Below are 57,671 nucleotides of genomic sequence, written 5' to 3' on the forward strand. Positions count from 1 at the left end.
ATGAGGATGAGGATGAGGATGAGGATGAGGATGAGGATGAGGATGAGGATGAGGATGAGGATGAAAGCTCAACTAACGAAGATACAGATAAAAAAGACTAACATAACAGCCTGCGAAAGCAGGCTTTTTTTATGCGCTTCGCGCGATGTTAATGCTCGTTGATTGCCAAAATGTCTTGCTGTATGGAGGATAGATAGTTATTTCATGAAAAGCTGTTTTTTCGAAAAAAGTGACGTTTTTGGCTAGTTTTCGGCATTTTTGACGGGGAAGCCCAGTTCCCGTGTTGCTATCTCCTGGAAAGTCTCTACCCATTGCAACCATTCTTCTGCTGCCATATAGGCGCCTACCAGTAACCCCGATGGCTCTACGGAAGCGCTGATGTGTTTCTCATTTTCGTTGGTCCCAAACCAAAAAGGAATACCATTTGAAAAGCCGATCCACCCCGGTAGTTGTTCATATACAGCTATAACTTTTTCCCATGCCTTGTCGTTTACGCGTACCTGTAACCATGCTACGAGGCGTTTTTCACCAGGGATATGGGCTGTTTTGCTAAGGAGGAACCATTTGCTGTGATAGCGATGTCGGTGATTTTAGGTGCTTTGTGTGAGGCGTCCTCATTTTTTAATTGTCAAAATGTCTTGTTACGTGAGGTTGGCCATATGCGTTGAAGCCTCATATTTTTCGAAAAAGCACCTCTTTTTTACGTTTTTTGACATTTTTGCTCGTGTGGCGGTCTCATCATTAAACTATTGACTGTCATACGGACACCTTTCCATAACGCTAATGGCGTTGTGGAAGGTATCAGTTTCCTTTCCGGGAAATAAAATAAAACAGTGGTGGAAAGAAACGTTTGAACCATAACAATATCCTTTCTTCCCGGGCCACCAGTACCTGTTTTTTTCGTTTGCGCATGCCCGTAATAATGCGGCGGGCGCATTTTTCTACCGGGATACCATGTTCCTGGCCGGGGTCCATTTTACCGAAAGGGGTACCATCGGCCGTGATGGCAGCATAGGTGATCGGTGTCTGGATACGGCCGGGGCTAACGATGGTGGTGTGTAGCTGAGGAATGGGCTGTTCCGTCTGCAGGGTTTCAAAATAGCCCTGGAGCGCATGTTTGGCGGCATTGTAGCCGGAGCGCCATGGGTAACCCATCAGGCCGGCCATACTGCTGATGACCACAATTTGACCGTGTTGCTGCTGTTGAAAGTAGGGCAGCAGGGCTTTGGTGAGCATCACCGGACCGAAGAAATTGACCTCCATCAGTTGCCGGATGGCGGATACCTGCGTATCAATCAGTTTAGAGCGTTGGGTAACGCCTGCGTTGTTGATCAGCACATCTATCCGGCCGTATAGTTGCCAGGCTTTTTGGGCGCCGGCATCCACCTGTTCGGGCCTGGTAATGTCCATGGTCAGGATTTCGCAGAAAGGCGTGTATGACAGGCATTCCTGCCGTACTGCTTCCAGGGTGTCTGCATGTCTGGCAGCGAGGATCAGCCGCGCTTTTTCCTGCGCTAACAAAAGCGCCAGCTGCCGGCCTATACCGGAGCTGGCGCCTGTAATAAAGATCACCTGGTCTTGGTAGGACATAAGGTTATATTATCCCTTCAGGGGAACCAGTTTAATATTTTTCCATTTTACCTTGATACCGCCGCCGGAGTGGATTTGCAGGGCAATCTGACCGTCGATGGCGCCGATTTTTTCGTCTTTCAGGGTAATCATTTCGTGGCCATTGAGCCAGGTCGTTACCTGATCGCCGTCCACGCGGATTTTCATGGTGTTCCATTCACCCATTTTCAGGTATTTTTCTTTCTCTGCTTCCGGTTTGATGAGCCATCCGCGGCCATAAGATTCGTAGATACCGCCGGTATGCATGTTGGGGGGCGCTACTTCAGCCTGCCAACCGGCAATTTTAGTACCCTCGAGAGAAGAGTGGAAGAACACGCCGCTGTTACCATTGGCTTCCTGTTTGAACTGAACGGTCAGCTCAAAGTTTTGATATTTTTTGTCGGTAGCGAGATAACCGTATTCTTTATCCGGGCCGCTTTCGCAGATTAATTCGCCTTTCTCCACATACCATTTTTCAGTACCATGAATTTTCCAGCCATCCAGGTTTTTACCATTGAACAGGGACTGGGCTTTCTGTGCAAAAGCGCTGCTGGTGCCCAGTACAAGGGCGGCACCCAATACAAATTTTAAAAAAGACCGCTTCATATAGATTATTGGATTTTTGAGATGAGTTTAAACGTGGTTCCGTTGTTCACCGGATAAAAAAAGTCCCCCGGTGTTTGGCCGGAGGACTCCAATATAATATCAAAATTCCAGATATCTAAATCAGAATGATTAGCGGGCGATGTTTACTGCACGTTTTTCACGGATAACAGTCACCTTGATCTGACCCGGGTACTGCATTTCGGTCTGGATTTTATTAGCAATTTCGAAGGACAGACGGTCGGCGTCGTTGTCGGATACTTTATCACTTTCAACGATGATACGCAGTTCTCTGCCGGCCTGGATAGCGTAGGCTTTTTCCACCCCTTCATGAGCGAGGGCGAGGTTTTCCAGGTCTTTGATACGTTGCAGGTAGCTCTGCATAATTTCGCGGCGGGCGCCGGGACGGGCGCCACTGATGGCGTCGCAGGCCTGAACGATCGGGGAAATCACGTATTGCATTTCCATTTCATCGTGGTGAGCGCCGATAGCGTTTACCACAGCGGCGTGTTCGCCATATTTCTCCGCCAGCTTAGCACCGAGGAGGGCGTGGCTCAGTTCCGTTTCTTCGTCTGGCACTTTACCAATATCATGCAGCAGGCCGGCGCGTTTGGCGAGTTTGGGGTTGAGGCCCAGTTCCGCAGCCATCACCGCACACAGGTTCGCTGTTTCTTTAGAGTGCATCAGCAGGTTTTGACCGTAGGAAGAGCGGAAACGCATTTTACCTACCAGTCGTACCAGTTCTTTATGCAGGCCATGGATACCCAGTTCAATCACAGTTCTTTCACCGATGTCCATTACCTGTTCTTCCAGTTGTTTCTTGGTTTTCTCTACCACTTCCTCAATACGGGCAGGGTGGATACGGCCGTCCTGTACCAGGCGTTGCAGCGACAGGCGGGCGATTTCACGGCGCAGCGGATCGAAGGAGGACAGTACGATGGTCTCAGGGGTATCATCCACGATAAGGTCAACACCTGTAGCCGCTTCGATGGCGCGGATATTACGTCCTTCACGGCCGATGATCTGGCCTTTGATTTCATCGCTTTCCAGGGTGAACACGGTAATGGTGTTCTCGATGGTTTGCTCGGCAGCGGTACGCTGGATGGACTGTATAATGATTTTCTTAGCTTCTTTGTTAGCTTTCAGCTTAGCGTCTTCGATGATTTCCTGAATATGGGACAGCGCCTGGGAGCGGGCTTCCTCTTTCAGGCTTTCCACCAGCTGATGTTTGGCTTCTTCAGCCGTGAGTCCGGCTACTTTTTCAAGGCGGCGGATATGTTCTTCCTGATGTTTTTCGAGTTCGGTACGCTTAATGGTCACCAGTTCCATCTGGCGGTTCAGCGTTTCCTTGATCGCTTCGTTCTCGTTGATGTGTTTCTGGAGCTGTTCGTTTTTCTGATTGAGAGACTGCTCTTTCTGTTTGATGCGGTTTTCTGATTCCGCTATTTTCTGGTTGCGCTGCATGACCTCTTTCTCATGCTCACTTTTTAATTGCAGGAATTTCTCTTTTGCTTCGAGTAACCTGTCTTTTTTCAGATTTTCAGCGCTTACCTGTGCATCGGCGACGATTTTTTTAGCCTGTTGCTCAGCGTCATCAATTTTTTGCTGTGTGTTTTTGGCAAATATCACCTTACCTAGCACTATTCCTAAGATCAATGCCACTACTGCAGCTATTGTCGTATAAAGTGTAACATCCATATGAATTATTTATACTTGATTTATGTAGTATCCTCATACCCAAGTCACTGCTAAAACGCGACAGGGGCGAGAACTGACCCGCGAAAATACAAAAAAATAGCAGTAAAGCGTGTTTAATACGTGATAATTAGCGAATTAGCTAAGTCATTGTTTAGCAACGGGTAAGTGGTCTAACCCAGTGCCTGGTTGATGATTTCTTCCAGCTTTTCCAGTTTCTCCTGCAGAAAGGGAGCAGTAACGGCCTGTGCCTTGCCGCCGCTGGTGCCCGGATGGGTAGCGTACATAATGAGGGCCATAGCAATATAATCCTGCTGGTCTTTACCAGCGTAGGAAGTCTTAAAATCAACGATTTTCTCATTCACTTCTTTCATAATACGGCGTACCTCTTCCTCCTCTTCCGGCCGTATTTTGATCCGGTAAGAGCGGTCAGATACCACAATATTGATTGGAATGAGTTGTTCCATATGTTGAAATTATTTTAGGTCAGCCGTTCAATAAAGCGATACACCGGTCAATTTCTTTGATATACTCATTGATTTTGTTCCGGATCTCTTTTTTAAAGGCTGCGTCTTCTGTTGCTGTGGCGCCTCCCTGGGCGGTGGCTGCAATCTTCGACAGATGCAGTTTGTCTTCCATTGCCTGTATGGTCAGCTGTTGCTGTTGCAGTGCCTGCTGTTGTTGGTTGACTTCTTCTTTGAGCGATGCATTCTCCGACTGCACATGGTGAAGTCTCTTCACCAGCAGTTGTAGCTTTTCTTCTACCCGTTGAATGTATTGCTCTAAAACCATTTTAAACAATTAATCTATTTAGACATTTTGTTATTTGGCCATTTGAAAATTTACTGAAGGAATTTTATGCTAAACGGATCAGTAAATATCCAAATGGCCAATTACCCAAATATCAAAATTATCTCCGTATTTCTGCTTGTAACTGTGTTTCAAAAGTCTTTACCAGCTTGTCCATTACCCCGTCGATTTCTTTGTCGGTCAGGGTCTTTTGGGTGTCCAGGAAGGTAAAGCTCACAGCATACGATTTTTTATCGGCCCCCAGTTTCTCGCTTTCAAATACGTCGAAGAGGTTGATATCCTGCAGCAGGGGCGATTTCACCGCACGGGCAGCAGCTTCCACGGCCGCAAACCGTACCTGTTTACCGAGCACCAGCGCCAGATCTCTCCGCACAGCGGGGAAACGGGGTATTTCTCTGTAAAAGTTATCACTTTTTTGTAACAGTCCGATTATTTTATCCCAATTAAAAGTGGCAAACCATACCGGTTGTTTAATATCGAACTGCTTCAGTTTCTGTGTGGTAACGCCTCCGAGGGTTACTACCACCTGGTTTTTGACCTTTATTTCCCAGGCGGGCTGCAGACCGGCTTCGGTGCTTTCTACCCATTGGAACTGTTGATATCCCAGCTGTTTCAGGACATTTACCACAAATCCTTTCAGGTCGTAGAAGTCAACCGGAGAGGATTTATGCATCCAGGTTTCTGCGGTGCGTTTACCCGTCAGGTATAATACGAGGTGGTTGTTCTCGGCATATCCCTTTTCGAGTACTTTATAGGTTTTTCCGAATTCGAAGAAGAACAGGTCTTCGTTCTTACGGTTCAGGTTGTGCGAGATGCTTTCCAGGCCGGTTTCCAACATGGAAGGGCGCATGACGTCCAGTTCCACAGTGAGGCTGTTCATCATTTTCACGGTATGTTCCAGCACTTCCGGCGTATAGTATTTGCTGTTGGTGATGGAGTTGGTGAAAATTTCGTTGAAACCGTTGCCGGCCAGATAGTTAGCCACTTTCTCGCGGATACCTTCTTCATCAGGCTGGGAAGCCATGGAAGGGGCAATCGTGATGTGGGAAGGGATAACGATATTATCGAGTCCGTCTATCCGCATCACTTCTTCTACCAGGTCAGCCGGCAGGCTGATGTCGGGTTTGCTGAAAGGCACGGCTACCCGCAGTTTTTCCGGTGTTTGCGCCATGACGTCTATGGTTTCAGAGATGATCTCGAAGCCCAGACTGGTGAGGATATTCTTGATTTTTTCCGGTGTATATTGGCTGCCGCTGAGTTTGTGGATATAAGCATAGCTGGTTTCCACCTGTGTTTTTACTCTTGGCGACGGATAAACGTCGATAATTTCGGAGGCTGCCTTGCCGCCTGCCAGTTCACATATTAATGCTGCAGCGCGTTGCAGCACAAAAACGGCATTGGAGATATCCACCCCTTTCTCGAAGCGGGTGGCGGCGTCAGTACGGAGGCCATGCCGGAAGGAAGTGGTACGGATACCCCCGGGGGCAAAGATGGCGCTCTCCAGGAAGACGTTCTGTGTGGTGTTGCTCACGCCGGAGTGCAGTCCGCCGAAAACACCGGCAATACACATGCCTTCGCCGGCGCCGTTACAGATCATCAGATCGGTAGCGTCCAGTTTTCTTTCTTTTTCGTCGAGTGTAACGAAAACGGTGTCCTGTGGCAGGTTTTTCACTACCACGGCATTGCCTTTGATCGCTGCTGCGTCGAAAGCATGCAGCGGTTGGCCGGTCTCGTGCAGTACGAAGTTGGTGATGTCCACAATATTATTGATAGGACGTACACCGATGGCCTGCAGGTGATTTTTCAGCCATTCCGGAGAAGGTGCTACGGTAACACCGGTGATGCTGATACCGACATAGCGCGGGCATGCATCTGTATTTTCGATGGTCACGCTGATCGGAAGCGGTGCCGCTGCGGCAGGCAGGGCTTTTATTTCCGGTAGCTGTACCTGGTATTTGCTGGTATGTTCCAGGTTATTGAGGAAGGCGCACACGTCTTTCGCCACGCCGATATGGCTCATCGCGTCCATACGGTTGGGGGTGAGGCCTATTTCGTAGATCCAGTCCTGTGCCGGTTTGAATATGTCGGCGGCCGGTGTGCCGGGTTGCAGGGAGGCGTCGAGCACCATGATACCGGCGTGGCTGTTGCCCAGGCCGATTTCGTCTTCAGCACAGATCATGCCCTGGCTTTCTTCGCCACGGATTTTTGCCTTTTTCATGGTCAGGGGCTCGCCACCCAGCGGGTAGATGGTGGTGCCAATGGGGGCTACCACTACTTTCTGGCCCACGGCTACGTTGGGAGCACCGCAAACGATGTGCAGCGGCTCACCGTTGCCGGTGTTTACAGTCGTCAGTTTCAGTTTGTCAGCATTGGGGTGCTTCTCGGCTGTCAGCACTTCACCAATCACCAAGCCGGCCAGACTGCCCTTTACTGCCTCGAACTTTTCAAGGCTCTCAACTTCCAGGCCTATTCTTGTCAGGATGGTGGACAGTTCCTCCGGTGTAGGTTTGACCGGTAAATACTCACAAAGCCAGTTGTATGAAATCGTCATTGTCTGCTTGGTTTATAAAGAAGCGTAAAGTTAAAGAATTACAAATTACGAATTGCGAATTACCGGTTTAGCCGGAGATTGCCGGGGAAATTTATCGGGAAGGAGGATGGACAGCGGTTTCCCGGCAGCTGTTTTCCTCTGTTCCCCTGTCTGGTCAACATTCCGGCGACCTGGATGCGATATTTCCTGCCAATGTGAAAATCTTTTTTACACAATGTGTGTGAATAATCAGACCTTTGCATGTGGTTTTTCCGGTTTTTGGTGGATAACTGTTGTTGTCCGGTGGATAACCCCCTCGTTAGTGGTGGATAACCTGTGCGCGGGGTTTAATAAATTTAGTCGTCAAATAAAAAAGGTTAATTAAAAAAATGCCTTTACCTTAGTTTGTACGGCTCGAGAAAATTTACAATTTCTTAAAGCGGCAAATGTTGCCGGGATACAGGAATAATGCAAATAAATACCGGAAAGGCCCATTGACTGTAACCTTTTATTAACTTTTTTTAATACTCTGACCATAAATGGATCTCAATCTTAAGAAGGACCGCAATGTTCGCAGAAAACCGGCCATTGAGGTATCATCCTTGGTGTATGGCAAGATACCACCACAGGCTAAAGAATTGGAAGAAGCTGTTTTGGGAGCCATCATGCTGGAAAAGGGTGCTTTTGATATTGTGGTGGAAATATTGAAAGGCGAGTGTTTTTATGTGGAAGCACACCAGCTGATATTTTCCGCCATGACCCGTCTGGCGTCGAAATCAATGCCGGTAGACATTCTCACCGTGACAGAAGAGCTGAAATCTATGGGCTCACTGGAAGCGGTAGGCGGACCTTTTACCGTGATGAAACTCACCAATGCGGTAGTGTCTTCGGCCAACATCGAAGCACACGCCCGTATCATCCTGCAGAAATTTATTCAGCGGGAGCTGATCCGCATTTCCGGAGAGATCCTTACCGAGTCCTATGAAGACACGGCAGACGTGTTTGACCTGCTCGACAGCGCTGAATCCAAGCTCTTCGAGATCACCAATAACCACCTCCGTAAAAACTACGACTCCATCGACCGTGTACTGGTAAACACCATGAAACGTATCGAGGACCTGCGTAATAAAGGCGATGATATCACCGGCGTACCTTCCGGCTTCCCGTCACTCGACAAAGTGACCTATGGCTGGCAGTCTACCGACCTTATTATCATCGCAGCCCGTCCGTCCGTAGGTAAGACAGCATTTGCGCTGAACCTTGCCCGTAACGCGGCCCTTCACCCCCGCTTCCCCAAAGGAGCAGCGGTATTCTCCCTGGAGATGTCCTCCGGCCAGATCGTACAGCGTATTCTCTCGGCCGAGTCGGAAATCAAACTGGAGAAAATCTCCCGTGGTAAGCTGGAAGAATATGAGATGAAGAAGCTGATGACCCACGGTATCGAACGCCTGGCGAAAGCACCCATCTTTATTGATGATACCCCGGCACTGAACATCTTTGAGCTGAGAGCCAAGTGCCGACGATTGGTACACAACCACGGCGTAGGCGTGATCATCATCGACTACCTGCAGCTGATGAGCGGCAGTGGTGATGGCAGAGGCTCTAACCGAGAACAGGAGATCAGTAAAATCTCCCGTGACCTGAAAGGCCTGGCGAAAGAGTTAATGGTACCGGTAATCGCCCTCTCCCAGTTGAGCCGTGACGTGGAAAAACGTAAAGACGGTAATAAGATGCCACAGTTGAGCGACCTCCGTGAATCTGGTGCGATCGAACAGGATGCCGACATGGTAATGTTCCTGTACCGCCCCGAATACTACGAGATCAACGCCAACGAAATGGGCGAGTCCAATAAAGGGGAAACCCACGTCCGGATCGCGAAACACCGTAATGGTCAGCTGGATACCATCAAATTAAGGGCTGTATTGGAATTCCAGCGCTTTGAAGATGATGGCAGCCTGGAAAACCCTGGTGGCGGCGGAAGCCCCTTTGCAGGCATCTCCCGTCCACAAGGCGGCGGCAACGATGAGGCGAAGCTGTACATACAGAAGGGTTCCAAGATGAACGACATGAACTTTGACGAAGGTTTTGAAGATGCACCGTTTTAGCACCTATAACGATATTTGCTTAAAGGCCGGCATCATTACGATCGCCGGCCTTTTTGTTGGTACCGGATAAATTTATCACTATCGGAAAAATTTACCCTGCTATAAGTCTTACATTAATCAGAGGAATCAATGAAACAGCTTTATTTAAAATACAGGCATTATTACAAGGACAATTTCCATTTAGCCTATCCTGTTGTTATTTCCCAGTTGGGGCACACGCTGGTGGCCCTGTCAGACAGTATCATCATCGGACATACCGGGAAAGTGCCCCTGGCGGCGGTATCCCTGGGCAACAGCCTGTTCAGTATTTTTATGGTGACCGGCATCGGCATGTCTTACGGCCTTACGCCACTGATTGCACAGGAAAACGGCCGCGGCAACAAAAAAGCCATCGGCCACCTGTTGAGCCATAGCCTGATCATCAATATGGTGGTGGGTTTGCTGTTGTCTACGGTTATTTATTTCGGCAGCAGCCATCTCGAATTATTGAAACAGGAAGCAGATGTGGCCGCACAGGCCCGTCCTTTCCTGCGCTACCTGGGCTTTTCGTTTATCCCGCTGATGTTGTTCCTGTCATTTAAACAGTTCGCAGAAGGACTGGGCTTTACCCGGCAGGCCATGAACATCAGTATTATCGGTAACGTCATCAATATCATCATCGGTATCACCCTGGTATACGGTCTTTTCGGCATGCCTCGTATGGGCGTGGTGGGTGTCGGTATCGCTACGTTCACCGACCGGCTGATCATGGGTATTACCATGGCTTTTTATGTATTGAGATCTCCCCGGTTCAAGCCCTATCTGCAATCTTTTGGTTTCCGTCATCTGGAATGGGCATCTGTCAAAAAAATCCTGGGTATCGGTACACCGGTGGCCCTGCAATATATTTTTGAGATCAGCGCATTCAGCGGCGCAGCTGTTATTGTAGGCTGGATGGGCGCTGCCGAACTGGCGGCGCACCAGATCGCGCTCAGCCTGGCGGCCATGACCTACATGATGGCCAGCGGTATTTCCGCTGCGGCCGGTATCAAGAGCGGCAACAACTTCGGGAAGAAAGATTATCATTCCCTGCGTCATTCCGCTATCGCCAGTTACCATATGGTGCTGGTGCTGATGGGCACTACCGCGTTGATGTTCCTGTTGTTTAAAAACCTGTTGCCGGCGATGTATATCAATGATCCACAGGTGATCCATATCGCTGCGGGATTATTGGTGATCGCCGCTTTCTTCCAGTTGTTTGATGGCACACAGGTCGTGGGACTTGGTATCCTTCGCGGCCTTGGCGATGTGAGGATGCCTACGTTCATTACGCTGCTGGCTTACTGGGGTATTGGTATTCCATTGGGTTATGTGCTGGGCATTAAATTGGGTTACGGCGTGGAAGGCGTATGGTGGGCGTTGTTACTGGGCCTGCTGACGGCCTCTGTATTGTTGTTCTTCCGCTTTCATATCAAAAGCCGCAAGCTTGTTCATTCAGGTATTTAGTCATTTGGTTATTTGATTATTGAAGTGTGCCTGGCCATCCTTCAATAATCAAATAACCAAATGATAAAATAATCAAATAATTTGCGTCCATGGATAAGCCTATCTTTTACGCGCCGGATATTGCCGCAGATGCCGCAGCCTATACAATGAACGAAGATACTTCCAAGTATTGTATACAGGTGCTCCGGCATGAAAACGGTGACGAGGTATTACTGGCCGACGGCCGTGGGCACCGGTTTCACGCGGTGATCACAGACGATAACCGTAAACGCTGCGGGGTGCGGATCACACAGTGCGACACATTGCCGGCGCCGGTACCGGCGCTTCGTATAGCCATTTCATTTACTAAAAATGCTTCCCGGATTGAATGGTTTCTGGAGAAAGCGGCTGAAATAGGTATCCGGACGATCATTCCGCTGGTAAGCCACCGTACGGAAAAAGAGAAGATCAAAGCGGAGCGGCTGCAAAATATACTGGTGTCGGCCATGTTGCAATCGCAGCAGTTTTATCTGCCGGAGCTGCTGGAACCACAGCCGTTTGATAAGGTGGTGACCACCAATACAGATCCGCAGCAACTGATCGCTCACTGTTTACCCGGACAAAAAAGGGAGATGATCCATCACCTGCAACCCGGAAAAGACACCATTATCCTGATCGGGCCGGAAGGCGATTTTACGCCGGAAGAGATACAGCTGGCACTGGACAAGGGATTTGAGCCGGTGTCGCTGGGGAAAAACAGGCTGAGAACGGAGACTGCGGGAATGGTGTCTGTAACAATCATGAATATGCTGAACGTCGGTGCTCCGGAACAATGATAAAGGAGTTTTTATAAAAAGAAAGCCCGGAACACCGTGTTCCGGGCTTTCTTTTTATCAGCTGTATGGATGTTAGTGCTGTTTGTCATCGGGTTTCAGGGTGGGTTCTTTTAGTTCCACCGGCTGGCTATGACCTTTCCGCACGCGCATATTCAGCATTTCCACCCCGAAGGAGAAGGCCATGGCGAAGTAGACATAGTTCTTCAGGTGCAGGTCGTGGGCTTTCTGAGCGTCCCAGCCTTCCACAATGAGGATGGCGCCTACCATGACGAGGAAGGAAAGTGCCAGCATTTTGAGGGTAGGATGTTTGTGAATGAAGTCACTGATACGGGGCGCAAATAGGAACATGACTATCATGGCGATCACTACGGCGATGATCATGATGGGGATCTGTTTGGCCAGGCCTACCGCGGTGATGATGCTGTCGAACGAGAACACCGTATCGATGACGATGATCTGGCCTACCACGTTGAGCATGGATACAGCGGGTTTGTTGCCGTTGGGGGTTTGACCGGCAGTTGTTTCCTCGCCTTCCAGTTTGTGGTGGATTTCGAGGGTAGTTTTGATGAGCAGGAAAAGACCGCCACCGAGCATGATGAGGTCGCGCAGGCTGAAACCGTGGCTGCCGATGTGGAACAGCGGGTTAACGGCCTTTACGATGTAGCCGATGCAAAGGAGGAGGATAATGCGTACAGCGATGCCGGTGAGCATCCAGATGCGGCGGGCCGCGGGGCGTTTTTCAGCGGGCAGGCGGTTCATGACAATGGAAACGAAGATCACATTGTCGATGCCCAATACCACTTCCATGAGCACCAGCGTCAAAAGGCTGATGATTGATTCAGCCGTCAGAAATTGTTCCATATAGGTTGTAATTGAGATGCTGCCTTATTTACGCAGGCCTGCACATATCTTCTTCACGATGGTCGGGCCTTCGTAGATGAAGCCGGTATACACCTGTACCAGGGAAGCACCGGCATCCAGTTTTTCCTGAGCATCGGCCGCGGTGAAAATACCGCCGGCGGCGATGATGGGAATATTGCCCTGGCTGCGTTGATGTATATATTTAATAACGGCGGTGGACTTCTCTTTTACCGGAAGACCGCTTAGTCCGCCAGCACCTATTTCCGCGATGGTAGTCGCCGGAGTGGCCAGTCCTTCCCGGCTGATGGTGGTGTTGGTGGCTACAATGCCCGCCAGTTTGGTTTCCTGTACAATCTCGATAATGTCGTCCAGCTGCTCGTTGGTGAGGTCTGGCGCTATCTTTAACAGGATGGGTTTAGGTTTCAGCTTCTGTGCATTGAGCAGTTGCAGGTGGTGCAGCAGCTGCTTCAGCGGCTCTTTTTCCTGTAACGCCCGCAGGTTGGGGGTATTGGGAGAGCTGACGTTTACCACGAAGTAGTCGGCCACGTCATACAGTGCATGGAAACATTTTTCGTAGTCGCTTACGGCTTCTTCGTTAGGCGTATTTTTATTTTTACCGATGTTGCCACCGACGATGATAGTTGATTTTCTGCGGCGCAGTCTTTTGGCGGCAGCGGGAGCGCCCTCATTGTTAAAGCCCATGCGGTTGATCAGGGCCTGGTCTGCCGGCAGGCGGAAAAGGCGGGGCTGATCGTTGCCGGGTTGTGCCAGTGGGGTAACCGTACCGATTTCCACAAAGCCGAACCCGAGGCAGGCCAGTTCATCGATATATTTGGCGTCTTTATCAAATCCGGCGGCCAGTCCTACCGGGTTGGAAAAACGAAGGCCAAACAGTTCCCTTTCCAGTCCTTTCGTTTTAACATCACAAAAGGCGCGTAGTACATTTTTGCCAAAAGGGAGCGCATAAATTGTTTTCATTCCACGCATCACAGTGTGGTGGATCTTTTCCGGCTGAGCGCTGAAGAGCAGTTTTTTAATTAGTTGATACATTGCGGGGTCAAAGATAACCAGTATTTGGATGATTTTTATGGATTGGGAGGACGGGCAGGGCCATATTTAAAAGAAAAAAATATAACAAAAATTTGGCATAATAAATCTTTCACTCGTCGCATTCGTCCGTAGAAATCATTTAAATCCTATTTATATTTGTGCCTCATCATGTTGGAACTCCAGTCATTCGAATCATTGTTCCGGGAAAATCATGCGCAATGCGTCGCCTTTGCCACACACTACATGGGAGATTCCCATGCGGCGGAGGAGGTTGTACAGCAAGTGTTTTTAAGGCTCTGGGAAAAGCGGGATAGCATTACTATCACCGGGCCGGTAAAAGCGTACCTGTTTTCTGCTATCCGGAATACGGCTATCAGCCAGTGGCGCAAGGAAACAGTGAGGGTGGACAGGGAAACGCATTACAGCACTATCAGGGAAACAGCCACAGAGGCCACCGACCAGGCCCGCGAACTAGAGCGGCTGTACCAGCAGGCGTTGGACAGGCTGCCGGAAAGATGCCGGGAGGTATTTGTCCTGAGCCGTCAGCAGCAGATGAAATATGCCGAAATTGCGGCTACTCTTGATATTTCGGTAAAGACAGTCGAGAACCATATGGGCAAGGCCCTTCGTATCCTGCACCAGGAGCTGAAGGAATACCTGCCATTGTTAACAGGATTTTTATTTTAAAAAATATTGGGGACGCATAGGGGAAACACAATTTTCCATGCGTCTACTTTTATGGACATCCGCGATAGCGGGACATGATAAAAAAACGTACAACTGCGCATGACATCAACCTATTTTGATGAGGCTCTTTATACCTTGCTTTGCAAGTATCTGCTGAATGAAGCAGATACAGAAGAGCGTGCCTGGGTAGAAGCCTGGTTGCAGGAAGATACCGATAATGCCAGGCTACTGGCATCGTTGGGTAAAGTGCTGCAAACAGCCGCCGAGCAGGCGGTAACGGTGCCGGTGGAGACAGACCGCTCCTGGCAGCAGTTGTATACTAAAATGAATGTGACGCCGGTAACCGCGCCGTCTGCGGTAGAACCGGAACCGGTAATGCCCGTTCGTAAGTCCGGTTATATCTATACCCTGCTGAAAGTGGCAGCGGTATTATTGATAGCACTGGGCGCCGGATGGTGGTTCCTGGCCGGTAAAAAAACAGACGCTGTTTTTGCGGGACCAGCCACTGCTCAGCTGCCCGATGGCAGCAGTGTACAGCTGACGGATGGTTCAAGGCTGGAACTGGCTAAAGGTTATAATAACAGCAACCGGACTGTCAGCCTGCAGGGCGTGGCCACCTTCGATGTGGCCGGTAATGCCATACAGCCGTTTGTTGTACTGCTGGGGCATACGGAAGTGAAAGTACTGGGTACCCGCTTTACGGTACACTATGTCCCCGGCCAAAAAACAGTTTCTGTACATGTAGCCAGCGGTAAAGTAATGGTGATCGATCATGACAACGCAGACAGCGTAGTGCTTACGCAAGGCATGCTGCTAAGGAATGATAGTCTCCGGCCTGCTTTCCGTATCGCCACACATGTTACTGATATAGAGAAAAAATCGCTTGCTTTTCACGATACCCCGCTGGAGGAAGTACTGCAAACCATCACGGAAGTGTATGACGTAAAAGTGGAACTGGAAAATACTTCCCTGTTGAAACTGACCGTCAGCACCAACTTTAATGGTGAACGTATTGATGATGTGATGAACGCATTGGCCATGACGCTCAATGCTTCGTGGGAGAAAACAGGCGACAGACAATATAAATTGAAGTAGGCACCACCTATGGTATTTAGCGAACTTGCCGGGAGATTTTCTGTAGCGGATCTCCCTGTAGGTTCGCTATTCAGTATTATTAGCGGTGTTCTCCAATATCCCGATAACAAAGTCATTCATTAAAATTATGTCGTTAGCCGGCAAACTGCTGACGGGGATCTTATGTTTGTTATTATGTTTCCCGTTAAAAGTTTCAGGGTGGGATTGGCAAACAAGAGTCACAGTGGTAGTAAAGGACCAGCCCCTGAGGGTGGTGTGTGAAATACTGGAGAAAGGATACGGTATCCATTTTTCATATAGCAGGGAACTTGTAGACTTATCCCGTAAAGTTACGGTCACAGCACATCAACAGCGGCTCAAAAGCCTGCTGGAGCAACTCTTTGCGCCTGATGATATCCGTTTTACCCGTGTTGGAGAACAGCTGGTACTGCAACAGATTAAACGCAGCACCCGCACCATCAGCGGATATGTACAGGATGGCGTGAGCGGCGAAAAACTTCCCGGCGCCACCATCTACGCCCCCACCCTCAAACAGGGTACTACCACCAATCAATATGGCTTTTTCAGTTTGACGACCGTCAAGGACACCAACAGCCTCATTGTGTCTTATGTTGGCTACGAGCCGGCACTGCTGCCGGTAGACGGGCAGGCCAACAGGATACTGCTGGTGCCGCTGCAGCCATTGGCCAGCTTACAGGAAGTGGTGGTAAGCGGTACGGATAAAACCAAAATACAGGACCAGACCCAGATGAGCAAGGTACACCTGCCACTGGCAGCTGTTCAGTCTATGCCCAAATTACTGGGTGAAGCAGACGTAATGCGCACCCTGCAATCTATGCCTGGCGTAGGCGGCGGCATGGACGGCGCCGGCGGTCTTCATGTCAGAGGCGGCAGCCCCGACCAGAACCTGATCCTGATGGACGGTACGCCGGTGTTCAATTTCTCTCATTTCTTCGGGGTGTATTCTCTCCTCAATGCGGAAGTGGTGAAGTCGGCAGATCTTTATAAGGGCGCTTTCCCCGCCCGTTTCGGCGGACGGCTGTCATCCGTGGTGGATATTTCCCTGAAGGATGGAGATATGCGCCATTATCATGGTGATGTGGCCATCGGGATGATCTCCGCCAAGTTCAATGTGGAAGGTCCGATTGTAAAAGACAAGACTTCCTTTATTGTGTCTGCCCGCCGTTCTTATCCCGATCTGTTATACAACGCCACGCTTAGGACAGATGGTGAATTTGGAAAAGGCGGCGCCTTCTATGCTTATTTCTATGATGTTAATGCCAAAATCAATCATATTTTTTCACCGAAAGACAGGATTTACCTGAGCCTGTATAAGGGAGAAGACAACCTGTTGATTAAATCAGTACCTGACAGTATTATTCCGGACGCCATCGGGCGTATGACGGAGAGCAGCCGTTTCCAGCTGGGATGGGGCAATACGATCGGTGGACTGCGCTGGAACCATATTTACAATACCCGTCTTTTTTCCAACGTCAGTCTTAACTATTCCCAGTATGCCTTCCGGACAGAGTATGAGTTTAAGTATAAGCTGCCGGCCAGCGAACAGGTTTCCGACCTGTACGGGAAGTATTTCTCGCGGATGAAGAACATCGGACTGAAAGCGGATTTTGATTTCCGCCCAAGCCCCAGTCACGCTGTCCGCTTTGGGGGCGCTGTTACCGCGCATTATTTCCGTCCGGGCCTGATGAATCTTTCTGATAAAGGCTCTACTTCTGTGATACCGTTGGATACCGCTAAAAACTGGTTGAATATACGGGGTACCGAAATGTTGTTATACCTGGAAGACGACTGGCGCCTGGGAGAGAACCTGTATGCTAATCTGGGGGTGCATGCATCCGGATTCGCCGTGGAAGGCCGCTTTTATCAGTCGCTGCAGCCGAGGCTGGGACTCAGGTATATGCTGCCGCGCAACTGGGCGGTGAAAGCGTCCTATACGCATATGAACCAGTATATTCATCTGTTGTCCAGTGCGGGAACATCTCTGCCAACGGATATCTGGGTACCCTCCACGCAACGGGTGGCGCCCATGCTATCGCGGCAGGTGGCAGCGGGTATCGCCAAAACCAGTATGAACAACGCTTTTGAATTCACGCTGGAAGGATATTACAAGACCATGTACAACATGATCGAATATGCGAACAACAGCACCGCGATCGATCAGCCACTGGAGCGGTGGGACGAGAATGTGGTGATTGGGAAGGGCTGGAGTTATGGTGGAGAAGCGATGATCAAAAAACAAAAAGGTGCTACTACCGGATGGATTGGTTATACATTGGCATGGAGCACGCGACAGTTCCCTGATATCAACAAAGGCCGTATTTTCCCTTACAAATATGATCACCGGCATGATGTGGAGATAGTCTTGACACAGAAAATCGGCAAACGCTGGGAGGCATCCGCATCCTGGCACTATACTACCGGTGCGCCGCTGACCTTGCCGGTAGCCAGCTATCACGGCGCTGGCACAGCTTCCCCCTGGGACCCCGGCAGTGGCGTGGATGTGGGGATCGACCGCTACGACGGTCGTTACAACTACCGCGCAGCCGATGTACACCGGCTGGACGTGGGGATCACCTATTCAAAGCAGAAAAAACGCTGGCGTAAAAGCTGGAACCTGAGCGTATATAATGTATATAATCAGAAAAACCCTTTCCTGTATTATATGAAACGGGATGGAGATGAAAAGCAGCGTTACCTGTCGAAGGTAACGGTGATGCCTATTCTGCCGAGCATTACCTATTCGATCAAATTTTAAAACACAGGGTATGAGATCTTTTTTCGTATATGGTATACTGTTAGCAATATTGCTGAGCGCCTGCGAAGAGCGGGTGAATATTCAGCTGAAATATGAAGGAGACAAGATCGTGGTCAACAGCCTGCTGCAGCCGGATAGTGTGGCGTATGTGCGTATTACGCGTAGTGTGCCGGCCAATGTGTACGACGAAAGTGGTTTCGCGGAAATAGGGAATGCACAGGTGACCCTGTTGCAGAACGGTGTTGCGATGAGCCCCCTGCAACAGCAGACCATCAAAGGGCGTAACTATTTCGTATCCAAAGAGAAGGTGGCTAACGGTAACAATTATACGATCAATGTGACCGCAGCAGGACTGACACCGGTCACCGCGCAGGACACGCTGCCACCGGCGCCGGTGGCGTCCGATCCGGTGGCGAAGCGCAGCAGTACACGGATCGTCTTTACACTAAAGGACCGCCCGGGCGCGGCGGACTATTACCGGCTGCGCGTATTTGCATACGGCCCCGACAACCTTCCGGACACGATGCGCAACTTCCGGCTGGACCCTGCATTCAATAATAACCTGATCGATGTGATCACTAACACGCATTATCCCAGCCTGATCATAGACGATACACGCTTTGACGGCAAGACGGTCAACTTTGTGCTGGAAACAGAACATCCCATCAATGCGCCCCGTATGATGATAGAAGTTAGTTCACTCACCTGTAGCGGGTTTAAGTATTTCCGCACCGTAGATATGCAAACCCGGAATGGCGGCGTATTGATCACAGAGCCGTTCACGGTATTTACCAACGTGCGTAACGGTTATGGCATCGTAGCCGGTATTAATTCTCAAAGACTGGAGTTTAGCACGGAATAAAATTTATGCATCAGATTTATCACTGATGGTATGTTTCACCGGAAATGAATATAGGTCGCACTGCGAACTATTTTATTTTTCACATCATTCTAATTTTTCCTGATTCGATAAAAGCATTGTCTTTTTATGACGTAGGTTTGCGCAGCAATAGTTGATATTGTTGCACCCTATGAAACCCCTGCGCCCGCTGTGTTTACAGCGGGCGCTTTTTTTGGGGAGATGCTAAAAGAATGTTAAGGAATCTTTCCTTTTTGCGTAAATCGTTTTCCTGATCCGTCAATGCCGGTTGTGTGCTCCGATGTACTTTTGATGTAACAAGATGCTTCGGCGTATTTGCTATACATACATAAAGAGAGGTGTCTGTTGTTTGTAACCTCATTTTCGTAAAGAGTGATGAATAAGTCCTGACAGCGGCCGATTATCCGGCCGCTGGAGGCACTAACCGCAAAATAGCTTATGTGTAATTATCAGACTTTATATCATAGCAGCCAGGGATATGTGATCCGTTGCGCCCATTGCAAAGGCATTCAGATGGCCTTTGGTACCAGTGTTGTGAACCTGGCCCCGGAAGAATTTTTTTGTTTCGCAGACATGGTGATTCGTTTAGCTGATAACAGAGACCCGCTTTATCAGGAAAATGAGAAAAGTATTTGTCTGCCTTTGCCAGCAGATCATGTGATGATGCTGTTAACACCCGCAGAAATAAGCAGGCTGGCCAAAATGGTCATGGAAGTGCAGGCATTGCTGGAGGCCTATGCTATTCTGGATGGGGCCTCTCACTCCCAGGGCTGACGCCCCGGGGTTACGATGTTATTCAAGTCCTTTATGAAAAGGGCTGGTTCATTTATCGTGATTGTTGTTGTTCATCTCCCAAAAATTACCTCCCTGTTTGAACTTTATTCGCTTTGGCGTGTTCTGATAGCTGCGCAGATCAGCCATCGGGGCTGATATCGGTGTGTTGCAAATCCAAAATCCTTTATCATGCCTTTACACAGAGTCCTGAAACCCATCATAAGAAGATTGCTTTTTTTGCTGGCGGGTATGTTGTTATGCTGGAGCCATAGCTATGCGCAGAAGAATACGTTGCCTACGGAAAAGCGTATCCGGGAAGTGATGCAGCAGGCATACAACCAGTTTAAGAGCAGCAGTGGTGGCGCCAATGCCAGTTATATCCCCTATCTGGCCAATGTAGACCCGGAACTGTACGGTATTGCTATTTGCACCGCCGACGGGAAAGTGCTGGAACTGGGCGATACCAAATATGAATTCGGGATAGAGTCTATCTCCAAAGTATTTGTGCTGGCGCTGGCCATGCAACAGCGGGGAGCTAAAGCCGTAGAAGATAGTATTGGCGTGAATGCCACCGGCATGCCTTTTAACTCGGTGATGGCGGTGGAACTGGACCCGCAGCGGGCGGTGAATCCGCTTGTGAATGCCGGGGCTATGGCCACGCATAGTTTTATCAGGGCCCCTAATAGTGCCGCCAAGTGGACGATGATTGATGATATGATGGCGAAGTTTGCCTCCCGCCGTTTGTCGGTCATTCAACAGCTGTATGCTTCCGAAACCGCTACCAACCTGCATAACAGGGCTATCGCGTGGCTATTGTATTCCTATGGTCGTTTTTATGATGACGTCAGTGAATCGGTAGACCTGTACACCCGTGCCTGTTCTTACGGCTCCAGTGCCCGTGATCTGGCTATCATGGCCGGTACCCTGGCCAACAACGGCGTGAACCCGGTTTCACGGGAAAAGGTGATCGATGCGGTCCTGTGTCCGCGGATACTGGCTACCATGATCACAGAAGGATTGTATGATAATACCGGTTCATGGGTATATCATACCGGTCTGCCTGCCAAGAGCGGCGTAGGTGGTGGTATTATCGCCGTGGCGCCGGGTAGGATGGCCATTGCGGTGTTTGCCCCGCCGCTGGACAAATCGGGGAATAGCGTGAAGGCGCAAAAGACGCTGCAATATATTATCGATGAACTGAAACTGAATTTATTGATGCCCCAGGTTCCCCAAGGCTGAAGCCCTGGGCTACGATTTGTTATTGCCAGCCTGAAAGAGTCGTGCAGCCTGCCACATCATATGGCCCAGGGCTTCAGCCTGGGAATCCGGGCATACGAACATCGTGTTGCCGTTACCGTGGCAAGCGTACCGGTAGACATGGTGGCGGTTGTGGTCTGGGAAAAGGTGGGCATCTCCCTATAAAATGTCGCTTTTTTCCGGTATATTTCTTGTGGCCAATTTAACTCCTGAACAAGTTTCAATCATCACATGTTGTATACTTATGGACGTAAAAGATTACTACAAGATACTTGGTGTAGAGAAGGCAGCAACAGCGGAACAGATCAAAAAGGCGTACCGGAAACTGGCGGTGAAATACCATCCCGACAAGAACCAGGGAGATAAAGCCGCTGAAGATAAATTCAAGGAAATCAACGAAGCATACGAAGTCTTAAGTGACGCGGAAAAACGCAAAAAATACGATCAGTTCGGGGAAAACTACCAGTATTACGAGCAGCACGGTGGGCGGCCGGAAGATTTCGACTGGTCGCAGTATGGCGGTGGTGGCCGACAAGGCGGGTATACCTATTCCGGCAATATGGAAGACATGTTTGGCGGAGGAGGTGGTTTTTCCGATTTTTTTGAGCAGCTGTTTGGCAGCCAGTTTTCCGGCGGTGGCCGGCGGCAGCAACAAGGTCCGGGCCGTGGCCGCGATGTACAGGCTACGATGGAGGTGTCACTGGAAGATGCCTACACCGGCGCCACCAGGCAGGTAGAGGTGAATGGCAGCCGGCTGAACATCAAGATGAAGCCGGGCCTGCATAACGGGCAGGTAATCCGCCTCAAGGGAAAGGGCTCGCCAGGGCGCCAGGGTGGCCAACCGGGAGACCTGCTGATCACCATCCAGCTCGGCGCACATCCACAATACGAACTCAAAGGACAGGATATTCATACGGAAGTGCCGTTGCCCCTGTATACGGCTATTCTGGGCGGTAAACTGAACGTACCCACCCCTGCCACCACCCTGAGCATGAACATCCCCGCAGGCACAGACAGTGGCAAGGTATTCCGGTTAAAAGGCAAAGGCATGCCGGCATATGATCATAAAGGGGCTGCCGGCGATCTGTACATCAAAGCGGTCGTGCATATTCCTAAAAATCTGTCCGAAAAGGAAAAAGAACTGTTTCAGCAACTTTCACAACTAAATGAGAATGGTCATGCTTAAACTTTTTGATTACCTGGAAGAAGTGATTGCCACTGAGAGGATTTCACAGCTGAGAAACCCGCCCCTGCTGTATACGGCCAGCGAAATCATGCAGGAGCTGGGATATAAGGACCCTGCCATGATACAGGAGCCGCTGGACCGGGCCATGCATGCCTGTGCTTCCCTGCAAATACCTGTCAACTATAACTTTCACAAAATTTACTGCTTTAAAGACGGTGGTGAAATGGAGACAGACTGGCAGTTGTCAGAGCTGGCCACGTATCTGCTGATGATCAACTGCAATCCGCTCAATCCGCTGGTCGCCAAAGCGCAGCTTATCTTTATGATGAAAGACCGCGTATGAGAGATATCAACAGGACCGGTATTCTGATTGTGATCATCATGGGTACCACCATGGCCGGGATAGACTCCAGCATTGTCAATATATCCCTGCCCGTTATGAGTAAACAATTTAATTGTACACTCAGTGAAATTGAATGGGTGATCACTGTTTACATGCTGAGCTTCTCTGTGCTCATGCCCCTTACCAACTGGCTGAAGAACCGCATTGGCTTTTTTAATCTCTATATCGGCGCTATTTCCCTCTTTACTTTCGGCTCTCTGTTATGTGCCTTATCGACGACGCTGCCATCGCTGTTGGTTGGCCGTGTGGTACAGGCTTTAGGCGGCGGCGCTATGGCACCCACTTCCATGGCCATTATCTCTTATGTATTTCCTGCAAGGGTACGGGGCTCTATTTTGGGCTGGTGGGGACTGGGTAATATGGTAGGGCCAGCTATTGGGCCTACATTGGGCGGTATCCTGACAGAGCAGTTCGGATGGCCTTCTATTTTTTACATCAACCTGCCTATCGGTGTGATCACGGTGCTGTTGTCTTTCAAATACCTGAATGTATTGCGCAGTCAGCCTAAGTTAAAACTGCCATTCGACCTGACGGGCTTTACCACCCTGACTATTTTCCTGGTATGCCTGCAATACGGAGTGGCCCGGGCAGAGGTGCTGGGCATCGGTTCTCCGGAGATACTGGTCACGTTGGGGATAGCGGTGGCAGCACTGATCGTTTTTGTACTATTGGACCGTCGCCATCAGGCGCCTATTATAGACTTGCAGCTGTTTAAAAACTATTCTTTCGTCAGTTGTATACTGGTCACGATTTCCCGGGCCGCCGCCTTGTTTGGCGGTTTGTTCCTCATGCCTTTTCTGTTGCAGGAGCAGATGGGATTTTCCGAAGGTGTATCAGGGTTGCTGATATTGCCCAACTCCGCCTTTATGGCCGCGTTGATGCCATTTGCCGGCAAATGGTCTGACAAACACGGTTCCCGTGAAATATCCATGTTGGGGATTATGTTGCTGGCCGTTTCCATGTACCTGTTTTCCGTGCTGGACCGTGGCAGCGATATCTGGTCCGTTATTATTGCGATGACAGTAAGGGGGCTTGGCATGGGCCTGCTGCTGGCGCCGTTGAACGCCGCTACGCTCAGTTCGGTACGGCCTGCCGAAGTAACCATGGCATCATCCGTTAGTACGCTGATGCAACAGGTAGGTGGCGCTATTGGTATTGCTGTGTTGGCTATTATCACGCAAACAGCCTACAATAACCATGTGCTGGCCGGTGCCACGTCTATGCGGGCGCATCATCTGGCGCTGCGCGAAGGATTTAACATTTCCCTGATTATCCTCCTGGTGACTCTTATTCCCGCCTGGTTCCTGCCTCGCAGGAATGTGGCGCTGAAAGATGTTGACGCTCATATTGATACCTGACGTATATTGGCACATATTTATTAAGGAAAATAATGGAACTATACCATTCCTATGGCTATAAATAGCAAGAAGCACATTTTGATGATCGATGATGATGAGGATGATTTTTTCCTGGTGAATGCGTTGCTACAGGATATTTCGCCCGACGAGTATGTTTTACAGTGGGTATCTTCCTACAGTGAAGCGTTGGGTATTATCGACACCCGGTCGCATGATCTGTATCTGGTAGACTATCGTCTGGGGGCCCATACCGGCATAGATGTGTTGCATCATTTCCGCAACCTGGGTTATAAAGCCCCGGTTATTCTTTTTACCGGCAAGGGGGATTATCATATCGATAAAGAAGCGATGCAGGCCGGTGCCGCTGATTATCTGGTGAAAAGCGAGATTACTGCGGTGGGACTGGAACGCGCTATCCGTTATACACTGGATAAATTTACCCATCTCAAAGCCATTGAGAAAAGTGAAAAACGATATTTCAGCATTTTTGAAAAATCCAATGATGCCATTCTGCTGGCCGATTGCGAGCATCGTATTGTAGCGGCCAATCCGGCTGCTATCCGGTTGTTACGCTATGAGGAATCATCTCTTTATAACAGTTATCTCGGTTCGCTGTTTGCCAACGAGAGCCAGATCAAAACGTTTATTGACCAGTTGTGCAGCGAAGATGGTGTAGTACGGCAGGAGTACGTGTTGCGCACCCGTCAGGGACAACAGCTCGATGTTGTGGTGAATGCATCGCTGCTCGATGAAAAAAAGCAGCTGTATCTCTGTATTATTCAGGATGTCACAGAGCGTAAAAGAAAGGAACAGGAAAAGCAGCAACAGGAGAAATTCGCCATCACGGGGAGAATAGCCCGCCTGATTGCTCATGAAGTGCGTAACCCGCTGACCAATATTCTGCTGGCAGTATCAGAATTAAAAACTTCCGAATTGCCCGAAACAGCCGACTCCCAGCTGTATCTCGATATCATGGAGCGCAACTGCCACCGTATCAATCAGCTGGTGACGGAGCTGCTGGAGTCTACCCGCATGTCGGAACTGAATATGCTGCCGCAGGGGCTTAATGTGCTGATAGAAAAAACGATCCATCTGGCGGCCGACCGCATGCAGCTGAATGATATCAAAGTGATCAAAAAATTACGGGAACCCGATCTGTATGTGATGGCCGACGAAGATAAGCTCATCATCGCCCTGCTGAACATTATCATCAATGGTATTGAGGCTATGAAGGCAGGAGATGGTACGCTGGAAGTAGAAACCTGGCTTGAGTCTGACCGGGTGTTTGTTCGTATAAGCGATACCGGTAGTGGCATTCCGCCGGAGAATCTGGCCAAGATGTTTGAACCATTTTTTACCAGTAAGACCAAGGGTACGGGCCTTGGGCTGACGGCTACCCAGAATATCATCCTTAATCATAAAGGAACGATACATGTGGACAGCCGTCCGGGAGAAGGCACACAGTTTCTGATCAGTTTCCCGATCGTGAAAGCTGTTATTGATCGGGATCCGCTTCTTTAATGCCTGTTTGGGTGAAGATGATCTTCCGTTGTTTATACAGGTTGCCGATCGTCATTTTGAATGTTTTTTTGCTCATGCCGAAGAACTCCTGTATTTCTTCAGGGGTGGATTTATCATGATAGGGCAGGTAACCATTGTTTTCCTGCAGGAGGCGGAGTATTTTCTCGCCTTCATCTTCCACCCGTTTGTAGCCGGCCTGACCGAGTACTACATCAATTTTATCTTCCCGGATACCGCGGATAAAACCTTTGAGTTTATCTCCTACTTCCACGCTGCGGAACAGTTCGTTGTGATGAAGGATACCGGTGTGCCGGTTATTGATGATCACTACGTAACCGATATCCGTGCGGCGGTACACCACCAGGTCGACCTGGTCCATTTCCTTTACCGTCAGGTTTTCATTGCTGAGGAAGCGGTCTATTTTTTCCGTAGCGGCGAGGCGGCCGGTCAGTTCATCGATGTATATTCTCACGAGGTATTCCTGTCCGGGCACCATACGGGTCAGTTGCTGTGACTGTGGCACGAAGAGGTCTTTCATGAGGCCCCAGTCCAGGAAAGCCCCTTGTTTAGTGACGCTGAGCGCTTTCAGGTTCACGATATCGCCTGCGATGCCGTAGGGTTTCTGGGTAGTGGCGATCAGCCTGTTTTCCGAGTCATGGTACAGGAATACTTCCAGTTCATCGCCTACTTTGGTGCCTTTAGGCACAAACCGTGATGGCAGCAGTATTTCCTGGTCTACACCTTCCAGATATACGCCGAAATCAGCTTCTTTTTTAACCCTTAACAGGTTATACTCGCCCACCTTTATCATATTGAGAAATTAAGTATATGGCTGCAAGTTACTTATAGATTACGGATTGTGGGAATCATATTCTGCTTACTTTTGCATCATTGGCCGTGAAGGGCTGTTTTTATTGCCTGTAATTGTCGATCTAAACCAACCAACCATCTTATGACGATTTTATTATTTACACTGATCCTGCTTGCCGGGGCCTTTCTGGCGGGGCTATTGGGGTCACTTACCGGGCTGGGGGGCGGTGTGGTCATTATCCCGCTGCTGACGCTTGGTTTCCACGTTGACATCCGCTATGCGATTGGTACCGCCCTGATCGCGTCTATTGCCACCTCTTCCGGTTCTGCTTCCGCTTATGTAAAAGAAGGGATTACCAACATCCGGCTGGGCATGTTCCTGGAAATTGCCACTACCACAGGGGCCGTGGTGGGAGCGCTGATTGCGGTATTTATCCCTACCAATGTGGTGGCCATTATCTTTGGCTGCGTACTGATTTTTTCCGCGCTGATGTCTTTCCGTAAAAAATCGGAAGCTATTTCTGATGACGATGTCAGTAAACTGGCGCGTGACCTGAAGCTGAACGGAACTTATCCTTCCGGCGGCGAAATGATTTCCTACAAGGTACGGCATGTGCCAGGCGGTTATTTTATGATGACGTTTGCCGGTGTAATGTCAGGATTACTGGGTATTGGCTCCGGTGCGCTGAAAGTGCTGGCGATGGACAACATCATGCGTATCCCGTTTAAGGTGTCTACCACCACTTCCAACTTCATGATCGGGGTAACGGCGGCGGCGAGTGCGGTGGTATACCTGCAACGCGGATATGTTAGTCCCGGTTTGTGTATGCCGGTGGTATTGGGCGTACTGTTGGGAGCCTTCGGCGGCTCCCGGTTGCTGGTAAGGGTCAATACCAAATGGTTACGTATAGTCTTTGGCGTAGTGATCACGTTTCTGGCGCTTCAGATGATTTACAATGGTATCAACGGAAAACTGTAGCAGATGAAGCGTTTATTCTCGAAACATTTCTGGGCCGACAAAGATGTACAGCAACTGATCGGTAAACAGCTCCGGGTGGGCGTGATCACTTCCAGTATTATTGTATTCCTGGGAGGGATGGTATATCTGTACCGCCATGGGCATGAAGCGCCCGACTATGGCACCTTTGCCGGTGTACGGCAGGGCCTTGACAACCTGCCGGGCATCTTACAGGGTATTATGGAAGGAAAAGGCATGAATGTGATCCAGCTGGGCATTGTGCTGCTGATCGCTACACCTATTATTCGTATTGCGCTTTCTGTTTTTGCTTTTCTGCTGGAGAAAGATTATCTCTATGTGGTGATTACCCTGATTGTATTAGGTGTGATCACCTTCAGTATGGTAGGAGGACTGGAGCGATTGTAAAAAAAAACATTTTTTCGTATAATGGAAAGGGTTAGTGCAGCGCACTAACCCTTTTTTGTGAATACAACATTGATAACAGCTACCAGCCGATGTTTTGCGGGTAAGGCGTTCCGGTGGTAGTAGCATCTATCTGGTCTTGCGGTATGGGACGCAGCCAGTGTTTGGGAGCTTTAAAGTTGATCCTGGCGTTGTCGTCGCAGTGTTTCAGCAACCGGGTTTGCAAGGTGCCCGTTCTTACAAGGTCCAGCCAGCGCACATTTTCACCTGCCAGTTCGCGGGAGCGTTCATCGAGGATAAAGTCGATGTTCAGGTCAGCAGCGGTGATATCCATTTTGGTTTTATCGCCGGTAGGATAAGCCGCTCTTTCCCTGACAGCGTTCACATATTGTACCGCTTCGGCCGTGCGGCCGCTCTGCATCAGCGCTTCGGCGGCCACCAGGTAGGTTTCCGCGAGGCGGTACGCAATCAGGGGACGGATAGAAGGCGCGTTCATGTCGGAGCGTTTGGTGTCCACATATTTGGACAAAGCCGGCGACATCTTGATGGAGTATTTGTTGGACGGTATCAGTGTGTAAGGAGAGGCGGCTATTTGTGCATCGGTGAATTTACCTTGCGGCATGTAGATACAGGTGTCGCCCAGTTTCATTTTGGGCTTTCCGGGAGCAGCGCCCGCCGGAGCGCCCGCCGGCAGCGGGTTAGGCCATACCGGAATACTGCCGGCATTGTTGCAGAACCATACTGTCTGGAAACTTTTATTGAAGCGCGTATCATTTTTCCTGTCAGCGAAAACGGTGTCTGTCAACCATTTGGTGGGTACCGTACGGATGTAAGGACGGCCATCTTTGATGTTGCGGGCCATGCCGTCGATTTTCTCATACTGTGGTACAAAGAGATGCACGAGCATATTGTCCGGTGTGCGGTTGTCCTGATTGGGAGAGCCGTTGTAAGCCAGGCTGGCGGTATGTTGTACGCTCCACAGCACTTCTGCGCTGGCTTCGTTGCCTTCCGCGAAGACGCTGCCAAAATCGGGTAGCAGGTTCAGGCCCAGCGCCGGTGCGGTGGTGAGCAGGTCGATAGCCGTAGCGGCAGCATCCTGATAGTCGGTGGCTTTGGCGGCTTTGCTGCCTGCACGGGTCAGGTAAACTTTGGCCAGCACATGTTTGGCGGCAGCGGCGTTAGCGCGGCCGGCATCTATTCCTTTAGGGCCGGGCGCAAGGTCGGGGATGGCTTCTTTCAGGTCGGTAACAATGGCGTCGTATACTTTAGCCAGCGGGTCTCTGTTGGCTGAAGTCACCGGACCGGAGATGAAGGAAGTGGTGAGGGTCACATCTCCCCAAAGCTGTACGAGCACAAAGTAATAGTTGGCCCGGAGGAACTTCGCTTCAGCAATAGCTTTTTTGCGGATATCATCTGAAATACCGGTGGCCTCGGGCGCATACTGGATCACTGCATTACAGGTGTTGATATACGTGTAGATGTTGTTCCATTGTGATTTGAACTTACCATCGCTGGGCAACAGGCCCGGGTCATAGGTCATGAAGTTCTGGTTGCCGTCGTTCCCTCTTTTGAATTCATCGGTACCGGGCGTGGTCATGGAGAAATAATCCTCACAGCCCCAGATGGTGCGGGTGCCTGCGTAAGAGGCGTCCAGTGCGGCGTTCACGCCTTGTGACGTTTTATAGAAATCCGGTACCAGTACGGCCCGGGGTGTTTCGTTCAACATTTTGCTGCAACCTCCCAACAGAGAAGCGGCGGTGAATATGCCGGCAGCGAACCATATCTTTTTCATCACACTCAATTTTGAAGGTTTATAAAGTAAGGTTTATACCGAAGAGCATAGACCAGGTGGCCGGGGTGTCTGCGTTGATATTGCCGGCAGATTCCGGGTCAACACCGTGGTACTTGTTGCGGTATTCGGAGAAGAAAATGAACGGGTCCTGTGTGGTTACATATACCCGCAGGGAGCGTGCTTTCAGCTTCTGCACAAAAGAGCCGGGGACGTTGTAACCAAGGCTCAGCGTTCTTATTTTCAGGTAGCTGCCGTCGAAGTAGCCCAGTGTGGAGTTGTATTGGGTTTGTGTTCTGGACTGATTGGGTTTCGGGAAATAATTCTCGCTGTTGTAAGGCGTCCAGTAAGGCACATTCAGGTTGTTATAGTTGCCCTGGAAGGTGTTGGCAAAACCGCCGCCATACAGCTTGCTGTTGAGCGTGCTGCCGATGCGGGCATACATCACCACTGTGAGGTCGAAACCTTTATAGCTGAAGCGGTTGGTCATACCGCCCTCCCATTTAGGCTGCGGAGAGCCTACGATGGTCCGGTCGGCGTCGCTGAAAGTGCTGTCGTTGTTAACGTCTTTCACGCGGACAGTGCCGATAACGGAAGAGTTGCCGGTTACCTTCTGACCGTAGCGCAGGGCGAGCAGTGAATCGGGTTTGGTATTCTGCCAGATGCCGATACGCTGATAGTCGTAGATGGCGCCAATAGGCTGCCCTACAAACCAGCCGTTGGAGATGTCCTGCTGGATGCCGTTGTATAATTCTGTGATCTTTCCTCTGTTGATAAAGAAGTTGAGGTCTGATGTCCAGGTGAAATCGCCGGCGCCTTTGCCTTGTATGTTCACCGTAGCGAGATGTACATCGATCCCTCTGTTTTGTGTTTTGCCAACGTTTACGAGCACATCGCCGGGGATGCCGGAAGTACCGGGCAGGTGGAGCGGCAGCAACAGGTTACTGGTTTGCGCGGAATATACTTCCGCACTACCGGTGATACGGTTGTTGAACAATCCGAAATCTACCGCGAAGTTGGCCGTGGTAGTGTATTCCCATTGCAACGCCGCATTGGGAGCGGTATTGATAAACACACCGGTAACGTTGGTAGAACCGTAGTTGTAGTTGATGCCTTTCAGCGCACCAAGCGTCTGATAGGGATTGATGGCAGTGTTGCCTGTGCGGCCATAGCTGGCGCGGAGCTTCAGGTTGCTGAATACACGTGATTCGCGCATGAAGTCTTCATTGCTGACGATCCAGCCTACGGCAGCCGAAGGAAATCCTTTGAACTTATTGCCGGGTGCGAGGCGGGAGCTGCCGTCGCTGCGTGCTGTGAGGGTGAGCAGGTAGCGGTCTTTGAAACTGTAGTTAAGACGGCCCATATAGGAAACGATGTCCCATTTGCTTTCGGAGCCGCTGCCGGCGAGGTTGAGGCCGTAGGTGGTATTGAAGTATTGCAGGTCGTCAGACAGCAAGGTGTTGTTATTGTAGCTGTTGGACTGCCCGCGGGATTCCTGCAAGCTATACAGGCCGGTGAAGTTCACATGATGTTTACCGAACTGTTTATCATATGTCAGCAGGTTTTCCAGGGTGTAGTTCACATCGGAGCCGTATTTGTTTTCGCTGGTATTGAGGCTGCCGAGGTTATTGGTGGTTTTGCTGCCATAGAAATTGCCGTAGTTGTCGCTTTTGATTTCAGCGCCGCCGTTGAAGCGGTATTTTAGTCCGGGCAGGATGTTCACGTCCAGATAGGCAGTAGTGAATGTTCCGTTGCGTTTTCTTTTTTCCACGGTAGCGCCGGGAAGGAAGTCGGCCAGGGGATTCCAGATTTGTTTCTGGCTGCCGGCAAGGAAGTCATTGATCACGGCGCCGGTGCTGTCGTATGCAGGCGCCATGGGACTGGCTCTCAGGGCCTGTCCCATCGGGTTTACGCCTTCGCCGGTGGTGGTGGAGAAGTTGTTGAGTGAGCTGACGCCTATTTTGAAGATGTTATTGATCTGATGGTCTACGCTCACTTTCACGGTGAAGCGTTCAAAGGCTTGTCCCGGATATACGCCTGTTTCTTTGTAGTAACCGGCGGAGGCGGCGAATTGTGTCTTTTCGTTGCCACCGGAGATACCTATCTGGTGGTTGGTCATGATACCTGTTTTATAGATCAGGTCTTGCCAATCCGTGCTATTGCCTTTAGCGAGTTGTCTTCTTTCCTCTGCGTCGAAGCCATCGATGAGTATTTGCGGATCATCAGGACCGCTATATTTCAGCGGGGGGTCCTGTGTGCCGTTCCAGTAGGCCCATTTTTTCAGATCGGCATATTGTTGGGCATTCATGAGATCGTATTTACCGGAGGGCTTTACGAAGCCGGCATAGCCGCTGTAGGTAACCACTGCTTTGCCGCTGCGGCCACGTTTGGTGGTAACGAGGATAACGCCATTGGCGCCACGGGAGCCGTAGATAGCGGTAGAGGAAGCATCTTTCAGTACATCAACGGAGGTGATGTCATCCGGATTGAGGTCGTTGATATCTCCGTTGTACGGGATACCATCCACTACAAATAGCGGGGAGTTACCGGCTTTCAGTGAGCGGGTACCACGAATGAGGATGGTCGGTTTAGCGCCAGGCTTGCTGTTACCACCGCTTTTCTGGATATCGATGCCGGCGCCTTGTCCTTTAAGGATGGAAGTCAGGTTAGCAGCGGGTATATCACGGAGTGACTGTGCGTTGATGGAGGTGATGGAACCGGTAACGTCGGAGCGTTTCTGGGTACCATAGCCTACTACCACTACTTCATTGAGTTCTCCTTTATCTACCGCGAGGGAGATACTGACGTTGTTCATATCCGCATTTTCCACTTTCAGTTCACGGGAGATGAAGCCGGTGTAGGTAATTTTTATGAAAACGTTTGCAGGCACATCTAATTGAAAGGTGCCGTCAACCTTGGTGGTAACGCCACGGGTGGTACCTTTTACCACGATATTGGCGCCGGGAAGTGGTTCTCCGGTTTGTGAGATTACGCGGCCTTTGACGCTGACGGTTTTGTTTTGCGCGTATAACGGTGAAGTATATACGCATACAAACAATAACCAGCATACCATAAGTGAAAGCAGGCGCAGGGCATGGGCCTGCCATCCTGGGATCTGGAATTTCATAACGCTTAGTTTTTGTTGATAAAATGGATTATAGGTTAGTTGGTAATATCCTTGCCATAAAGTCGTAATGCCAGTTGCGCTTCAAAAAGGGATGCAGGTGCGACTGACTGTCCGGGCAGTTCGTTGATGCCTGCATTGTCTACAGTTACTTTGGAATCGGCCTGAAAGCCTTCCAGAATAGGGGCTGCGATGGTATAGTTCCGGCGGCGTTCCATGTCCCAGAAGTTGTAATGTTGGTCTTTGGCGGAACTGTGCCGGAAGTTCCATAGCACCAGTTGTTTGCCGTGATGCGGGTGACCGGGTTCTGGTCCGCCGAGGTTGTAAAACACGCCACCGCGGATATCATCGAACAGCGTAGCATAGGGCTGTCCGGAGTGACTATCGAAATTCTGATCGGTGCCCAGCGCGCATTGTGTGATAACGGTGCCGGCAGCGCTATAGCCGGTGCCGGGGCCATGATGTTGTGCGCCGTTGAAATAACATTGTTTGATCAGCACGCCGTAACCGGTGCGGGCATGTACGGAGGCGTGACCTTTTTTTCCGATGAATGTTACGTTCTGTACGGTGACCTGATAGCCGGCGCGGATGTTGATGCCTTCGTTCCAGTCCTGAAATATGCAGTCGCGTACCCAGCTGTTTTTGACGTATTCCATGCCTACGGCCTCCCAGGCATAGTCATGGATTTCATTTTTGTGATGGACAAAATCTTCCGGATAATTTTTCCAGTTGCTGGAAAAGCGAATACCGGTGATACCACATTCTTCGAGGCTGTTGTAGCTTACCAGTTCAAACGGCTTGCCGTCAATGAGGTGGATGTCCAGGTGCAGCGGGTTTTTGAACGTGATGGTGTTACCATTTATTTTTTCGATGGTATGTATTTCCTGGACCTGCATGCCGCCGTTGTCTCCGAGGAGGCGTGTCCATTGGGGTTTCAATGGCAACGGATCGAAGTACCATTTCGTATAGGCTTCACTGCGATGTTTTATGATAACGTCCTGTCCGGGCCGTAGTTGGGAGGCATCTGCCACTTGCACGGTGAAGGTTTCGCGGGGCGCGTTGGCGGTGATGGTGGTGAGCCGTTGCTGCTGCTGTTGTGCCGGACGGAAGAGGAACTGCCGGTCGTTGAGTCTTTTTTTATCCTGATAGATTTCTGTGCCGCCTTCCTGGCTGCCACTACCCTGCAGGATGATATTGCTGCTGGTGATGAGGATTTGTTTTTTATTGTCTTCATCGGGTGCCAGCAGGAACTTGCCTTTGGGGAAAAAGACGATACCGCCGCCGGGATTGGCCATGGCTGCATCTACAGCACGTTGTATGGCTTCGTCGTCATACTGATCGTCATTAGGCACCGCACCAAACCGGGTGACATCGAACTTCTTCTTACCGGTCAAATCTGGTAAGGGGCTCTCTGAAAAATGATAGCCGGCATAGGAAAAATCGGGCAAAACAGGCACCGTATTATTTTTCCGTGCCGCTACAAATTCTTTCCACAGTGGCGCCACGGGCGGCGCTGCGACAATGGTGCCATCCACCGTTACATTCCGGGCAGCACCTTCCAGCTGGAGGAACTGGTCGGGTGCGGGGTGTTTGACGGCTTTCAGTTCTACCGCTCTGGAGTCCGCGATGCGCACCAGCGGCTCTTTGCCGGTATTGCCGGGAAGTGCCCAGTTGATGAGCTGCACCTGGTCAATATCATGGGCAATTACCGCTGGCCGCGCGTCGGGCTGATCGCAGGTATAGGTGATATCATGGAAACGAATATTTTTAGCGTGACGGATGTACAATGCATAGGCCGGTATCTGCTTACCGAACATTTTTATTTCAGGGTAATCGCGTTCCCTCTCTTCCAGTTTAACCTGCGCGTCTGCTGCGGTCCCTTCGCCGGGAACGTTGATGTGGATATTGTCGAGTGTGATGCCGTCGATATCGTGTCCGGGAATGCCGCTGATGAGCATGCCGGTCCAGGTACCCTGTTTGACGGTCACGTTTTTGATGCTGATGTTGCTGATACTGCCGACTTCCTGTTGTGCATCACCTTCGCGGAAAGTTTTCAATCGTGCGCCGAGGCGGATGATGATGGGCATATTCACCTTGTCCATTTTCACGTCGCTGATGCTGATGTTGCGGAGTTGTGAGCCATCGACAGAGAAGAGTTTGATTCCGCCTTCGCGGGCAAAGGCCACATCGATATGGCTGACGTTTATGTTTTCGAAGTTGCCGGCCGATTCGGTACCAAATTTAATAGCGCCTTCGCCGGTATTGATTTTAATGTTGCTGATGGTGACATCGCGGCAGGGATAGGGGCTGGTGGTTTTAAAGCAGATAGCATCGTCGCCGCTGTCGATATCGCAATCGCGGATCACCACTTTTTCGCAGCAGTCGATATCGATGCCGTCATTGTTGCCCAGTCCGCGGCTTCTGATGGTTACTTTTTCTGTTAATATGTTGGTACAATGGAAGAAATGCATGGTCCAGGCCGTAGGCCCCTGGAGATGGATATCGGATACATTGACCTGCTTGCAGCGAACAAAACGAACGAGGAAAGGCCGTCTTTCGTGGCCGCCGGAAGCCCTTACCAGTTTCCCCTGACCATCGATGGTGCCTTTGCCGGTAATGCCGGTGTTAGTCACGTCTACCGCACCGATGAGGGCATAACCCATTTGTTGACCGAGACCGTCTTTAAAGCCATCCACGATCTGATAGTCTTTGATATCGGGGCTGCCCAGCAATGTGGCGTTTTCTTCCACGAGGAGCAGCACCTTGTTTTTGAGCAGCAGGGTGCCGGTAAGCCAGGTGCCGGCGGGCACACGGACTTTCCCTCCGCCGTTGGCGGCACAGGCATCGATGGCCTGCTGAATGGCTGCCGTATTCAGTGTTTTGCCGTCGCCCACCGCGCCGTAGCGGGTGATATCGACAACAGTTTCTTTGTCCATGGCCATGCACATGGAGGATATCAACAGCCAACAGAGCAGCTGTAGTGACAGGTAGTTTTTCATAACGCTGTGGAAATAGAGAGACAGGCGACAACCAATTCTCATCGGTTACCGCCTGTTTTTTATAAAGTTCCGGTTGTTTCTACTTTGATGACAGTAGCGATAGCATCGGGAGCCTGGGCGGGTACATTGATGAGGAGTCCTTCATCTGTGGTGGTGGCATTGAGTTTTTTACCACCGGCCAGCAGGCGGGCGCTGTTGACTTTATTTTTCAGGCCGGGCACTATCAGTTTACCATCAGCGGGCCAATTGAATACGTGGAGATAAAGCGTGGTGTTGCCGTCTTTCACTTTCCGGGTGCAACGTCCCCAGGGTAATGCGCCGAAAGGACTGCCATTAGTGGCGTAGATGGCTTCACCGTTCACTTTCATCCACTGGCCGATGCCTTTCAGTCCATCGATGCTGGCTTGGGGGAATTGTCCCAGCGCGTCCGGGCCCACATTCAGGAGATAGTTACCATTTTTAGAGGAGATGTCTATCAGGTTTCTGATCAGTGTTTCTGTGCTTTTCCATTTGTTGTCATAGCTTTTATAACCCCAGGTGCCGTTCATGGTCATACAGGTTTCCCAGTCGCGGCCATCCAGTTCACCCTGTGTGGGGATTTTCTGTTCCGGTGTTTTGTAATCGCCCGGGAAATTGGGTCTTTTAAGCCTGTCGTTGGTGATGATATTGGGTTGCAGCGATAATACCGCTTGTAGTTTTTTAGCGTATTCGTCGGTCATGTTAGTAGGCGTATCCCACCATAACACCGCCACGTCGCCGTAGTTGGAGAGCAGTTCTTTCACTTGTGGTACTGCTACCTTATCTATATATTCTCCCATGGTGGCGCTGGTTTGTGCCGGGTCCCAGTGGCCGGTGTTAGCCTGCGTATAGGCGTCAATTTTAGCTGAGTCGGGGTTGGCCCAGCCTTCTGCGGTGGCTTTGCGGGCAGCGGCGCCGCCGGGGTTGTTCCAGTCCTGTGCCTGAGAGTAGTAGAAGCCCAGTTTGAGGCCATATTTTTTACAGGCAGCTGTCAGTGGCTGGAGCACATCTTTTCCATAGGGAGTAGCGTCCGCGATGTTCCATTTGCTGGCGGCAGATTTGAACATGGCGAAGCCGTCGTGGTGTTTCGCGGTGATAACGATGTATTTCATGCCGGCATCTTTCGCTGCTTTCACCCAGGCGTCCGCATCGTATTTTATCGGGTTGAAGGATTTAGCCACCTGTTGATAGTCGGCCACTGATATTTTGCCGCGGTTCATGATCCACTCGCCGCCGCGACCTACCTGATGTCCCTGCCAGTTGCCGGCCAGCTGGGCATAAACACCCCAGTGGATGAACATGCCGAAACGGGCTTCCCGCCACCATTTCATGTGCTCATCGTGAGCTGTTTGTGCGAAGATTGATTGCGCAGCGCAGCAGCACGCCAGCAAAGAAAGCAATAGTTTTTTCATTACGTGTTGTTAGTTGTTATAGGTGGTGAAAATATCGATTTTGGTGAATGGTCTGGTGCGTATTAAATACTGATTTCTTCCCGTTTCCTGTTGACTGATGACGTATCTCTTTCTAATTTACTGCAATCGTTTGCATTTCTTCCGCAAAAAATAAGCGCGAGGCGCTTTCTTCTTTTATAGTGTTTGTTTTACACTTAAATTTTGATGTTCTAAAGATCGGAAATAAATCACCTGGGGAGTAAGCTGATTTTCACTTTTTGTCATGTTTTTTTCGCAATGTGGGGAGGGCTGGAAAAGAATAGTGTCAGGAAGTATTCCTGAACTTTTCTAATATGGTGGTGAGTCCATCAAGCACTACGGAAAAATCCGGTGTTTGTCCATATAACATATGGTCTGTCATATATAGATAGTCATCCTTGTATGCGTCAAGAAGCTCCAGGGGTGGAATAAATGAAATATTTTGTCTGTCAAGGGAAGTATAGTTCCCCATGTATTTCAGACGACTGTAGTGTTTACGATGCCTTTGGATGGTAGTATACAGTTCAGTATCGGCAAGTGCTTCATCAGCTATTCCTGCATAGTCCATTTGTATCATGTCGTAGAAATGCCGTGACATACGTTCTATCCTGATCTTCCTGATATCAGTTTTTATGAATTCCTCACTTAGCAGAAATGCTTTTTCAAGAAACGTTTTTTTGGGAATCACGACTGGTATGTAAAAATCATTTTTTTGTCATAGTGTGAGGCTTGAATAAGTTAACAATGAAGTCATTGACTTTTGCCGGTGCCAATGACAGGTCGTGTTTTAGTTTGCGAGGGTCTTCCTGCTCCAGCAGACCTTTGATTTTACTTTTTGTCACATCTCCGATTTGGTCCAGCGTTGTCTCTTCTAACGCGAGTATTACCAGGGAGCTGATTTTTCCTACCCGGGACAGGCGTTTTCGGGACGTGGCCTTCATCCTGACCTCCAGTTTCCCGATTTTTAGTTTTCTGGGAGAACCATCTGTCAGATATACCAGCTTAGTAGGTACTTGTGTGGTCAATCCAAGCATATTCATGGCATTGGCGCCGGATGGAACGATGTGTATCTTTTCCTTTTTGGCGATCATGTTTACCACATCTTCTGCTCCGGGTTTTAATTCTCCCAATATGCTGTCTGTTTTGGGAGTGTGATAGATGCCATGCGCCAGCCGCCTGATAGTACCGTTGCGTGTCATCCGGAACAGCGCTTGTTTAATCGCCGTCTCCGTGCCAATACCACGAAAATCCGTGGGGAAAATAAGTGCCCCTGGTTTTTTCCTGGCTATCTGATCAGCGATCTGTGTATGGACCTTTTTCATGACAACGAATATACTAATAAAAACAAGAATCCGATTTAAAATTTGTAACTAAAATTTGTAAAAAGGTTACATTTTATCAATTTAATAAATTGATTATCATATTGATATATTTTATTAACATATTTTAACATGTAAATGCAGGCGGGTTGGGTTGTTACATTCTCTTTCAGCGAATCAACACGTAAAATTGATAACAGCATTTATACTAATGGTGAGGAGATAGGCATCGGCCGTTTTTCGGCTTGCCCTCATCTAATTTTGAGAAACCTGTATCCATTTTTTGTGACAACGAAGACATCTAAAATGCAGGAAATGCCAAAAAACTATTTTGAAATCTGCAATCGTTTGCATAATTTAGGACCACAGCCAGGATCTGAAACGCCAAAATTCACTTTGGAAACCATAGACCATTTGTAGCCTCGTACCTGAAAAAATCCCGGAAACTACCCTGTAGCCAAGTGTTGTTGAAAACCCGTTTCCACCGTACCATTTTATTGATTGTTTAAAACATCATTGTATGACATCCTCTTAATGCCATGTACATCATGAGCAGGACAATGCCCGCCTGCTCCCCGGAAATTATGCGCAAGTGTATAACTATGACGGATATACGCTAACGGGCGACCTATGTATTTATCACCCTCATTATCCACCTTTAAAGTTTTTGATGATGAAAAAAAGATACGCGATACTTCTGTTATGGTTGTTATCCGTGACGACTGCCCTGTCGCAATCCCTGCCAACCAATTTTCAGCGGGTGCAGGTAGTGAACGGCATCAGCAGCCCCACCTCCATGGCTTTCCTGCCTGACGGCCGCATACTGGTATGTCAGGAAACAGGTCAGCTGCGTGTGGTGAAAAACGGCGCGTTGCTATCAACGCCGGCGATCTCGCTGTCGGTCAACAGCAGCGGGGAACGTGGCCTTATCGGCGTGGCGGTAGATCCCGCCTTCGCCAGCAACCACTACATCTATCTCTATTACACGAACACGTCGGGGCCTCACAACCGCGTCAGCCGCTTTACCATGACCGGCGACGTGGCCGGCTCTGAAACGGCTATTCTGGACCTGCCTACTCTCAGCGCTATCTACCACAACGGCGGCGGCCTGTCTTTCGGCAACGATGGCAAACTGTATGTCTCCGTAGGGGACAACAAAGTGGGCAATAACGCCAGCAACCTCGACAGCTACATGGGCAAACTGCTACGCATCAACACCGATGGCTCCGTACCGGCAGGCAACCCCTTCAGCGGCGGTGCCCAACGCAGTCGCGTATGGGCGTACGGGTTACGCAACCCCTTCACTAACGCCATAGACCCCGTTACCGGCAAAATCTACATCAACGACGTAGGCGAGTCTACCTGGGAGGAAATCAATGACGCGACCACCGGCGGACGTAATTTCGGATGGCCCACACAGGAAGGTAACTGTACCAGCGGTTGCTCAGGCTTCACCAACCCTATCTACCGCTACAGCACCAACCGCGATGGCTCCCCGCCAGACGGCCAGGGATGCGCCATCAACGGCGGCACCTTCTTCAATGGCGCAATCAGCAACTACCCGGCTACCTACAACGGAAAATATTTCTTCCTCGACTACTGCGGCGGATGGATCAACTATATCAACCCGGCTTCCCCCTCCCGCACGGCTTTCGCTACCGGCCTCGGTGGCGGCATGGTATACCTGAAACAAGGCCCCGATGGAAACCTGTACTACCTGAGCCGCGACAACAGTGCGTTGTATAAAATTGTGTATACCGGCACACAGGCGCCGGTGATCAGCACCCAACCACAACCGGTAACGGTGCCGCAGGGACAGACAGCAGTGTTCAGCGTAACAGCGGTGGCCAATCCGGCGCCGACCTACCAATGGCGCAAAAACGGCAGCAATATCAGCGGGGCTACTGCGGCAACATACGCTATCGCCAATGCGCAACCTGCCGACACTGGGCTGTACAGCGTAGTGATCACCAACAGCGCCGGCAGCGTTACCAGCAACAACGCAAAGCTGACGGTAACCGCTCCTAATACCCTGCCGGTGGCCACCATCACAGCGCCATTGAACAATGGAAAATTCCGTGCAGGCGACACCGTTAGTTTCGCTGGTACCGGTACCGATGCGGAAGATGGTACGCTACCAGCCAGCGCCTTCCACTGGTGGGTGGACTTCCATCATGCTAATCACGTGCATCCCGGTCCACAGACGCCCGACAGCGTGAAAAGCGGCAAGTTCGTGATCTCTGCCGAAGGTCATACGGAAACAGACATCTGGTATCGTATACTTCTCTCTGTGAAAGACAGCCGGGGCGAACTCGATACTACGTATGTGGAATTATTCCCGGTGACTTCCAACCTCTCGCTACAAACGCAGCCCGCAGGTTTGCAGATCAAACTGAATGACATGCCGTTTACCACCCCGTATAGTACCCCTGCTTTATCGGGCATGGTACGACCGATGGAAGCGCCGTCTCCACAGGTGCTCAATGGCGTTACCTATATTTTTGACCACTGGGCACATGGAGGCAACCGGGCGCAGAACATTAAGATCACCGATAACGACACCACTTATACGGCAGTATTCAAAGCTGCGCCGGCAGCCACATTGCTGCCACCGGTGCAGGACGCCTATGTACGCGACGGTACCAACGCCAACACCACCTGGGGCACCTCCGATTCCACCTTCCTCATCACGAAGGTGTCGCCGGCAGGACAGCTCAACAACGCGCGGGAGGCTTATCTCACTTTCGATCTTACCAATACGGCCAGCAGCGTGTCTGCAGTAGTGCTGCGATTGTATGGACGTGTAGACGGCACCGTAGCGATGAGCGTGCCCGTAGGCGTGTATCCGTTGAGCAATACTACCTGGTCTGAAAAAACCATTACCTGGACTAACAAACCAGCTTCGGGCACTACGTTGCTGGCATCTACCGTGCTAACGAACGACAGTGCGCGTTACTACACCTGGGATGTGACCAGCTACGTGCAGAGCGAGCTGGCAGCCGGCAGGAAGAAAATTGCTTTCGTTATGAAGAGCCAGCAGGCCCATGACCCACGCATCTTCCTCAATTCCAAAGAAGCCGCTGTCAATCCGCCGCAGCTCTCCGTGATCGGTGACAGCTCCGGCCCCGGCCCTGTTTGTATTCCGGCACAAGCCAGTGCCGACGATGGCAACGTGGCCGCCAATGCGATCGACAATGACCTGAATACCCGCTGGTCGGCCTCCGGCGAACAGTCGATTCAGTTCTGCCTCGGCACCAGCAGTACGACTGTCAGTGGTGTGGACATCGCCTTCTATAAAGGAGATACCCGCCGCGCTTCGTTCGATATACAGGTAAGCAACGACGGTACTACCTGGACCAACGCCGCTACCGGCCTGCAAAGCAGCGGTACTTCCACCGCTTTCGAGTCCTTCACCTTCGCGGCTGTCACGGCCAGGCACGTACGAATTCTCGGCCACGGCAACAATGTGAACGCATGGAACAGCTATGCAGAAGTGAAAATCAAAACAGGCACTGCCCTGGCTGCTAAAGAAACGGGGCTGGCAGTGATGAACACTTATCCCAACCCCGCTACGTCTGTGGTGACGGTAACATTCAGGTTGCCATCAGACGGACGTACCACGCTGGGGGTGTATGATCTTGGCGGTAAACTGGTGCAGATGCCGGTGAATGGCCAGTTACAGGAAGGCGCCCATACAAGGACGCTCTCCGTATCAGGATTACCGGCTGGGATGTATTTCCTCAAACTGGTACATAATGGAAAAGTGATCGTGAAACGGGTAGTAGTAGGAATGGGTCAGGCAGATAACAGATAAATACATAACGCTTAGAACGACAAAGCCCCTGCGTTTCCGCGGGGGCTTTTGTATATAATACAGGTTAATCGCTGTTAGTCCTGGCCTACTGCCTGCATGGCTTTCAGTTCCAGTACTTCTGTGGTCCAGGAACGCAGCTCTTCACACAGTTGTGGATTGTTGAGCAGGGACTGGCCATAAGAAGGGATCATTTTTTTCAGCTTCAGCTGCCATGCTTCCGTTTCCACATAGTCTTTGAAGCAACGTTTCAGCAGGTTGAGCATGATAGACACTGCAGTAGATGCTCCCGGGGAAGCGCCCAGCAGAGCGGCGATGGAGCCATCGGCTGCGCTGACAACTTCAGTACCGAATTCGAGAATACCGCCGTGTTCGGGATCTTTTTTGATCACCTGTACACGCTGACCGGCAATTTCCAGTTTCCAGTCTTCCATGCGTGCCTCAGGGAAGTATTCGCGGAGGGCATCCAGTCTGTCTTCCGGCTTCTGGCGTACCTGTGCGATGAGGTATTTGGTCAGCGGAATATTATCGAGACCGGCAGAAACCATGGGGTGGATATTATCTAAGCTGATAGATTTAGGTAAATCCAGGAAGGAGCCGTTTTTCAGGAATTTAGTGGAGAATCCGGCGTAAGGTCCGAACAGCAGGGCCCTTTCACCGTCAATCATGCGGGTGTCGAGGTGAGGCACAGACATAGGCGGTGCGCCTACAGAGGCTTTGCCATATACTTTCGCCTGATGTTGGGCAATGATGTCGGGATTGGTGCAACGCAGCCACTGGCCACTAACCGGGAAGCCGCCGAAGCCTTTGCCTTCAGGAATATCAGATTTTTCGAGGAGAGGGAGGGAACCACCGCCAGCACCGATGAAAACGAAGTCCGTTTTGATCGTTTTCTTGTCGCGGGTTTCGCGGTTTTTCACCTTGATCTGCCAACCGCCGTCATCGGCTCTTTTCATATCACGTACATCGTGATTAAAATAGATGGTCACACCATCGAGTTGTTCAAGGTGATTGAACAGTGCACGGCTCAGGGCGCCGAAATTCACGTCTGTGCCCATTTCCATATGCGTGGCTGCCACTTTCTGATTCGGGTCGCGACCTTCCATCACCAGGGGCATCCAGGCATGCAACTGCTCTTTATCTTCGGAGTATTCCATCTTTTTAAACAGATGGCATTGTTGTAAAGCTTTGTAGCGCTTCTTCAGGTAGTCCACGTTCTCTTCTCCCCAAACAAAACTCATGTGAGGGATGCTCTGGATAAACGCTTGCGGATTGGAAATAATGTTGTTTTCTACCAGATAAGCCCAGAACTGCCGGGATACTTCAAATTGCTCGGCAATATTCACGGCTTTTTTGATTTCCACAGAGCCATCCTGCTTCTGTGGCGTGTAGTTCAGCTCACAAAAAGCAGAGTGACCGGTACCTGCATTGTTCCATGCGTCGGAACTTTCTGCAGCTGCCATATCCAGTCGCTCATAGATTTCGATGGTCAATTCTGGCTGCAGCTCTTTGAGGAGTGTACCCAGGGTGGCGCTCATGATTCCTGCGCCGATTAAAACCACATCCGGACCTGTTTCAGACGTACGCTTGCTTCTAAACATAACCCCATTTTTATTCGAGGTGCAAAGTTACAATCAAATCATTTAGCGAGGGTAAGAAAATGAAGGATTCAGGGTAATATTAACAATCTGATTACAATTCTTTCTGAATAAATTGAAAGTTGAGCGGCAATTATGAAAAATATCAATTTGCAATCGATGGAGATTTTTGGAATAATATATTGATAATCAAATATTTATTATATCATGTATGGTGAAATCTCACATATGATTATGGCTTTTAGCTGATTGATATTATCTTGTGTGAGCCTGATGTTTTTTTAACAAGCGCAATTATGCTCCATGGCGAATGGCGAATTACGAATGATGAATGAGGACGGCAGCGAATTTCACGTAGTGATGACAGGAAAAACAACGACATTTTTATAATTATCTAGTCGTTTCATTCGTCATTTGATTTTTCTGTTAATATATAATCTGTAGCCATCGATTCCATCGGGGAAAAACTAATTTTAACTCATGATGAACAGACGTGAATTCTTCCGCGGCGTATCAGCTGCCATTGTTATCCAGGCTTGCGGTAAAATCGTTACCGCCGCCACCAGCAAAGACTTTAAGAATAAGACCGTATTCCGCTTCGCCATCGGCTCCGACTGGCACTATGGTGAACCGAAAACGGAATGGGAACAATATTACCATGATCTGGAGAAAGCTTTCCACGCATACGAAAAAGACAACCCCTGCTCTTTCTTCGTACTCAACGGCGATGTGATCCACAACGACCCCTCCTTCATGGTGCCCGCTGCCACGATGTTTAAACAGATCCACCCTAAGGTATACGCCACCCGCGGTAACCATGATCAGGTGACGCCGGAAGTATGGCAACAGGCATGGGGCTTCCCGCTCAACCACGACGTGGTGTTCGGCGACAACGTGATCCTGCTCGGCGACACGGCAGATATCAAAGGAAACTACCTCAGTCCGGATGTGGCCTGGTTCCGCGAGAAACTGGAGCAGCATAAAAAAGCAGCCAACATCTTCATCTTCGTACATATCACACCGGTGAAATGGACCAAACACGGCATTGACGCACCGGAATTCCAGGCGCTGATCAAACAATATCCCAATGTACGGGCGGTATTTAACGGCCACGACCATCAGGAGGACAGCGTGAAAATGCTCGATGAAAAAATACCTTTCCTCTGGGACGGCCACGTAGGCGGTAGCTGGGGCGTAGCATACCACGGCTTCAGAGTAGTGGAACTCAGGCAGGATGGCAGCATACTGTCATTTGTGATGAACCCCTACCAGAAACAGGGAGAACAGTCCTTTAAACGCGCATTGGTGCACAAATAAGCTGTATCTTTCCGTGCCAAAACGATAGAGAAAGATGACGACACTGGAAACCATAGAGCGGGAACATCAATTTGAATATCCTGCGCTGTATAAACAACTGGACAGGGATGGTATGTTATCATGGGGGACACTGGGACCGGGATGGTATTCCACCGAGTTTCCCCGCGTAAAGGACAATCCTCCCTTCTTACTGTTTGCCAACGATTTTGAAATCATTGAGCAGAAAGATATTTCAGGAGAAGTAGCGGAAGGAATGCTGTTTGCCGATAAAAGTCACCGGTTTGTGCCTTTGGGATACACCGGCGCGGGCGACTGGTACGCCTTTTATTACAACCTGAAAGATGGTGATGACGTGCCCATCGTGTTGGTTTATCACGATTCCAACGAAGCGGTGATCATGGCTAAAAACCTGCAGGACTTCATCTTTGCGCGGTTGCTGGAAACGTTGATTGAACAAGACCCTGCGTATCCGGGGCTGATCACTGAAGGAGACCAGGCTGCCAATGCGGGCAATTTCCTCCGTACCCACGGACGTTATCTTTCGCCCCGTCAGCAGGAGATCGCAGCCCGCATATACGAAAAAGGAGTGATCACGGAAGATGAGCTGCGTGACATACTGGAAGCGGAGATCAATTTTGACTGGCTGGACAGCAGTTTCCCTTATCAGACAAATGACTAAAATAACAGATCGCCGGCCACGCCATAGCGGGCCGGCGATTGACTACTCTTTATAAAAATCTATCAACGAACCGAAATAGGCCTCCTGCCAGCCGGTCGTAATATCTTCAAAGGCCTCGTCCGGAATATTGGTGTGCCTCAACTCCACATCGGTACCTTTTTTACCGGGATGCAGAATGATGGTCACAATGGAGGGCGCTTCTTCCTCTTCCCCAAAATACCATTGCTGCACAATCTTCCTCCCCGGCTCAAATTCCAGGTTCTTACCCACAATGCTCTCTTCCCACAGGGCAAACTCTGACCCCGGTTCGGTAGACATCTCCGCTGGCTCACCAGTCCATAATTGTATCGTGGCCGGATTGGTCAATGCCGCATATACTTCTTCCGGTTCTGCCGGAATGCTAAAATATTTCTTGAAATCTTTCATATCAGTTTTCTGCTTGCCCAAAACTAGCCCATTTTTAGATTTTGACATTTTATTATTTGGCCATTGGGATTTTGGGATTTTTTGATTTACGATTTTGGAATTTCGGGGGTTTAGGAGTTGAAAGATTGAGTAACCTGGTTATTGGGTGGTTGATCGGAGGATTTTGGTGATTCGTCGCATTTTACTTTGCTGTCTGAGCGAATTTTTGAAGTTTTATTTCAAATTATTGGGTAACTTTTTGGACAAAAATTTTACGATAGGCTATCATCAAATCCCCGAAATTCGTAAATCAGAAAATCCGTAAATCCAATAATCCAATACTCAAATGACAAAATACCCAAATGAGCCTGTGTTTTTTGAGACGGGAGCCGCCTTCCGTAAATGGCTGGATAAAAATCATCATAAAGCAGAAGAGCTGCTGGTTGGATATTACAAGACCAGCTCCGGGAAAAAAAGCATGTCGTGGTCGGAGTCGGTAGATGAGGCGATCTGTTATGGCTGGATAGATGGCGTTCGCAGGTCTGTCGACGAAGAAAGTTACACGATCCGCTTTACGCCCCGCAAGCCTAAAAGCATCTGGAGCGCCATCAACATCAAGAAGGTGGAAGACCTTACCCGCGAAGGCCGGATGATGCCGGCGGGCCTCGCCGCTTTCAGTAAACGGGAAGTGAAGCGTTCCGCTATTTATACCTACGAGTTGGAGGAGTCAGCAAAGCTCTCTGATGAATTTGAACAACAATTCCGTGCCAACGAAAAAGCCTGGGCTTTTTATCAGAAAATGGCGGCTGGCTACCGCAAGTTGACCGCCCACTGGGTGATGACGGGCAAACAGGCCGCCACCCGGGAGAAACGGCTGGCGGAGCTGATACGGGATTGTGCAGAGGGAAAGAAAGTGAAAAAATATAACTATTAAGGATATACGAAATCATGGAAAAATTAAAAGTAGCAACCGCTCAATTTGAGAACAGAAGTGGAGACAAAGATTATAACCTTCAGCAGATAAATGACATGGCCGCACAGGCTGCGGCTGACGGTGCGCAGGCCATCGCCTTTCACGAGTGCTCCGTAACCGGCTACACCTTTGCCCGCCACCTTTCCAAAGAGCAGATGCTGGACCTGGCCGAATTCATTCCTGACGGCCCCAGTATACAGGTCCTCACGGCCATCGCCCGCGAACACAATATCGCCATCCTGGCCGGCCTCTTTGAGAAAGATGCGGAAGACAAACTATACAAAGCGTATGTATGCGTGGATAAAAACGGACTGGTGGCCAAATACCGTAAGCTGCATCCGTTCATCAACCCGCACCTGACGCCTGGCGATGAATATGTAGTGTTTGACCTGCTGGGATGGAAATGTGGTATCCTGATCTGCTATGACAACAACGTGATTGAAAACGTAAGAGCTACGGCTTTACTCGGCGCCGACATCATCTTCATGCCACATGTGACCATGTGCACGCCTTCTTCCCGCCCCGGCGCCGGATTTGTAGACCCTGCCCTGTGGCAGAACCGCGAAGCTGATCCCACCTCCCTGCGGCTGGAATTTGACGGCCTCAAAGGCCGCGGCTGGCTCATGAAATGGCTGCCCGCCCGCGCATACGACAACGGCGTGTTCGTGGTGTTCTCCAACCCCATCGGTATGGACGACGATCAGCTGAAAAACGGGTGCTCCATGATACTGGACCCCTTCGGTGATATCCTGGCAGAATGCCGCAAACTGGGCAACGATTTCGCTATCGCCACCCTCACACCCGAAAAGCTGCAGCAGGCGGGCGGTTACCGCTACCGCAAAGCCCGTCGCCCCGACCTGTACCGCGATGTGATCGGTCAGCAGCATACCTCCGAACAGAAGGTTGTATGGCTGGACAATAAATAAGTTTTATTATTTTTAAAACTCCGGGTAGAACAAGAGGCAACCGGGTTTGCCACGATGCATACAATTCCACATAATGAAACCGAACTACTAAAACGTTTGGCCAACGGGGACGCGGTAGCTTACCGCGAACTGTTCGTGCGTCATTGGGATGCTGTGTATTCTTCGGCCCTGCTGCTTTCCCGTTCTCCCGATATTGCTGAAGATATTGCCCAGGAAGTATTTGTGACCCTTTGGGAAAAACGTGCGCAGCTGGCACAGGTAGAGAAGCTGGAAGCCTACTTCTTTATCATGGCCCGTAACCTGCTCTACAGCCGGCTGCGCAAGTTGGCTTCCCAGGATGCCTATCTGCAATACGTGCTGAACTATCAGCAGGAAGCCAGCCACGCCGGCACAGAAGCCCGGGCAGAATTTAAAGAACTGGAAAACGCTGTCCACGCTGCCATCCGCCGGCTGCCACCCCAACAACAGAAAGCTTTTCGCATGAGCCGCTTTGAAGGCATGGGGCATGAAGAAATAGCCCGTGTCATGGGTCTGTCCCGCATCACCATTAAAAGTTATATTGTACAGGCGCTGGCCACCCTCCGTAAACTACTACAGCACTATCCCGGATTGTTCCTCATTACCATTGCCACATTGGCCAACTGCTACTGAAAAAAATATTTTTCCGGCGGCACCTCCCTCTGTTCTATTGACGCGTCTTTACCATAACAACGTCGCATACCGGCTATGGAACGAACACCTTTATCAACCCTGATAACACGATATCTCAATGAAGCGCTGAGCGAAGAAGAAACCGCACAGCTCTGGGAAACCCTGCGTGACGGCCATGGGCAGGAAGTGTGGGATGAAGCGCTGCTGGCCCTGTTGCAGGACAAAAGTAAACATGGGCATGCCAACCCGGAACGGATGGAGCAAATCTACGCGTCTATCCGCCCTGCTGACACGCCGGTAGTGCCGGTGAGCCGCCGCCGCTGGCTGTACCCTGCTGCGGCAGCTGCGATACTGGCCGTTCTTGTTGCTACGGCGTTCTTATGGCGGGCACGCAGCCCCCAACAGCCACTGGCCGGCCACCCGGAGGCACCGGTGCATGAAGTGCTGCCGGGAGGCAATAAAGCGGTGCTTATCCTGGCAGACGGCAGCAGCATCGCCCTCGATAGCGCCGGCAACGGCGCCCTGGCGCAGCAAGGCAATGTACAGGTGGTGCAGGTCAATAACGGTCAACTGGCCTATCAGCCCCGCGGCAGCCATGCTGCCGGAACGGTACAATACAATACACTGGCCATCCCCCGTGGCGGACAGTTCCGCGTGACGCTGCCCGACGGTACCAACGTATGGATCAATGCCGCCTCCACCCTGCGTTATCCGACCTCCTTCTCCGGCAGCGACAGGACCGTGGAACTTACCGGCGAGGCCTACTTTGAGGTGGCCAAAATGCCGGAGAAACCTTTCCACGTAAAAGTGCGCCAGATGGATATTCAGGTGTTAGGCACACACTTTAACGTGATGGCCTATACGGAAGAAACATCCGTGCAGGCCACTCTGCTGGAAGGCGCCGTGAAAATACACACCCCCGGCACGCAGACAGCGCTGCGGCCCGGACAGCAGCTGCGGATGGAACAGACAGGCCGGCTATCCGTTGTCAATGATATAGACCTCGATGAAATAATGGCCTGGAAGAATGGCTATTTCCGGTTCAACCATGAAAAACTACCCGGCGTGATGCGACAAATCGCCCGCTGGTATGATGTAGACATTGCCTATGAAGGCAGCATCCCCGACCGGGAATTCGGCGGTAAAATTTCCCGTAACAGCAGCATAGAAGAGGTCCTGAAGATACTTGAACTCAGTAAGGTCCATTTCAAAATAGAAAAGAAGAAGATCATCGTCATACCATGAAAAAACAACCGTTATGAAAAATGATTAATTAACACAGCAGGGGCCCAAAAAGAAGCCGGAAGTGTTCCAGCACTCCCGGCGGTCGTTTGGGTAACCCATGAAAATCGTTCCACGACTCTCGCTTCCGGGTTTTACACCGGGATAGGGCTTTTATTACCCAAACAATTCAAAAGTATGCAATTTAGTTCTATTTGCAGGCGACCGGCCTATCAACCACGGTGTATCGCCAAAATGCTACTGGCCATGAAATTATCAGCCATTATCTTACTGTGTGCCTGTTTACAGGTCAGCGCAAAGGGGTATTCCCAGAGCGTTTCCCTGTCAGAAAAGAATGTTCCGCTCGAAAAGGTTTTCCGGGCTATCGAAAAGCAAACCGGCTATGTCTTTTTCTTCGACCATCGCCTGCTCGATAACGCGCGGCGTGTAACCGTAGAAGTGACATCAGTGCCGCTGGAAAAAGTGCTGGAGCACTGCCTCCGGCAGCAGGCGCTCACCTGGAGCATCGTCGGACAAAATATCGTGATAGAACCGACCGAGAGCGGAAAGAATGCCCCGCCGGCAACACCGGTACAGGAACAGGTGCCCGTCGCCGGCCGTGTGACCGCCGCCACGGGAGAGCCGCTGCCCGGCGCCACCGTGGTGGTGAAAGGCAGCAAGACCGGCACCCAGACGGCCGCAGACGGGTCTTTTAAATTAATGGCTCCCCGTACAGCCGTTCTCGTGATCTCTTATATCGGTTATAAGCCGCAGGAAATAGCCGCCGCAGGTAAACAGCCGCTGTTGGTACATCTCGAAGCTGAGGTGAACAAAGCCAACGAAGTGGTGGTGATCGGTTATGGTACCGCTAAAAAAGGCGATCTTACCGGCGCCGTATCACAGATCAAATCCGCTGACATTACGGCCCAGCCCAATACCAACGTGATGCAGGCATTGACCGGCCGGGCGCCGGGCGTACGCGTGATGCAGAACAACGGCGCCCCGGGTGGCGCTATCAGCGTGCGTATCCGTGGTATCAACTCCATCATGGGCGGCAACGACCCTCTGTACGTGATCGACGGATTCCCCTATAACGGCAACCCTACCTTTTTGCAGCCTGCGGATATTGCTTCCATCGAAATTCTCAAAGATGCTTCCTCTACCGCCATATACGGCTCCCGCGGCGCCAATGGCATCGTGATCATCACCACAAAAGCAGGGAAGAAAAAAGAAGCGACCAACGTAGAAATAAACGCCGGATATACCATCCAGTCAGTTTCAAAAAAGATGAAACTGATGAATGCGCAACAATACGCGATGTTATACAATGAACAGGCCGCCAACGACGGACAGGCGGCGTACTTCACCAAAGCGCAGATAGATTCGTTTGGACTGAACCCCGGCACCGACTGGCAGTCGCTCGTGATGCATAAGGCCCCCATCTACAATACCAGCGCCACGGTGAGCGGTGGCACCGACAGAACACGTTTTTCCCTTTCCGGTGGTATGTTCCTCCAGGATGGCATCGTTCGCAACAGTAACTACAAACGCTACTCCATCCGCGGTAGTGTGGAGCACGATATCAGCAAAATATTCAGCGTATCGTATAACGCCACATTAACACGCATGGATACACGTAGTCAGAATTCCAGCCTCGGTAACCGTGGCAGCGACCTGGTCTCCGCCATGCTCATGGCGCCGCCCACGCTCACGCCTTATCTGCCCGATGGCAGCTATCGCCGACTTACCACAGCCTATCCTTTTATCTCCAATGCCATCATCAATCCGATGGTGCCCATTAATGAGATATCGGACCGTCTGAAAGGCGATCGCGTATTCTCCAATGCAGCGCTGACGATTAAGCCATGGAAAGACCTGTCTATCCGCATTTCCGGCGGTATCGATAACCTGAACGACAGGGCGGACCTCTATACTGACATTGAACCTTCTACCAATTCCGTCGGGTCTGCAACGGTGAAAACGACACAGTCCACCAGTCTGCTCAACGAGAACGTATTGTACTACAATAAGAAGTTGGGCATCCATAATATCAACGTAACTGCCGGGTTTACCTATCAGGATTATGTGCGTACCACGATGGATGGCTCCGGCATCGGTTTCCTCAGTGACGTCACCAAAACGGGTTCCCTTGGAAGTGCCGGTACGCCCGGTGTTCCGGCCAGTAGTTATGAAAAATGGGTATTGCTTTCTTACCTCGCCAGGGTGAATTACACCTTGCTGGACCGTTATCTTTTTACCGTGAGTGTGCGCCGGGATGGCTCTTCCCGCTATTCTCCGGGCAATAAATGGAGCAACTTTCCTTCCGCCGCCATCGCATGGAGGGCCAGTGACGAGCCTTTCCTGAAAGGTTCCCGCGTAGTATCTGACCTGAAAGTGAGGGCCAGCTACGGCGCCACCGGCAGCACTGCGGTAAGTCCCTATCAGACCATGAACCAGCTGCGGCCCGGCAATACCATCTTCGGCGATGCATTATACACCGCTTTCGCGCCCGGTACTGTTCTTCCCGGTAATCTTAAATGGGAAACCACCTATCAGGCTGATTTTGGGGTAGATGTGGCGCTTTTAAATGATCGGTTGCGTGTTACTGCCGATTTTTATCATAAACGCACAAAGAACCTGCTGAATACCGTGCAGCTGCCGGCTTCCATGGGATATCGCACGACCCTGCAAAACGTAGGGGAAATGGAAAACAAAGGCATGGAGTTCGCAGTTGACGTGGATGTGATGAAAAAAGCCGTCACCTGGAATGTAAATGCCAATATCTCCTTTAACCGCAATAAAATCGTGAAGCTGTATAATGGACAGGATATCTTCGGTAATACTATCTATACCGGTTCCCTGAATGATTATGTGAACCTGCTGCGCGAAGGACAGCCCTTTGGTATCTTCTATGGTTATGTGGAAACCGGTTATACGGCACAAGGCAATTTGCAATATGCAGATCTCAACAAAGACGGCAAAATCAGTGCAGATGACAAAACCTACATCGGTAATCCGAATCCCGATTTTACCTATGGCCTGAATTCAGTGACCAGTTACAAAGGGTTTGAGTTGTCCATCTTCATACAAGGGTCTAAAGGCAATGATATTTTTAACCTCAACAAGGCCGCCACGCTGGATTTGGGAATGGGCCTGAACCTGCCCGCAGAAGTGGCCTACGATCATTGGACACCGGAAAATACACAAGCTAAATATCCCAAGATCACTCGCACGCTGGCCGCCAATATGTCGACCCGTTTTGTGGAAGATGGTTCCTATCTGCGGTTTAAAAATATACAGCTGGCCTATAACCTCCCGCTGGAAAAAATGCAGGTGAAATGGTTTAAAAAAGCGCAGGTATATGTAAGCGGACAAAACCTGATCACCATCACCCGTTATTCGTGGTATGATCCGGAAGTAAACGCGTTTGGCTCATTGCTGGCCCCTGGCGCCATCAGCTCCGTCAATCAGGGAATAGATTATGCGACCTACCCGACCAACAAATCGGTAACGTTTGGTATCAGATGTGGTTTTTGATTTTCCAACATTCAATCTTTTTTATGAAATATAGTATCCTCGCCATATTGTCTGTGTTGCTGTTTACTTCCTGCGAAAAACTGCTGGAGGAAAAACCGCAATCTATCGCAGCTGAACAGTTTTATAATAACGCTGCCGAAGTGCAGGCCGGCCTGAACGCCATTTATACGCCCATCCGTGCAGGCGGCATTATGGGCGCACTGTATCAGATACAGCAGGAAATCTACACAGAGTATATGTATGGCCGTGGTAGCCACGCTCCTCTGAACGACTACGCCGGGCTGGACAATACCAATATCACCCGCGCGGCCGATATGTGGGCCGCTTTTTATGAAGCCATCCGCAATGCCAATATTGTGATCCGGAAAACGCCTGTTGGTAAAAATCTCGCTGACGCCGATAAAAGTAAATTTCTGGGCGAAGCCCGGTTCATGAGAGGTTTATTATACTTCTATCTGGTGCGTAACTGGGCCGGGGTGCCTATCCGCAAGGAAAATAACATGGACTCCCTGAATGTGCCGAGAAGCAGTAAAGAGGCGGTTTATCAGCTGATCACCGAAGATCTGCTGTTTGCCGAAGCTAATCTGCCGGACGTAGCACGGCTGGTAGGTGCTCCCTCCAAATGGGCTGCGAAGACGGTGCTGACAGACGTGTATATGAACGGGAATGATTACCAGAAGGCGCGTGACAAAGCGCTGGAGGTGATACAGTCCGGTAAGTTCTCCCTCGTGAATGTGACGGTGGCAGCAGATTTTGACAAACTGTTCGGCCCGGATATTATCACCACGCCGGAAGAAATTTTTTACCTGAAATTCTCCCGCCAGCCTAATGGCCAGGGTTTTCAATATCCCATGTACACCCATTATCCGGGCTCAGGCTATTATCCTCCCGGAGGATATTATACCTTGTATAGTGACGCCGTAAATAATACTTTTGTACGGAACTGGGACAAAAACGACTTGCGGTACGATTATAACTGGTACGTACAAACGTTTGGTCTCGGCGCCAGCACTATTCTCAATAAAAAATTCAGCGACCGTACCACGTCCACCGCAGCCGGAAATGACTATCCGATGTACCGTTATGCCGATCTGTTGCTGTTTTATGCAGAATGCGACAGTCGCGTTAACAACGGCCCCACCACCGATGCGTTAGAGAAACTGAATATGATACACCGCCGGGCATATGGAAAGAACCCGTTGATAGCAGATGCCACGGTTGATTTTAAGATAGCGGATTATGGCAGCTTACAGGCTTTTGTTGACCAGATTGTGAAGGAACGTGCCTATGAAGACTGTAGCGAGGGCAAACACTGGCTGGACATGAAGCGGCTGGGCATTGCAAAAGAGGTGATTAAAGCCATGAAAGGTATTACCGTGGCAGATAAACATTTGCTATGGCCGATTCCTACTATTGAATACAACTATAACAAAGCAATTGATCCAATAAAAGACCAAAATCCCGGGTATTAAAATAACAACTATGATCAGACAAATTAAATTGTGGCTGCTGGCCATCTGTTGCCTGTTGACCATACCGGTCGCCTTACAGGCCGGGGCGCCTAAAGAAAAAGAAGTGGACATCTGTGTGTACGGTGGTACTTCCGCCGGTATTATGGCTGCTTACACCGCCAAAAAGCTGCACAAATCGGTATTGCTGATAGAACCGGGAAAACACCTCGGCGGGCTCACCACCGGTGGTCTTGGCTATACGGACATCGGTAACAAATACGCTATCACCGGCCTGGCCCGTGACTTTTACCGCCGCATTGGCGCGCACTACGGTAAGTTTGAACAGTGGATTTTTGAGCCGAGCGTAGCCTCACAGACATTTGACGGTTATCTGCAAAATGCGAAAGTGGAAATTTGGTATGATCACCGGTTGAGCAGCGTGCGTAAAGAAAACGGTTATATCCGCGAAATCACCGTGGAGGGCGCTGCTCCGGTGGTAGTAAAGGCCCGTATGTTCATCGACTGTTCCTATGAGGGCGACCTGATGGCCAAAGCCGGCGTTTCGTATACTGTTGGCCGTGAGGCTAACAGCCAGTATAATGAAACTTACAACGGGGTACAGCTGTTGGAGATGCACCAGTTTCCTGATGGCGTAGATCCTTATAAAACACCGGGCAAACCGGAAAGCGGGTTGTTGTGGGGTATCAGCCCATCACCGCTGGCAGCCAAGGGTAGCGGTGATAAAACGGTACAGGCGTACAATTTCCGTATCTGCCTGACGAACCGTCCGGATAATATGATCCCTATCACACAGCCAGAGGGGTATGACGCCTCCAGGTACGAGCTGTTGCTGCGCGTATTGGAAAAAGCGCCTGCCAAAAATCTGCGGGCTTTTCTGAAGTTTGACCTGATGCCCAACGGGAAGACAGACATCAACAACAACGGGGCATTTTCCACGGATATGATCGGGATGAATTATGATTATCCCGAAGCGGATGACAGGAAAAGAACGGAGATCATCCGTCAGCATGAGCAGTACAACAAAGGGTTGTTGTATTTCATTGGCCATGACCCGCGGATGCCGGAGCATTTGCGCCGGGAGATGTTGCTGTGGGGGTATCCCAAAGATGAATATGTGAAAAACGGGCATTGGTCGCCGCAGCTTTACGTACGGGAGGTGCGCCGTATGGTAGGCGAATATGTGATGACGCAGGCCAATTGCCAGGGTCGTGCTACCGTGACCGATGGTGTGGGGATGGCTGCTTATACCATGGATTCGCATAACTGTCAGCGGCTGGTGGTGAATGGTATGGTGAAAAACGAAGGAGATGTGCAGATCGGTGGCTTTGGTCCGTATCCGATTTCCTACCGGGCGCTGGTGCCTAAAACCGGTGAATGTGCCAATCTGTTGGTGCCTGTTTGTTTATCGGCCTCTCATATTGCGTATGGTTCTATCCGGATGGAGCCGGTGTTTATGGTGCTGGCCCAATCTGCTGCTACCGCGGCGGTAGTGGCTATCGACAGCAAAGTGCCGGTGCAGCAGGTGGCGATAAAGAAGGTGCAGCAGATGCTGGCCGCTAATCCGCTGGCTGATAACAGTACAGCCGAAATACTGGTCGATAATGACGATGCGGCGCATGTGACGGTGAAGGGCGACTGGAAAAAAGACTGGCGGGGCGCCTATGGTCCGTCGCTGTACCTGGATGAAAGCAAGGGAAGCATGCCGAAGTCTGCACGTTTCACCCCGGAGATACTGAAGGACGGTGAATACCATATTTACAGCTATCTCCCGAAGCTGGCCAGTCAGGCGACCGTCACCCATGTGCGGGTTTTTGACGGAAAGGAAGTGAAGCAGGTGAAAATAGATGCCGGTGCCGTTAAGGTAGAAGGACAGACTTCCGGGGAGTGGGTATCGCTGGGTGTTTTCCGTTTGCCGAAGGGGACAAAGGCTTATGCCGAGATCAGTAATGAACAGGCGGATGGCCCTGTGGTGGCTGATGCGCTGCTGTTTATAGCTAAATAGCATATCGGGTTTTATCTCTTGATATTGGCCATCCGGCGTGTTGCCGGGTGGCCATTTTTTTGAACAAAGACCATCAACAGCAGGTGGTCATCGCCCCAAAAAAATACTTTTTTAAAAAAATATTACGCGATAGCATAGCGTTTTACGCAGGAATCTGCATGAAACTGCATTTTTATATTTGTTTGAATGCGTTTTTTTGCCGAATTTAAGGTAGAATTAACTTCCTATGTTGAAAAAGGAACGTCAGGCATATATCTTACATCAGGTCAACCTACATAACAAGGTATTGTCGTCGCATCTGAGCGAGCAGATGGGGGTTTCGGAGGATACGATCCGCCGGGACCTGGCGGAGCTGGCACGGGAGGGAAAGATTCTTAAAGTACATGGTGGCGGGTTGTCTAACTCATTTCACCAGGGAGTGATCGCGCAGGATGTTTATGCCATAGAAGAAAAACGCATGATCGCGCAGAAAGCCGTGGGGCTGATACATGACGGCATGTTTGTGCTGACGACCGGCGGCACCACCATTCTGCAGCTGGCGCGGATATTACCGCCTGAATTGCGGGCGACTTTCATCACCGTGAGCTTGCCGGCAGCTTTCGAATATGCCAATCATCCAAATATAGAGGTGATCGTTATCGGTGATAAGCTGGCCAAAAATTCGAAGATCACGGTAGGGGGAGAAGCCATCGCTAAAATCCGGGACATCC

The 57,671-nt window shown here is 50.3% G+C and carries 44 protein-coding genes (1 of these 44 running past the window's edge); 27 read left to right on the top strand and 17 right to left on the bottom strand.

What is annotated here, in order from left to right; all coding sequences use genetic code 11:
• Positions 1-801: 801 nt before the first annotated feature.
• From ICL55_RS23495 to pheT, 6 genes are all read right to left on the bottom strand, one after another.
• Positions 802-1,590 (bottom strand): SDR family oxidoreductase, encoded by a 789-nt coding sequence (locus ICL55_RS23495; RefSeq protein WP_188102028.1) that lies wholly within the window; start codon positions 1,588-1,590, stop codon positions 802-804.
• A 9-nt stretch (positions 1,591-1,599) separates the two neighbouring features.
• Positions 1,600-2,214, bottom strand: coding sequence for a 3-keto-disaccharide hydrolase (locus ICL55_RS23500; RefSeq protein WP_188102030.1), 615 nt, complete (start codon positions 2,212-2,214; stop codon positions 1,600-1,602).
• A 129-nt stretch (positions 2,215-2,343) separates the two neighbouring features.
• Entirely contained in the window at positions 2,344-3,909 is a 1,566-nt protein-coding gene (rny, locus tag ICL55_RS23505) for a ribonuclease Y (RefSeq protein ID WP_188102032.1), read from the bottom strand.
• 170 nt (positions 3,910-4,079) lie between these two features.
• Complete coding sequence (locus ICL55_RS23510; protein WP_169223967.1) at positions 4,080-4,373, bottom strand: cell division protein ZapA; 294 nt, start codon at positions 4,371-4,373, stop codon at positions 4,080-4,082.
• A 19-nt stretch (positions 4,374-4,392) separates the two neighbouring features.
• Positions 4,393-4,698, bottom strand: a complete 306-nt coding sequence (locus ICL55_RS23515; RefSeq protein ID WP_188102035.1) for a hypothetical protein — start codon at positions 4,696-4,698, stop codon at positions 4,393-4,395.
• Positions 4,699-4,816: 118 nt separating this feature from the next.
• Positions 4,817-7,267, bottom strand: coding sequence for a phenylalanine--tRNA ligase subunit beta (gene pheT, locus ICL55_RS23520; RefSeq protein WP_188102038.1), 2,451 nt, complete (start codon positions 7,265-7,267; stop codon positions 4,817-4,819).
• 518 nt (positions 7,268-7,785) lie between these two features.
• Between pheT and dnaB the strand changes: the two genes are divergently transcribed.
• From dnaB to ICL55_RS23535, 3 genes are all read left to right on the top strand, one after another.
• Complete coding sequence (gene dnaB, locus ICL55_RS23525) at positions 7,786-9,351, top strand: replicative DNA helicase (RefSeq protein ID WP_188102040.1); 1,566 nt, start codon at positions 7,786-7,788, stop codon at positions 9,349-9,351.
• 129 nt (positions 9,352-9,480) lie between these two features.
• Positions 9,481-10,836 carry an MATE family efflux transporter gene (locus ICL55_RS23530; protein WP_188102043.1) on the top strand — a complete coding sequence of 452 codons (1,356 nt, stop codon included), beginning with the start codon at positions 9,481-9,483 and terminating at the stop codon, positions 10,834-10,836.
• A gap of 89 nt (positions 10,837-10,925) precedes the next feature.
• Positions 10,926-11,651, top strand: a complete 726-nt coding sequence (locus ICL55_RS23535) for an RsmE family RNA methyltransferase (RefSeq protein ID WP_188102046.1) — start codon at positions 10,926-10,928, stop codon at positions 11,649-11,651.
• Between the two features lie 72 nt (positions 11,652-11,723).
• Here ICL55_RS23535 and ICL55_RS23540 read toward each other — a convergent pair whose 3' ends face one another.
• Together ICL55_RS23540 and ICL55_RS23545 are read right to left on the bottom strand one after the other, a co-directional pair.
• Complete coding sequence (locus ICL55_RS23540) at positions 11,724-12,512, bottom strand: TerC family protein (RefSeq protein ID WP_188102048.1); 789 nt, start codon at positions 12,510-12,512, stop codon at positions 11,724-11,726.
• Between the two features lie 24 nt (positions 12,513-12,536).
• Positions 12,537-13,562 (bottom strand): quinone-dependent dihydroorotate dehydrogenase, encoded by a 1,026-nt coding sequence (locus tag ICL55_RS23545; protein ID WP_188102051.1) that lies wholly within the window; start codon positions 13,560-13,562, stop codon positions 12,537-12,539.
• Positions 13,563-13,730: 168 nt separating this feature from the next.
• On the opposite strand from ICL55_RS23545, the gene ICL55_RS23550 reads away from it, so the two are divergent.
• The 11 genes from ICL55_RS23550 to ICL55_RS23595 all read left to right on the top strand — a co-directional run bounded on the left by ICL55_RS23550 (position 13,731) and on the right by ICL55_RS23595 (position 25,499).
• The gene (locus ICL55_RS23550; RefSeq protein ID WP_168809898.1) at positions 13,731-14,249 is read left to right on the top strand and encodes an RNA polymerase sigma-70 factor; all 519 of its coding nucleotides are present in this window, start codon (positions 13,731-13,733) and stop codon (positions 14,247-14,249) included.
• Between the two features lie 99 nt (positions 14,250-14,348).
• Positions 14,349-15,344: a FecR domain-containing protein gene (locus ICL55_RS23555; protein WP_188102053.1), complete on the top strand. Its 996-nt coding sequence runs from the start codon at positions 14,349-14,351 to the stop codon at positions 15,342-15,344.
• Between the two features lie 223 nt (positions 15,345-15,567).
• Positions 15,568-18,120 (top strand): carboxypeptidase-like regulatory domain-containing protein, encoded by a 2,553-nt coding sequence (locus ICL55_RS23560; protein WP_188102056.1) that lies wholly within the window; start codon positions 15,568-15,570, stop codon positions 18,118-18,120.
• 10 nt (positions 18,121-18,130) lie between these two features.
• A complete protein-coding gene (locus tag ICL55_RS23565) occupies positions 18,131-18,982 on the top strand; it encodes a DUF4249 domain-containing protein (protein ID WP_188102058.1) in 852 nt (283 codons plus the stop codon).
• Between the two features lie 456 nt (positions 18,983-19,438).
• A complete protein-coding gene (locus ICL55_RS23570) occupies positions 19,439-19,774 on the top strand; it encodes a DUF6686 family protein (protein ID WP_188102061.1) in 336 nt (111 codons plus the stop codon).
• A gap of 189 nt (positions 19,775-19,963) precedes the next feature.
• On the top strand, positions 19,964-21,013 hold the full coding sequence (glsA, locus tag ICL55_RS23575) for a glutaminase A (protein ID WP_223151571.1): 1,050 nt from the start codon (positions 19,964-19,966) through the stop codon (positions 21,011-21,013).
• 60 nt (positions 21,014-21,073) lie between these two features.
• The gene (locus ICL55_RS35470) at positions 21,074-21,196 is read left to right on the top strand and encodes a hypothetical protein (RefSeq protein WP_281392595.1); all 123 of its coding nucleotides are present in this window, start codon (positions 21,074-21,076) and stop codon (positions 21,194-21,196) included.
• A 79-nt stretch (positions 21,197-21,275) separates the two neighbouring features.
• Complete coding sequence (locus ICL55_RS23580) at positions 21,276-22,217, top strand: DnaJ C-terminal domain-containing protein (protein ID WP_188102063.1); 942 nt, start codon at positions 21,276-21,278, stop codon at positions 22,215-22,217.
• Positions 22,210-22,560: a damage-inducible protein D gene (locus ICL55_RS23585; RefSeq protein ID WP_169223981.1), complete on the top strand. Its 351-nt coding sequence runs from the start codon at positions 22,210-22,212 to the stop codon at positions 22,558-22,560. The genes ICL55_RS23580 and ICL55_RS23585 overlap by 8 nt, the downstream gene beginning before the upstream one ends.
• Entirely contained in the window at positions 22,557-23,978 is a 1,422-nt protein-coding gene (locus tag ICL55_RS23590) for a DHA2 family efflux MFS transporter permease subunit (RefSeq protein ID WP_188102066.1), read from the top strand. The genes ICL55_RS23585 and ICL55_RS23590 overlap by 4 nt, the downstream gene beginning before the upstream one ends.
• A 51-nt stretch (positions 23,979-24,029) precedes the next feature.
• A complete protein-coding gene (locus tag ICL55_RS23595; protein WP_188102068.1) occupies positions 24,030-25,499 on the top strand; it encodes a hybrid sensor histidine kinase/response regulator in 1,470 nt (489 codons plus the stop codon).
• Here ICL55_RS23595 and ICL55_RS23600 read toward each other — a convergent pair.
• Complete coding sequence (locus ICL55_RS23600) at positions 25,474-26,310, bottom strand: CvfB family protein (protein WP_188102070.1); 837 nt, start codon at positions 26,308-26,310, stop codon at positions 25,474-25,476. The two genes, ICL55_RS23595 and ICL55_RS23600, sit on opposite strands and share 26 nt — an antisense overlap.
• Before the next feature lie 141 nt (positions 26,311-26,451).
• On the opposite strand from ICL55_RS23600, the gene ICL55_RS23605 reads away from it, so the two are divergent.
• Together ICL55_RS23605 and ICL55_RS23610 are read left to right on the top strand one after the other, a co-directional pair.
• Positions 26,452-27,288: a sulfite exporter TauE/SafE family protein gene (locus ICL55_RS23605; protein WP_188102072.1), complete on the top strand. Its 837-nt coding sequence runs from the start codon at positions 26,452-26,454 to the stop codon at positions 27,286-27,288.
• Positions 27,289-27,291: 3 nt separating this feature from the next.
• Complete coding sequence (locus ICL55_RS23610) at positions 27,292-27,693, top strand: DUF1634 domain-containing protein (protein WP_169223986.1); 402 nt, start codon at positions 27,292-27,294, stop codon at positions 27,691-27,693.
• Positions 27,694-27,772: 79 nt separating this feature from the next.
• Here ICL55_RS23610 and ICL55_RS23615 read toward each other — a convergent pair whose 3' ends face one another.
• From ICL55_RS23615 to ICL55_RS23640, 6 genes are all read right to left on the bottom strand, one after another.
• Positions 27,773-29,482 (bottom strand): RagB/SusD family nutrient uptake outer membrane protein, encoded by a 1,710-nt coding sequence (locus tag ICL55_RS23615; protein ID WP_188102074.1) that lies wholly within the window; start codon positions 29,480-29,482, stop codon positions 27,773-27,775.
• A 19-nt stretch (positions 29,483-29,501) separates the two neighbouring features.
• Positions 29,502-32,606, bottom strand: a complete 3,105-nt coding sequence (locus ICL55_RS23620; protein ID WP_223151572.1) for a SusC/RagA family TonB-linked outer membrane protein — start codon at positions 32,604-32,606, stop codon at positions 29,502-29,504.
• A 35-nt stretch (positions 32,607-32,641) separates the two neighbouring features.
• Positions 32,642-35,644, bottom strand: coding sequence for a DUF4955 domain-containing protein (locus ICL55_RS23625; protein WP_188102076.1), 3,003 nt, complete (start codon positions 35,642-35,644; stop codon positions 32,642-32,644).
• A 17-nt stretch (positions 35,645-35,661) separates the two neighbouring features.
• Positions 35,662-37,032 carry an alpha-L-fucosidase gene (locus ICL55_RS23630; RefSeq protein ID WP_188102078.1) on the bottom strand — a complete coding sequence of 457 codons (1,371 nt, stop codon included), beginning with the start codon at positions 37,030-37,032 and terminating at the stop codon, positions 35,662-35,664.
• Between the two features lie 304 nt (positions 37,033-37,336).
• Positions 37,337-37,747 (bottom strand): hypothetical protein, encoded by a 411-nt coding sequence (locus ICL55_RS23635; RefSeq protein ID WP_343067880.1) that lies wholly within the window; start codon positions 37,745-37,747, stop codon positions 37,337-37,339.
• A 7-nt stretch (positions 37,748-37,754) separates the two neighbouring features.
• Positions 37,755-38,372 (bottom strand): DUF6088 family protein, encoded by a 618-nt coding sequence (locus ICL55_RS23640; protein WP_188102082.1) that lies wholly within the window; start codon positions 38,370-38,372, stop codon positions 37,755-37,757.
• A gap of 670 nt (positions 38,373-39,042) precedes the next feature.
• Between ICL55_RS23640 and ICL55_RS23645 the strand changes: the two genes are divergently transcribed.
• Positions 39,043-42,183, top strand: a complete 3,141-nt coding sequence (locus ICL55_RS23645) for a PQQ-dependent sugar dehydrogenase (protein WP_188102085.1) — start codon at positions 39,043-39,045, stop codon at positions 42,181-42,183.
• 74 nt (positions 42,184-42,257) lie between these two features.
• Here the strand turns inward: ICL55_RS23645 and ICL55_RS23650 are convergent, their stop codons facing one another.
• Positions 42,258-43,781, bottom strand: a complete 1,524-nt coding sequence (locus ICL55_RS23650; protein WP_188102087.1) for a malate:quinone oxidoreductase — start codon at positions 43,779-43,781, stop codon at positions 42,258-42,260.
• A gap of 477 nt (positions 43,782-44,258) precedes the next feature.
• Between ICL55_RS23650 and ICL55_RS23655 the strand changes: the two genes are divergently transcribed.
• Entirely contained in the window at positions 44,259-45,095 is an 837-nt protein-coding gene (locus ICL55_RS23655) for a metallophosphoesterase family protein (RefSeq protein WP_223151573.1), read from the top strand.
• Positions 45,096-45,129: 34 nt separating this feature from the next.
• Positions 45,130-45,774 carry an SMI1/KNR4 family protein gene (locus ICL55_RS23660; protein WP_188102090.1) on the top strand — a complete coding sequence of 215 codons (645 nt, stop codon included), beginning with the start codon at positions 45,130-45,132 and terminating at the stop codon, positions 45,772-45,774.
• 42 nt (positions 45,775-45,816) lie between these two features.
• Here the strand turns inward: ICL55_RS23660 and ICL55_RS23665 are convergent, their stop codons facing one another.
• Complete coding sequence (locus ICL55_RS23665; protein WP_188102092.1) at positions 45,817-46,200, bottom strand: SRPBCC domain-containing protein; 384 nt, start codon at positions 46,198-46,200, stop codon at positions 45,817-45,819.
• Between the two features lie 325 nt (positions 46,201-46,525).
• Between ICL55_RS23665 and ICL55_RS23670 the strand changes: the two genes are divergently transcribed.
• The 8 genes from ICL55_RS23670 to ICL55_RS23705 form a co-directional block, all read left to right on the top strand.
• Complete coding sequence (locus tag ICL55_RS23670; RefSeq protein ID WP_188102094.1) at positions 46,526-47,113, top strand: YdeI/OmpD-associated family protein; 588 nt, start codon at positions 46,526-46,528, stop codon at positions 47,111-47,113.
• Between the two features lie 14 nt (positions 47,114-47,127).
• Complete coding sequence (locus ICL55_RS23675; protein ID WP_188102096.1) at positions 47,128-48,078, top strand: nitrilase family protein; 951 nt, start codon at positions 47,128-47,130, stop codon at positions 48,076-48,078.
• Between the two features lie 54 nt (positions 48,079-48,132).
• Positions 48,133-48,729, top strand: coding sequence for an RNA polymerase sigma factor (locus tag ICL55_RS23680; RefSeq protein ID WP_188102098.1), 597 nt, complete (start codon positions 48,133-48,135; stop codon positions 48,727-48,729).
• A 75-nt stretch (positions 48,730-48,804) separates the two neighbouring features.
• A complete protein-coding gene (locus ICL55_RS23685; protein ID WP_188102100.1) occupies positions 48,805-49,974 on the top strand; it encodes a FecR family protein in 1,170 nt (389 codons plus the stop codon).
• Positions 49,975-50,217: 243 nt separating this feature from the next.
• Positions 50,218-53,487 (top strand): TonB-dependent receptor, encoded by a 3,270-nt coding sequence (locus ICL55_RS23690; RefSeq protein ID WP_188102102.1) that lies wholly within the window; start codon positions 50,218-50,220, stop codon positions 53,485-53,487.
• A gap of 23 nt (positions 53,488-53,510) precedes the next feature.
• Entirely contained in the window at positions 53,511-54,959 is a 1,449-nt protein-coding gene (locus ICL55_RS23695) for a RagB/SusD family nutrient uptake outer membrane protein (RefSeq protein ID WP_188102104.1), read from the top strand.
• Between the two features lie 10 nt (positions 54,960-54,969).
• Complete coding sequence (locus ICL55_RS23700) at positions 54,970-56,961, top strand: FAD-dependent oxidoreductase (protein WP_188102106.1); 1,992 nt, start codon at positions 54,970-54,972, stop codon at positions 56,959-56,961.
• Positions 56,962-57,187: 226 nt separating this feature from the next.
• A protein-coding gene (locus ICL55_RS23705) for a DeoR/GlpR family DNA-binding transcription regulator (protein WP_188102108.1) crosses the window boundary here: on the top strand, positions 57,188-57,671 show its 5' portion. It continues 263 nt past the right edge of the window; 484 of the gene's 747 nt are visible here — the first part of the coding sequence; the start codon lies at positions 57,188-57,190; the stop codon falls past the right edge of the window.

Origin of the sequence: Chitinophaga varians, assembly GCF_014529945.1 — a bacterium.
Classification (GTDB): domain Bacteria; phylum Bacteroidota; class Bacteroidia; order Chitinophagales; family Chitinophagaceae; genus Chitinophaga; species Chitinophaga varians.

What these genes read in the sequence shown, in the direction of transcription:
- pheT (WP_188102038.1), bottom strand. Translation starts at nt 7,267, where the DNA reads ATGACGATTTCATACAACTGGCTTTGTGAGTATTTACCGGTCAAACCT.
- ICL55_RS23500 (WP_188102030.1), bottom strand. Translation starts at nt 2,214, where the DNA reads ATGAAGCGGTCTTTTTTAAAATTTGTATTGGGTGCCGCCCTTGTACTG.
- ICL55_RS23595 (WP_188102068.1), top strand. Translation starts at nt 24,030, where the DNA reads ATGGCTATAAATAGCAAGAAGCACATTTTGATGATCGATGATGATGAG.
- ICL55_RS23615 (WP_188102074.1), bottom strand. Translation starts at nt 29,482, where the DNA reads ATGAAAAAGATATGGTTCGCTGCCGGCATATTCACCGCCGCTTCTCTG.
- ICL55_RS23585 (WP_169223981.1), top strand. Translation starts at nt 22,210, where the DNA reads ATGCTTAAACTTTTTGATTACCTGGAAGAAGTGATTGCCACTGAGAGG.
- ICL55_RS23555 (WP_188102053.1), top strand. Translation starts at nt 14,349, where the DNA reads ATGACATCAACCTATTTTGATGAGGCTCTTTATACCTTGCTTTGCAAG.
- ICL55_RS23685 (WP_188102100.1), top strand. Translation starts at nt 48,805, where the DNA reads ATGGAACGAACACCTTTATCAACCCTGATAACACGATATCTCAATGAA.
- ICL55_RS23675 (WP_188102096.1), top strand. Translation starts at nt 47,128, where the DNA reads ATGGAAAAATTAAAAGTAGCAACCGCTCAATTTGAGAACAGAAGTGGA.
- ICL55_RS23695 (WP_188102104.1), top strand. Translation starts at nt 53,511, where the DNA reads ATGAAATATAGTATCCTCGCCATATTGTCTGTGTTGCTGTTTACTTCC.
- ICL55_RS23565 (WP_188102058.1), top strand. Translation starts at nt 18,131, where the DNA reads ATGAGATCTTTTTTCGTATATGGTATACTGTTAGCAATATTGCTGAGC.
- ICL55_RS23510 (WP_169223967.1), bottom strand. Translation starts at nt 4,373, where the DNA reads ATGGAACAACTCATTCCAATCAATATTGTGGTATCTGACCGCTCTTAC.
- ICL55_RS23535 (WP_188102046.1), top strand. Translation starts at nt 10,926, where the DNA reads ATGGATAAGCCTATCTTTTACGCGCCGGATATTGCCGCAGATGCCGCA.
- ICL55_RS23660 (WP_188102090.1), top strand. Translation starts at nt 45,130, where the DNA reads ATGACGACACTGGAAACCATAGAGCGGGAACATCAATTTGAATATCCT.
- ICL55_RS23650 (WP_188102087.1), bottom strand. Translation starts at nt 43,781, where the DNA reads ATGTTTAGAAGCAAGCGTACGTCTGAAACAGGTCCGGATGTGGTTTTA.
- ICL55_RS23665 (WP_188102092.1), bottom strand. Translation starts at nt 46,200, where the DNA reads ATGAAAGATTTCAAGAAATATTTTAGCATTCCGGCAGAACCGGAAGAA.
- ICL55_RS23530 (WP_188102043.1), top strand. Translation starts at nt 9,481, where the DNA reads ATGAAACAGCTTTATTTAAAATACAGGCATTATTACAAGGACAATTTC.
- ICL55_RS23495 (WP_188102028.1), bottom strand. Translation starts at nt 1,590, where the DNA reads ATGTCCTACCAAGACCAGGTGATCTTTATTACAGGCGCCAGCTCCGGT.
- rny (WP_188102032.1), bottom strand. Translation starts at nt 3,909, where the DNA reads ATGGATGTTACACTTTATACGACAATAGCTGCAGTAGTGGCATTGATC.
- ICL55_RS23645 (WP_188102085.1), top strand. Translation starts at nt 39,043, where the DNA reads ATGAAAAAAAGATACGCGATACTTCTGTTATGGTTGTTATCCGTGACG.
- ICL55_RS23670 (WP_188102094.1), top strand. Translation starts at nt 46,526, where the DNA reads ATGACAAAATACCCAAATGAGCCTGTGTTTTTTGAGACGGGAGCCGCC.
- ICL55_RS23545 (WP_188102051.1), bottom strand. Translation starts at nt 13,562, where the DNA reads ATGTATCAACTAATTAAAAAACTGCTCTTCAGCGCTCAGCCGGAAAAG.
- dnaB (WP_188102040.1), top strand. Translation starts at nt 7,786, where the DNA reads ATGGATCTCAATCTTAAGAAGGACCGCAATGTTCGCAGAAAACCGGCC.
- glsA (WP_223151571.1), top strand. Translation starts at nt 19,964, where the DNA reads ATGCCTTTACACAGAGTCCTGAAACCCATCATAAGAAGATTGCTTTTT.
- ICL55_RS23690 (WP_188102102.1), top strand. Translation starts at nt 50,218, where the DNA reads ATGAAATTATCAGCCATTATCTTACTGTGTGCCTGTTTACAGGTCAGC.
- ICL55_RS23610 (WP_169223986.1), top strand. Translation starts at nt 27,292, where the DNA reads ATGAAGCGTTTATTCTCGAAACATTTCTGGGCCGACAAAGATGTACAG.
- ICL55_RS23600 (WP_188102070.1), bottom strand. Translation starts at nt 26,310, where the DNA reads ATGATAAAGGTGGGCGAGTATAACCTGTTAAGGGTTAAAAAAGAAGCT.
- ICL55_RS23550 (WP_168809898.1), top strand. Translation starts at nt 13,731, where the DNA reads ATGTTGGAACTCCAGTCATTCGAATCATTGTTCCGGGAAAATCATGCG.
- ICL55_RS23590 (WP_188102066.1), top strand. Translation starts at nt 22,557, where the DNA reads ATGAGAGATATCAACAGGACCGGTATTCTGATTGTGATCATCATGGGT.
- ICL55_RS23680 (WP_188102098.1), top strand. Translation starts at nt 48,133, where the DNA reads ATGCATACAATTCCACATAATGAAACCGAACTACTAAAACGTTTGGCC.
- ICL55_RS23700 (WP_188102106.1), top strand. Translation starts at nt 54,970, where the DNA reads ATGATCAGACAAATTAAATTGTGGCTGCTGGCCATCTGTTGCCTGTTG.
- ICL55_RS23515 (WP_188102035.1), bottom strand. Translation starts at nt 4,698, where the DNA reads ATGGTTTTAGAGCAATACATTCAACGGGTAGAAGAAAAGCTACAACTG.
- ICL55_RS23630 (WP_188102078.1), bottom strand. Translation starts at nt 37,032, where the DNA reads ATGAAAAAACTATTGCTTTCTTTGCTGGCGTGCTGCTGCGCTGCGCAA.
- ICL55_RS23605 (WP_188102072.1), top strand. Translation starts at nt 26,452, where the DNA reads ATGACGATTTTATTATTTACACTGATCCTGCTTGCCGGGGCCTTTCTG.
- ICL55_RS35470 (WP_281392595.1), top strand. Translation starts at nt 21,074, where the DNA reads ATGGCCCAGGGCTTCAGCCTGGGAATCCGGGCATACGAACATCGTGTT.
- ICL55_RS23540 (WP_188102048.1), bottom strand. Translation starts at nt 12,512, where the DNA reads ATGGAACAATTTCTGACGGCTGAATCAATCATCAGCCTTTTGACGCTG.
- ICL55_RS23580 (WP_188102063.1), top strand. Translation starts at nt 21,276, where the DNA reads ATGGACGTAAAAGATTACTACAAGATACTTGGTGTAGAGAAGGCAGCA.
- ICL55_RS23640 (WP_188102082.1), bottom strand. Translation starts at nt 38,372, where the DNA reads ATGAAAAAGGTCCATACACAGATCGCTGATCAGATAGCCAGGAAAAAA.
- ICL55_RS23655 (WP_223151573.1), top strand. Translation starts at nt 44,259, where the DNA reads ATGATGAACAGACGTGAATTCTTCCGCGGCGTATCAGCTGCCATTGTT.
- ICL55_RS23620 (WP_223151572.1), bottom strand. Translation starts at nt 32,606, where the DNA reads ATGAAATTCCAGATCCCAGGATGGCAGGCCCATGCCCTGCGCCTGCTT.
- ICL55_RS23570 (WP_188102061.1), top strand. Translation starts at nt 19,439, where the DNA reads ATGTGTAATTATCAGACTTTATATCATAGCAGCCAGGGATATGTGATC.
- ICL55_RS23625 (WP_188102076.1), bottom strand. Translation starts at nt 35,644, where the DNA reads ATGAGAATTGGTTGTCGCCTGTCTCTCTATTTCCACAGCGTTATGAAA.